This is a genomic window from Streptomyces sp. NPDC000345 (genome assembly GCF_042898825.1).
In the GTDB taxonomy this organism is placed as follows: domain Bacteria; phylum Actinomycetota; class Actinomycetes; order Streptomycetales; family Streptomycetaceae; genus Streptomyces.
Map to the genome: position 1 here is coordinate 171,548 of NZ_JBIAZE010000013.1, position 57,671 is coordinate 229,218.

Below are 57,671 nucleotides of genomic sequence, written 5' to 3' on the forward strand. Positions count from 1 at the left end.
CGACCCGCCGGGCCACGGCCTCCCCGGTGAGCGGGTGGTCGCCGGTGACCATGACGATCCGGATGCCGGCCCGGCGGCAGGCGGCGACCGCGTCGGTGACCTCCGGCCGCGGCGGGTCCAGCATGCCGACCAGTCCCAGGAGCGTGAGCGAGGACTCGGCCTCGTCCTGTGCGGGGCGGGGCCCGTCCAGTTCCCGGCGCGCGACGGCGAGCACCCGCAGCCCCTGCGACGCCAGCGCGTCACCCGCGGCCAGGACCGCCGCCCGGTCCGGCTCGGTCAGCGGCCCGTCCCGCCCCTCCCACTCCACCTCGGCGCAGCGCGCCAGCAGCTCGGCAGGCGCGCCCTTGACGCACGCCTGGTAGCCCGTGCCGCTCTTGTGCACCGTGGTCATCAGCTTGCGGTCCGAGTCGAACGGAAACTCGGTCACACGCGGAGCCGCCGCCTCCTCCGCGCCCGGGTCGAGACCGGCCTTGGCCGCCACCACGAGCAGCGCGCCCTCCGTGGTGTCGCCGAGCACCCGCCAGTGCCGGCCGCCCTCGGGCGGTACGAGACGGGCGTTGCAGCACAGGCCCGCCACCCGCAGCAGTTCGCGCACCGGCGCCGCGTCGGCGACCTCCCCTTCCGGGGCGTAGCCGACACCCGTCACCGTGTGCGCCGCGCCCCCCGCCCACACCCGGGTGACGGTCATCTCGGCCCGGGTGAGCGTCCCGGTCTTGTCGGTGCACACCACCGTGGTCGACCCGAGCGCCTCCACGGCCAGCAGCTGCTTGATCAGAGCGCGGCGGCGCGCCATCCGCCGGACACCGATCGCCAGGGACACCGAGAGGGTGGCGGGCAGCCCTTCCGGCACCATCGCCACCATGACCCCCAGCGCGAACACGAACAGGGGCACCACGGACTCGCCGGTGGGGAGCCGTACGGCGAACATCAGGGCGCCGATCGCCAGGGCCGCTCCCGCCACCCGCCGCGCCATCGACGCCACCTGGAGCTGCAGCGGGGTCTTCTGCCGCGGGGCCGCCGCGGCCAGCCGGTAGATCCGCCCGAACTCGGTCGCCGCACCCGTGGCACAGACCACCGCCCGGCCGGATCCGGCGACCACGTCGGTTCCCATGAACACGCAGTTGCGGGCCTCCAGCGGCGGCCCGGCCGCCACCGGATCGGCGGTACGGCCCACGGCGTTGCTCTCGCCGGTCAGCGGCGCGTTGTTCACCGCCAGCTCGTGCGCCTCCACCACCCGGCAGTCCGCCGACACGGCGTCCCCGGCCTCCAGCACCACCACGTCGCCCGGCACCAGCTCCCGGGCGGGCACCTCCCGCCGCTCACCGCCGCGCAGCACCCGGCACGCGTGCGGCACCATCGCCTCCAGCGCCTGGGCCGTCCGCTCGGCCGAGTACTCCTGCGCGAAGCCGATGACGGCGTTCAGCACCACGACGCCCAGGATCGCCATCGCGAGCTGCAGGGTGCCGACGTCACGCGGCTCCTGAAGCTCGTACGCCAGAAAGGTGATCCCGGACGCGACGATCAGCAGGACCGCGAACAGGTCCGTGAACTGCGCCCCCAGCTGCCGCCATACGGCGCGGCCCTTCGTACGGGGCAGTTCGTTGGGCCCGTACCGCTCCAGCTCCGCCCGCGCCCGTTCCGCCGACAGGCCGCGCCGCGAGGTGTCCAGCGCGGTGAAGACATCGGCCGCGGCGAGCTCCCGCACCGCGGGAGGCGGACCGGAGCCGGACGCGGCGCCGTCCGCCCCGTCCGCCTCTGCGCGCGTCACCGGCGGGTCCGTACGAGCGCGCATCACACGCACCCGTACGGTGCCCCGACGGCCGGCTCCCGCCGAAGCGGGCGAAGGGCGCGGAGGGCCTTGCGTGAGGTTTCCATCACGGACTCCAGTGCGTTCGGCGGCCGGCCCGCCGGTGCGCCGCCCTCGAACGGGGGCGTCCCCCCATAGTGCGACGGACCGGACGAGCCCACCAGGGCCGTCCGGGGCAGACCCCCGGCCGTCCGGCGCCTCCTCACACAGGCCCGCCCGAATACCGCCGGGGCCTGCTTCCCCCTCCAGCGGGCGGACCCCTCCGGGGCGGGGGCTCCCGTACCGCCCACCTCGGCCGGCCCCGCTCACGACGATTCCGGCCACTGCGCGGATACGGAATGCCTCCTGCCGCCGCGTGGAGCGCACGGCCGGAAGCCGGGGGAGGGGCCCCTGTCGCGCCGCCGATCCCGGCCCGCGTCCTGCCCGGGGGCGTCTCCCCGGGCTGGCGGTTCGACGGTGCCGAGCGAGGTCCCAGCCGCGCCCGCGGTGGTGGCACGGCCTGTGACCGGGGGACGGGAGGCCGGACCCGGGGTGTCTTCCCGGCCGGCGGGCCGGCGGGCCGAGTGAGGTCCGAGCCGCGCCCGTGGTGGTGGTACGGCCTGTGGCCGGGGGACGGGAGGCCGGACCCGGGGCGTCTTCCCGGCCGGCGGGCCGGTGGGCCGAGTGAGGTCCCAGCTGTGCCTGTGGTGGTGGCACGGCCTGTGACCGGGGGACGGGAGGCCGGACCCGGGGCCGTCACGCGGGGCCGGAGCTCGGGGTCCGCCGGGCCGTCACCCGGTGCCGGAACCCGGCAGGAGGCGTGACGGGGCCACGCTGAAGCCGATCGAGGTTCCGCCGCCGGGGCGGGCGCCCGCTCGCACGGTTCCGCCGTGGGCCTCGGCGACGTCGCGGACGATGGCCAGGCCGAGCCCCGATCCGGGCAGGCCACGGGCGGACTCGGCCCGGTAGAACCGGTCGAACACCCGGGGAAGGTCCTTGGCGCCGATGCCCGGACCCCGGTCGGACACGGTGACCGCTCCCCGGCGGACGCGGATCTCGAGGGGATCGCCGCCGGCGGGGTCGAACTTGGCGGCGTTCTCCAGCAGGTTGCCCACCGCCCGTTCGAGAGCCTGCGGGCGGCCCCGGACCACGGAGCCGTCGGCGTCGACATGGACCAGACGGCCGGTCCGCCGGTACACGCGTCGTCCGGCGCGGCGGGCCACCTCCGCCAGCTCGACCGGCTCCTCGGCTTCCTCGTGGATCCGGGCCAGGGCCAGTTCGACGAGCTGGTCCACCAGGTCACCGAGCTCGCGGGTCTCGCTCTCGACGTCGTCGATGAGCCGCTCGCGCGCGTCCGGGGTCAGCTCGCCGGCCCTGCGCAGCACGGTGGCGTTCGCACGCAGGCTGGTGAGGGGGGTCCGCAGCTCGTGCGCGGCGTCGTGCACCAGCCTCTCCTGAGCCTCGCGGGCGGCGGCGATCCGGCCGAGCATCCTGCCGAACGACGCGGACAGCCGCCCCACTTCGTCCCGCCCGCCCGCCAGCCGGGCACCGTCGAGGACCACCCGGCCGTCCGCGCTGACCTCCTCGGCGACCTCGGCCAGCCGCAGCAGACGCCGGGTGATGCGCCCGGCCACTACGGCTGGGAATGACGGTGCGGGCGACCCACGCCGCGGGCCGGCTGCTGTCCGTGCTCCTGCTCGCGGCAGTCGTGCTGGCCGCCGGCCCCGTGCCGTCGGCCGGCGCCCATCCCATGAGCACCTCCGCCGTGCTCCTCGACGTCCGGGACGACCGGATCGAGGGCGAGGTGCAACTGCCCCTCGACCGGCTGGCGATCGCCGTGCACCGCGAGCTCACCCCGGCGGGCGTGCTGGGCGCCCAGCGGACGTTCCTGCGGCGCTACACCGCCGCGCACATCGCCGCCGCGGGTGACGACGGCACGGCCTGGTCGGTGACGCTCGGCGCCCCGGCCGTCCGTACCGTCGACGCGACCCCGCACCTGGTGTACCCGCTGACGATCCGCCCGCCCGACGGCCGGGTCACCGGCTTCGACCTCGACCACGACGTCGTCGTCGAGGAACTCCTCACCCACCGTGTCATCGTCACCGTCCGGCACGATGCCGACGACGCCAGGACGCTCGGGGTCCTCGACCGGGACACCAGGAGCATCCACGTCCCCGCCGGCGAGGGCACCCGGCAGCGGGGCTTCGTCACCGCCGTGGGCCTGGGGATCGAGCACGTCGGGGAGGGCGCCGACCACCTGCTCTTCCTCCTCATGCTGCTCATCCCGGCCCCGCTGGCGGCGACGGGCGGGAGATGGCGCGCCGCGACGGCGCCGAAGCGGCGGAGCGTCGTCCGCGTCGTGCACGTCGTCTCGGCGTTCGCCGTCGGCCACTCGCTCACGCTGGCCCTGGCGGGCGCGGGGCTGGTCCACGTACCGTCCCGGCCGGTCGAGACGCTGATCGCCTTCTCGATCGCGGTGTCCGCGGTCCACACGGCACGCCCGCTCGTGGCCCGGGGCGAGGTGCTGATCGCCGGCTGCTTCGGGCTCGTCCACGGGCTGGCGTTCGCGGCGGTCATCGGCGACCTGGGGCTGGACCGGGGTTCCCTCGTGACCACGCTCCTGGGCTTCAACCTGGGCATCGAACTGAGCCAGTTGCTGGTGGTCGCGCTGATGATGCCGTCGCTGCTCGTCCTGGCCCGTACCGCCCTCTATCCGGCGTTCCGTGCCGGGACGGCCCTCGTCGGCCTGGTGTTCTCGGTGTCCTGGATGCTCGAACGCGCCGGGCTGACGCCCTCCGACCCGTTCGAAGGCCTCCAGACATGGCTCGTCGGACACCCCCTGCTCGTCGCCGCGTCGACAGCGGCACTCGCCGCCACCGCCCGGCGCCTGGCCCCCCGTCCCCTCGGCGGGGCGGCCCCGCCGCGGGCGACCGGGCACCGCGACCCGGGACCGGGCTGCCGTCGGGCGTGACCCGCAGGAGAACGTCGTCCGGCCCGCGGGTCCCGCGGTGGACCGGCGACGGCACCGCGGACCAGCTGTGGAGCCTCACCACGCGCCGGCCCACGGACTCCTGCGTCCCCGGCCGACGCCGGCGGCCGGGGACACCGGCACGCTCAGCCGGCGGGGGCGCCGAACCACCTGCCCAGACAGGCGAGCAGTTCCTGCTGATCCTCACCGGCCCACGCCACATGGCCGTCCGGTCGCAGCAGCACCGCGGGGACGTCCAGTTCCTCGCTGACGTCGACGACGTGGTCGACGCGGTCCGCCCAGCCCGCCCCCGACAGCCGGCCGGTCCGGTCGAGCAGCAGCCCGCGGCCGCCGTGCATCAGCTCGTAGAGCCGGCCCTGCTTCAGCTTCACGTCCCGCAGCCGCCGGCCGAGCAGCTCGTGGCCCTCGCCGAAGTCGTAGCGGACCCCGACGGCGGTGATCATCCCGGTGACGTACCGGTTCACCTCCTCGAAGTCCATCAGCTTCGAGAACAGCTCGCGCAGCGCGGTCGCACCCGGCTCGGTCCCCAGCAGCGTGATCTGCGCGCGGGTGTTGTCCAGCACGCGGGCACCCACCGGGTGCCGTTCGGCGTGGTAGCTGTCCAGCAGCCCCTCCGGCGCCCAGCCGTCCACCTCGGCGGCCAGCTTCCAGCCGAGGTTGAACGCGTCCTGGATGCCGAGGTTGAGGCCCTGCCCGCCGGTCGGCGGGTGGATGTGGGCCGCGTCTCCGGCCAGCAGCACCCGGCCGACCCGGTAGCGCTCGGCCTGCCGCGTGGCGTCACCGAACCGGGAGAGCCAGCGCGGCGAGTGCACGCCGAAGTCGGTGCCCGCGACGGCCCGCAACTGCCTTGTGAACTCCTCGAGGGTCGTCGGCGCCGTGCGGTCCTCGGCCACCCCTTCGGCGGGCACGACCAGGCGGTACCTCGCGCCCTCGAGGGGCATGGCGCCGAACCGCAGCTGAGTCCTGCGCACTTCCTGGACGACAGCCGCGATCGTCGCCGGGTCCTCGGTCACCTCCATCTCGCCCAGCAGGGTCTCGACCCGGGAGGGCTCACCGGGGAAGCCGACGCCGAGGCTCCTGCGCACCGTGCTGCGGGCCCCGTCGCAGCCGACGAGATAGCGCGAGCGCAGACGCGAGCCGTCCGCCAGTCCGACGGTCACCCCCTCCTCGTCCTGGCTCAGCGCGGTCACCTCGTCACCGCGCCGGATCTCGGCACCGAGTTCGAGGGCCCACTCCTCGAGCAGCCGCTCGGTGACCGGTTGCGGGGTGGCGAGTCCGTACGGGTGAGCCGTGTCCAGCCGCTCCGGCCACGGTTTGGCGATCCCGCCGAAGAGCCCGCCCACCTGGAACTTCTCACTGACCGCGAGGAACCGGTCCAACAGGCCGCGCATGTCCGTCATCTCGACGCTGCGCGCGTGCAGGCCCTGGCCCCGGGACTGCCCGGTCCGCTCGGTCAGCCGCTCCAGCACGACCACGTGCACGCCGTGCAGCCGCAACTCGGCGGCCAGCATCAGGCCGGTCGGCCCGCCGCCGACCACGATCACATCGATCATCAGCCCACCCGTTCCACGACACCGGACCCGGCCCGGGAGCCCCAGGCGTCCCATGAACCAACGCAATTACACATACTGGGCAAATCCGCCATTCCCCCTGTTTCCGTCCTGGGCCGATCATTCTGCGGCACACCCCGGGCCTTGCCGCAAGGCCCCCCGTGCGCTATACGTTGAGAGTGGCAAGGAGCGCTGAGCTCCTTGCCTTTGTCGTTTCGCCAGGAGCTGCTCGCGGCGACCCGTTCGTACGCGCGTCCGTGTCTCGTCGGCCCGACGGCCGCCCAGGCGGGCTCCGTGGGCGTCGATGTCCCCGAGGGCGCTGCATGTTCCAGCGGAAAATGCCGAAGCCGTGTCCCGGGGCCGGTACCTTCCGTAGTCTCGGGGTCACCCGCACGCTTCGGTGTGCGTGAACGACCATGCCCCGCCCCGTAGTTGAACCGCTTCCGCCGCCGGCGCGCCGAAAGGACACGGTCATGGCCGTCGAGGCCGAGGTTCTGAACGAACTGCACCGGCTGCGCGCGCGCATGCCGCAGCTGAGGGGAGCGCTGGCGGCCAGCGCCGACGGGCTCGTCCTGGCCCGGGACATGCCGGACGTCGAGGCGGAGTCGCTGGCGGCGCTCACCGCGGCCGCGCTCGGCGTGGGCCGTCGCATGGCCGACCTCGCGGCCCGCGGCGAGTTCCGCGAACTGCTCGTCCGCGGTGCCGGGGGATACGTGGCGACCTACGCGGCCGGCCCCTCGGCCGTCCTCACGCTGCTCGCCGACGACCGGGTCAACGTCGGCCGCCTCCACCTGGAAGGGCGGCGCAGCGGCACCCGTATCGCCCAACTGGTGGCGGAAGGCTCCCCGGCCGACCCGCCACGCCTCCCCGGGGACCCGCCCGCTCCCACGGTCCGCGGCCGGATCCTGGGCTCCCTGCCCGTGCGTATCCCCCCGCAGTCCCGGCACGAGCCCTGACCACGGGCACCGCCCGCCGGCCGGGTTCAGCCGCCGGTGCCCTCGGCCTCCGCGCGGCCGCGCCGCCTGCCGGCGCCCCGACGACGGGTGCCTGCTCGCTCCGGTCCGGGGCCGGGGGGCGAGGGGGCACTGAAGCCGCCGGGGACGAGACGGGGCGGGGCCACCGTCGGTGGTGTCGCGGGGCCGGGCGGTGACGGACGGCTGCCCTGCGGCTCCCGCTCCGCGTCCCGGGGCGGGGGCGGCGGCGGAACCGCGCGGCTCATCACGCGCGCGTGGGGCATCAACGGGGCGCAGGCGGAGCACACCTCGGTGAGCGTCCACACCTGGCCGACCGCCGGGTCGTGCCGCAGCACGAGCACGACCGAGCCCGCACAGTTGACCCGGGTGCCCTCGTGCAGCGCGCACCGCTGGCGCCGGCACCAGCAGGCGGCGTCGTGGTGCACCGCCGCCGCTCTGGCGTGCGCGGCCACATGGGCCTCGGCGAAGCGGCGCAGGGCCGCGATGTCCCGGGAGCGCGGCGGCATCGCGCACGCCGACGAGCAGGTGACCGAAGCGGTGCGGTCCCGGTGCCCGACCACACGGATCGTCCAGCAGCGGCCCGGGCGTCGGGCCGAGGGGGCGTCAGGGTACGTAAGAGCCAAAGCACATGTCCTTCGTGGGGGGAGGGCGACGAGTCCGGATGGCTCCGGCAACGGCCCGCCGGAAGTGACCTCGTTCACAGCATGCCCGTGCCCGCGCGGACCATTCGCGCTGTGCCCCCTCTGGCGGACACACCACTGTCCGCGTCTACCCCTAAGCTCCCTCCATGAACACCGGGGAACCTGACAGACGCGTCGTCGACGGCCGATTCGAACTGCTGCAACGGCTCGGCGGCGGAGGCATGGGATGGGTGTGGCGCGCCCGCGACCTGGCGCTGCACCGGGACGTCGCGGTCAAGGAGGTACGGCCGCCGGATCCCGCGCTGGCCGAATACGACCCCGAGGGCGCCCGCACCCTGCGCGAGCGCGTCCTGCGCGAGGCCCGCGCGCTGGCCCGCGTCCACCACCCCAACGTGGTCACCATCCACCACATCGTCGACGGCGGTGAGGGCACCTATCCGTGGATCGTGATGGAGCTGGTCACGGGGGGCTCGCTCCAGGACCGGCTGCAGCGCGGCGTGTTGACCCCCGTCGAGGCCGCGCGGGTGGGGCGCGAGGTGCTGTCCGCGCTGCGCGCCGCGCACGCCGTCGGCATCGAGCACCGCGACGTGAAACCGGCCAACGTCCTGCTGCGCCCCGACGGGCGGCCCGTGCTCACCGACTTCGGCATCGCCGCCGTCCGCGAGGCCACCAGCCTCACGGCGACCGGCTCCGTCATCGGCTCGCCCGACTTCATGGCGCCGGAACGCGTCAGCGGCAAGGACGGGGGCCCGGCCGCCGACCTCTGGTCGCTGGGGATGCTGCTGTACGTCTCCGTCGAGGGCCACCATCCGCTGCGCCGGGCCAGCACGCTCGCCACACTGGCCGCCGTGCTCGGCGAGGACGTACCGCCGCCCCGGCAGGCCGGCCCGCTGACCGGCCTGCTCACCGCGCTCCTCGTCCGCGATCCGCAGGCCCGCCCCGAGGCCGAGGAGGTCGACCGGCGGCTCGCGGCGGTGACGGGGGAGGCCCAGGACGCGTCGGCGGGGCCGGTGGGCGCCACCGGGGCTCCGGCCGCGGGCGCCGCCGTACCCGAGGACCGGCCGTTCCCCTCCATGGGCTCCGCCGTGTCCGGGGCCCGGCAGGCCCCGCCCGCGGGCCCGAAGGGCGCCTTCGGACCGTTCGCCGCCCCGACCACGCCCCCGGGTGTGCCCGCACCGGGCTTCTCCGGCGCGCACGCGGCGGATCGGCTCCTGGGATCCGCCGGCGCCCCGGGGTTCACCGGCGCGCCGACCTCCTATCCGCTCGCGCCGCCGCCGGCCGTTCCCTCCCCGGGAGCGGCGCCCGCCGCGGCCTTCGGTGCCGTGACGGCTGCCGCTTCCTCTACGCTGCCCCGGCCCCGCCGGACCCGGACCTCGGCCGTCGCCTCGGCCGTCGTCGGCACCGTCCTGACCGGCGTCCTGGTCTGGGCCGTTCCCCAGCTGAACGACGACGACAGTGGCGGCGGTGACGGCGGAGCGGCCGCGCCGACCTCCTCCACCACGCAGAGCAGCCGGTCGGGCTCCGCGTCGCCGAGCGGGTCGTCGTCCGGCGGTGACGCGGCGGGGGCGACCGACCTCCTCACCGAGGACGGTCTGCGTACGGCGGTGAAGAAGCTGAAGGCCGCGATGGGCGGCACGAAGGTCACCAGCCTCGTGGTGTACCCGGAGTACGCCATCGCGGAGGCGCCCGTCGACGGCAACCCGAAGCTCTACGACCGCTACGAGTACCGGGGCGGGGACGTGGCGGTGAAGGACGGGCCCGGCGGCACCGTGCGCACCGGCGACACCCCCGTGGACCTCGACACCTTCAACTGGGACGCCGTGCCCGGGCTGTTCACCGAAGCCGGGCGGACGCTCAACATCAGCGATCCGACCAGCCGTTACCTGGTCGTCGACCCGGCGTCCACCGTCTTCGACGACCCGCCGACGATGAGCGTCTACCTGGCCGACGACTACGGCGGCGCCTACCTGGAGGCCGATGTGAAGGGCAAGGTGATCGAGGCCCACCCCCGCGACAACGGCTGACAGGCCCGGTGCGGCGAGAGTGCGTGCCGAACGCCGCTCCTTCTCCCACGGAGATCCATCAGAAGGGCCCTAGTGCGGGAACGCCCGCGGCTGCCGCAGGACGGGGAGTTCGTCGCGGAACTCCTCGATGCGGGTGCTGATCTGCCGCATCAGGACGGTGTCGGTGAGGCGGTCCAGGTAGAGGTTGCGGCGGGCCAGGCCCACGGCGTCCACACAGAAGTACAGGGACATGAGGGGGTTGACGAACAACTCGCTGTCCCTGGTGCGCTCGGTGAAGCGCACGTCGCCGAAGTCGCCCCGTACGGCGGCGGCGACGGAGCCGTTCACGATGCTCGGGTGCCCGGGGGTGGACGCCTGGGCGTGAGCCACCGCGTCCAGGTACAGGGCCCCTTCACGGCTGTCGCGGGGCAGGGAGAAGGCACCCAGGTAGGCGCCCTCGCGGTCCAGCGCGGCCAGGTTCTCCAGGACCAGGGAGTGGTTGACGCCGTGATGGGCGTCCACGCCGAAGCCCAGGCAGGCCACCAGTCGGTGCTCGACCTCGTCGAGGGCGTGCACGGCCGCCAGACTCGCCATGTCCTCCTCGGGCGTGCCCAGTCCGTGCTCGTCGCCGCGCATCAGGATGTCCGTGCCGCCGTCCACCAGGACGAGGGCGTCGACGCCGCCGAGGTGGCTCAGCAGGGCCCGGTAGGCGTCCCGCAGCGGCGCCACACCGGTGCGGGGGAACGCGTACACCGTGGCGGGCAGCCCCTGCCGGTCCAGCCAGGTGGCCAGGGTGTGTTCGGGGAAGTAGTCGCCCCGCGCCGGGGTGTCGGGGCGCACCACCGCGACGTCCGGCTCCAGCCATACCTCGGAGGGCAGGCCGTACAACTCGGTGAAGGAGAGGTTGGCCAGATGGACGTCCTTGCCGGCCGACCGCAGCGCGAGCGCCAGCGGAAGGCCCGCGAACACGTCGAACCCGCCGCCCGCACCGGCGACGAGGACCCGCCGCGCGTCGCGCAACCGGGTGAACAGGGGAGGCTCGTGAAGGAAGAACACGCCGGGACGCTAGCAGCCGTCGATCATGCGCCCCACCATTTTCCGGCCCCCGGGCCGGGACCCGACGGGCCGAACCGGTCCGCATCCGGTCCACAGCCCCCGCCTGCGGGCGTGCCGGTGGCCGACGTATGGCTGGTGGGGTCGGCCGAGGGCCCCGGTGGCGTCGTGCCGCCGGGGCCGCGGGCAGGGTGCCCGGGGGTGCTTACGCGCCGCTCTCGCGGAGCATGTCCTCGCGTTCGACGATCTTGACGCGTTCGCGGCCCTGCGGCTCGCCCAGGGCCTTCTCGGCGGCGTCCAGCCTGTACCAGCCCTCCCAGGTGGTGTAGCGGACGTCGCGGTCGCCGAGGAACGCGTCCACGGCCTCCGGCTCGGGCGAGGACGGCGTCTGCAGCCGGCCGCCCGTGTAGTCGGCGAGGAGGTTCGACACCGTCTCGTTGGCGTCGCCCTTGGTGTGGCCGATCAGGCCGACCGGGCCGCGCCGGATCCAGCCGGTGACGTACACCGACTGCAGGTGGTTGCCGCTCTCCTCGACGACCCGGCCGCCCTCGTCCGGAACCGTGCCCGAGTCGATGTCCCAGGGCAGCTTGGGCAGCTTCTCCGAGAGGTAGCCGACCGCGCGGTAGACCGCGGTGACGTCCCAGTCCTTGAACTCCCCGGTGCCCTTGACGTTGCCCGTGCCGTCGAGGGCGGTGCGCTCGGTGCGCAGGCCGACGACCTTGCCGTCCTCGCCGAGGACCTCCGAGGGCGACTCGAAGAAGTGCAGGAACAGCTTGTGCGGACGGTCGCCGACGTCGCGGATCGCCCAGTTCTCCAGCGTCTTGGCGACCATGTCGGCCTGCTTGTTGCCACGCCGGGTCGCGATCGAGCCCTCGTCGTAGTCGATGTCCTCGGGATCGACGACGACCTCGATGGTGGGGGAGTGGTCCAGCTCCCGCAGCTCCATCGGCGAGAACTTGGCCTGCGCCGGGCCACGGCGGCCGAAGACGTGGATCTCCAGCGCCTTGTTGGCCTTCAGACCGTCGTAGACGTTCGGCGGGATCTCCGTCGGCAGCAGCTCGTCCGCCGTCTTCGCCAGGATGCGGGCCACGTCCAGCGCGACGTTGCCGACGCCGAGGACGGCGACCTTCTCGGCCTGAAGCGGCCACGTGCGCGGCACGTCCGGGTGACCGTCGTACCAGGAGACGAAGTCGGCGGCGCCGTAGGAGCCGTCGAGCTCGATACCGGGTATCGACAGCTCGCGGTCGGCCATCGCGCCGGTGGAGAAGATCACCGCGTCGTAGAAGGCGCGCAGGTCGTCCAGGTTGATGTCGGTCGGGTAGTCGACATTGCCGAAGAGACGTATCTGCGGCTTGTCGAGCACCTGGTGCAGGGCGGTGATGATGCCCTTGATCCGGGGGTGGTCGGGGGCCACGCCGTAACGGATCAGTCCGAACGGGGCCGGCATCCGCTCGAAGAGGTCGATGGAGACACCGGGGTCGGCGGCCACATCGGACTTGAGCAGCGCGTCGGCGGCGTAGATCCCGGCGGGGCCGGCTCCGACGATGGCTACCCGCAGGGGGCGGGGCATGATCAGGTTCCCTTCGAGCGGCGACAGATCAACTCGGGGGAAGCCTAAACTGAGGCATACCTAACCCGGTACGCGGGTCCGTTCTATGGACTCATAAACATCATTTATGAGTCAAAGATCGCATCGGCGCCGGATCCGCCCCGCCCTACGGCAGGGGCTGTTCCGCCCAGATGACCTTGCCGGTGGGCGTGTAGCGGGTCCCCCAGCGGTCGCTCAGCTGCGCGACCAGGAACAGCCCGCGCCCGCCCTCGTCCGTCATCGCCGCGTACCGCAGATGCGGCGAGGTGTTGCTGCTGTCGGAGACCTCGCAGATCAGGGTGCGGTCGCGCAGCAGCCGGACGCGGACCGGGGCACTGCCGTAGCGAAGGGCGTTGGTGACCAGCTCGCTCAGGATCAGCTCCGTGGTGAACGACAGGTCCTCCAGGTCCCACGCGGCCAGCCGCCGGGCGACCGCCGCCCGCACCTCGCCCACCGCCGCCGGATCCATCGGCACGTCCCACTCGGCGACCCGGTCCGCGCCGAGCGCCCGGGTGCCCGCCACGATCAGCGCGATGTCGTCGTTCGGCCGCGCCGGCAGCAGCTCGTCCAGGACACTCCGGCACGCCTGCTCCGGCGTACCGCCGGCGCTCCGCTCCAGGGCCGAGCGCAACAGCTCCAGCCCCGTGTCGATGTCCCGCTGCCGGTCCTCCACCAGCCCGTCCGTGTACAGCACCAGCCGGCTGCCCTCCGCCAGCTCCAGCTCCGCCGTCTCGAACGGCAGCCCGCCCAGGCCCAGCGGCAGCCCGGCCGGTACCTCGGGGTACTCCACCCGGCCGTCGGGGTGGACCAGCGCCGGCGGCGGATGCCCGGCCCGGGCGACGGTGCACCGCCGCGCCACCGGATCGTAGATGGCGTACAGACAGGTCGCCCCCGATACCGGCGCGCCGACGGCGTCGGCCGACTCGTCCTGGTCGATCCGGGTCACCAGCTCGTCCAGCAGCCCCAGCAGCTCCTCGGGCGGCAGGTCGAGGGCGGAGAAGTTGTGCACCGCGGTGCGCAGCCGGCCCATCGTGGCCGCCGCGTGCAGGCCGTGCCCGACCACGTCACCCACCACCAGCGCCACCCGCGCCCCGGACAGCGGCAGTACGTCGAACCAGTCGCCGCCGACCCCTGCCTGTGCGGGCAGATAGCGGTAGGCGATGTCCAGCGCGTTCTGCTCGGGCAGGGTGCGCGGCAGCAGACTGCGCTGCAGGGTGACGGCCATGCCGTGCTCGCGGGTGAAACGGCGCGCGTTGTCGATGGAGACCGCCGCCCGCGCCACCAGCTCCTCCGCCAGGGCCACCTCCTCCGGGTCGAACGGCTCGGGCCGCTCCGAGCGCAGGAAACTGACCACGCCCAGCAACAGGGCCCCCGCCCGCACCGGCACGGTGATCAGCGAGTGGATGCCGAACTCCACGACCTGCTCGGTCCGCTCCAGATCCTGGGCCCGCCAGCCCGGCGACTCCGCGAGCCGCGCCTCCAGGACGGCCCGCTCGCTCGCCAGGCTGCGGGCCTGCGGCGCCGAGTCCACGAACCGGATCCGCTCGCCCACCGCGTACAGCGGCGCGCCCTTGCGGACCCCGCTCATCGCCGTGCGCCGCAGCGTGGCCCGCGCCTCCGGCTCCTCACCGTCCAGGACGGCGTCGAACAGGTCGACGGTGACGAAGTCCGCGAACCGGGGCACCGCCAGCTCCGTCAGCTCCTGAGCCGTGCGGGTGACGTCCAGGCTCGTCCCGATCCCCACCCCGGCCGCGTACAGCAGGTCGAGACGCTCACGGGCCGCCTCCGCACGACCGGACAGGGCGCGCAGCTCCGTGGAGTCGCGCAGGGTGGCGACGCTGCCCGCCGGGCCGCCCGTCAGGTCCGTGGGCCGCTGGTTGATCGCCAGCAGCCGGTCCCCGACCAGATGCACCTCGTCCGTGACCATCCGCCCGGACGCCAGCAGTTCGGCGGTGCCGGGATCCAGGCCCAGGTCGAGTACCTGGCGGCGTTCGGCGTCCGGCGGCAGGTCCAGCAGACGGTGCGCCTCGTCGTTGGCGAGCAGCAGCTCGCCGTCCCCGCCGACGATGATCACGCCTTCGCGCACGGAGTGCAGCACCGCGTCGTGGTGCTCGTACATCCGCGTCATCTCGCGCGGTCCGAGACCGTGGGTCTGGCGCAGCAGCCGGCGGCTGACCAGCGCCGTGCTCGCGGTGGCCAGGGCGAGGGCCGCCGCGGCGCTGCCGAGGACGAGCGGCAGCTGACGGTCGGCGTTGCCGCCGACGTGCTTGGTGGTGATGCCGGACGACACCAGGCCGACCACCGTCCCGTCGGGCGCCTTGACGGGCACGACGGCCTGCACCAGCCGGCCGATGGTCCCGTCGACCTCCTCGACCTCGGTGCCGCCGTCCAGCGCCGGCTGGATGTCGCCGACGAACTTCTTGCCGATGCGGTCCGGTTTGGGATGCGTGTAGCGGATGCCGTCGGTGTTCATGACGACGATGAAGTCCATGTCGGCGGCCTTGCGGGCCGCCTCGGCCGACGGCTGGAGGACCGCCGTGGGGTCGGGGCTGCGCAGGGCCTCGACGATGCCCGGCGAGTTGGCGTACGTCTGCGCCACCGCGAGGGAGCGGTTGCGGGCCTCCTGCGTGCTGTCGTGGCGCACCTGCAGCAGCAGCGCCACGACGGCCGCCACCACCAGCAGCAGCACGATGGCCACTTGCAGGAAGAACACCTGCGCGGCGAGACTGCGCCCGCCCAGTGCCGACTCGGGCGCACGCCGCATTCCCGAGCCCCGGGGACGACGGGCCGGCCGGGCACCCGGGCGCCCCAGGACACGTGCCATGTGCCATTCCTACACTGCCAGGCCCCGTGAGGCGAGAGACGTCACACAGGGTCACGGGCCGGGCTGGTCATGATTCCCCTGTGTGATCTTCACGGTCGTCGGGAAGGGTGGCGAGCAGCAGGGCGATGTCGTCCGCCCGGTCGGCCGCCTGCCGGGCCGACGCGGTCAGCCGGTCCGCCACCTCCCCCAGGGAGCGCCCGCTCGCGTCGCCCGCGCCGGCCAGGACCGTGCGCAGCGCGGCGATGCCCTCGTCGATGTCGTGCCCGGGCCGTTCCACCAGCCCGTCCGTGTACAGCGCCAGGATCGCGCCGGGGTCGAGCCGCAGCTCCGCCACGGGGTACTGGGCGCGCGGGTCGACCCCCAGCACCACCCCGCCCGGCAGGTCCACTGTCGTCGTACGGCCGTCGGGCCGGCGCAGCAGCGGGGGCAGATGGCCGGCCCGGGCGGCCCTGGCCAGGCCGGTGGCCGGGTCCAGCCGGACGTAGCAGCAGCTGGCGAACTGGCCGGGGTCGAGATCGATGAGCAGGTGGTTCGTGCCCGACATGACCTCCTGCGGCGGATGGTCGCTGAGCGCGAACGCCCGGACCGCGCTGCGCAGCTGCCCCATGGTGGCCGCCGCCTGCACCCCGTGCCCCTGGACGTCCCCGATGACCAGCGCCAGCCCGTCACCGGCCTCCACGACGTCGTACCAGTCGCCGCCGACGTCCATGCCCTCGGTGCCCGGCAGATAGCGTCCCGCGGTCTCCACGCGCGCGTGCTGCGACAGCCGCCGCGGGAGCAGCGCCTGCTGCAGCCCGCGCGCGAGGGCCGCCTCGGTGTCGTAGCGCTTGGCCTTCTCCATGGCGTGGGCGATCAGCCCGGCCAGCGCGGTCAGCACCGTGCGCTCCTCCTGGCTGAAGCTGCGCGGGCCGTCGAAGCCGAGGATGCACGAGCCGACCGGCCGGCCCGACGCGATCAGCGGGAGGAAGGCGCGGGCGCCCTCCGTCGCGTCCAGCGCGATGCCCGGATAGGCGGCCGCCAGTTGCTGCATCGAGTCGAAGAAGAGCGGACGGCCGGTGGTGAGCGTCTCCACGCCGGGCAGCCGGGCGTCGAGGCCCACCCCCTCGAACGGCGCGAGGAAGCCCTCCGGGAAGCCGTTCTCCCACGCCAGGTACAGATGCCGCTCCTGCAGCAGGTAGATCGCCAGCCGGCGGCCCCCGAACGCGGGCAGCAGCTCCTGCATGACCACCGCCGACACCTGGCGCGCGGTCACCGCCTCGGTCAGCGCGATCGCCAGCACGATCGGCCGGTACAGCGGGGCGGTCGACGCGGCCGCCTCCGGCGCCGGGACCTCGGCGTCCACCGGCTCGGGGGCCGATGCGGAGGGGACGCGGTTCGCCGGGACCGCCTTGCACGTGAGCAGATCGGGGCCGGGATAGACGGACAGGCTCAGCCAGTCGCCCTCGAAGACCCGCGGGCGGTCGGGGGGCCGCCGTACGTGGAAGTGCACCGGCTCGGGCGACAGCAGGGCACCGCGCAGATGCTCCTCGCAGCTCGACTGGTTCAGCCACGGCACGGCGTCCCACAGCGGCCGGCCGACCAGTTCGGCCCGGTCGACGCCCAGGAAGTGCGCCGCCCGGGAGTTGGCGTAGACGACCAGCCCGAGCCGGTCGAGGCAGAAGACGCCCTCCGGGAGCAGGTCGGCCGCGCCGTCGGCGAGGGCCCCCGCGCCGGGGTCGAGGAGGACACCGGTGACGGCCCCGGACGGCCCCTCGGCCGCCGCCCACAGCTCCAGCAACCGCATGCCGCCCTCCGTCGTGCGCACCTCCAGGGGCAGCGGCGGGGGGCTGCCCCGCGCGGTCTCGCGCAGAAGGCCGGGCAGCCGGTGGGCGTCGGTCGGGTCGACGGCCCGGGCCAGCGCGTCCAGCGTGGCGGGAAGGTCCCCGGGCGGCAGCCCGAACAGGGCGCGCGCCCGCTCGTCGGCCACGACGGTGTCGGACACCGGGTCCCACGAGAACCGTCCGACCCGCCCCGGTGCCGGGCCCGCCACCGGCGGCCGTACGCACACCGGCTCCTCGTCCCACGTCACGGCCACACCGTCGGCCTCCAGCCGCAGCAGGTCCGCCGCCAGACGGTCCGCCACCGCCGCCAGCCGCTCGCGCTGCGCCAGCACCTCCGCCGCGTCGGCGACCGCCGCCCGCAGCACGAGCAGCACCCCGAAGGAGCGGCCCTCCACCGCGACCGGGACGTAGAGGGAACCGAACTGGAAGGGGAGCCCCGCCGCCAGTTGCGGATACCGGCGCATCGCCTCCGTCGCGTTCGCCAGCACCACCGGTACGCCCGTCCGCTGGACGTCCACCACGGGGAACGGCCGGTCCTCGTGCACCCGCCACCAGGGCCGGAACAGCGGTCCCGGGAGCCCCGCGAGCACGGCGAGCCGGAGCACCCCTTGCGTGCGCGAGCACAGGTAAGCGCCCCCGGCACGCCCGCCCGTCGCCCGCAGCGCGTCGACCGCGGCAGCGGTCAGCAGCGCGGGCAGCGACCCGGCCGGCTTCCGCTCGTCCTCGGCGCTCCCAGTCATGGCCCTACCTCGTCCGTGCGCCGCCGCGTGGGCGACACAGCAAGAATGCGCCACATCCGACCGGATGTGCATCCGCACCCGGCAGGCCGGGGTGCTGCCGCAAGGCCGGGCCGGGCGGAGGGGGAGAGAACCGGAGACGCCGGGACGCGGGAGCGCCGCTCCGCGCGGCGACGGCACACGGCGGGGCGCCCGGAGATCGGCGTCCGGCGGGGTGGCAGGCTCCGCGGCCGTGCCTCGATGGGTGTGGGTGCTGTGTCGTGTGGCCGGGTGGAGCGGAGCGGCGCCCCGCCGGGTGGCCGGTTCCGGGGCGGTGCCGCGGTGGGTGGGCGTGCCGGGCCGCACGGCCGGGGCGACCGTGCGGCGGCCGGGGTCAGGGCGTCGTGTGCAGGGTGGTCTTCGCGAGTTCGTAGGCCGGGAGCATCGCCTCGTGCTCCTCGTTGTCCAGGCCGCCGAGGTGGAGCACGACGGGCCCGCCGGGCGTGACGACGGCGAGGGCACGGGCCTTCTTCGCCTCCGTTCCGCCACCGGGTGTGACGTACTCGACCTCGGTGCCGGTGACGTCGCCCGCCCTGAAGCCGCGGTACTTCTCCCGGCCGGCCCCCGGCTCGTCGGCCACGAAGTCCTCGAGCACGGCGCGTGCGCCGGCGTCGCCGGGCTCACCGGTCCAGACCCGCAGGAACCCGATGTTGCCCGCCGGCTTGGCGTCGATCTCACAGGCCATGGTGACCGGCCCCTGGTGCAGAAACGCGTCGGCCAGGTCGGCCAGTTCCTCGCTCACGTCGTCCGCCGCTCCGGCGTCGACGGCCTTCGCCTTCCAGGACTCGGCGATGTCGAAGGTGACGGGCAGCTCGCAGGCCGAGCCCGCCGCACCGACGGTCCCTCCCCGGCGGGCGACCTCGGCCGCCGTCGAACCCCCGCCGCCGCTCCCGCCCCCGCTGCCGTCCCCCTCCCCGGCCGCACAGCCCGTCACCAGTCCCGTCACCAGTCCCGTCAGCAGGGCGGCCAGTGCCGGCCCCCGCCTCCCGTTTCCCACCCCGAAGCGCACCGCGCCGTCTCCTCTCGATCCAGGCGGTGCACTGTAACGCGAAGGGCAGGGCCTCCCGCCACGGAATACGCCCGGCGGGGTGCCGCCCCGCACCGGGCCGCGGACACGGCCCGGCGCCCGGATCCGCCGCCGGTTCAGGCCTTCGGGTGAGCGCACATGACGTGCTGTCACACCCGGGCCCTGGCTGGGAACCATGAGACCCATGGGCAAGACCGCGCTGATCGTCATCGACATGATCAACACCTACGACCACCAGGACGCCGACCTGCTGCTGCCGTCGGCGCGCAGAGTGGTCCCGGTCGCCGCCGGTCTCCTCGCCCGCGCCCGCCGCGACGGCACACCGGTCGTCTACGTCAACGACAACTTCGGCCAGTGGCGCTCCCACCACGGCGAACTCCTCGGCACGGCCCTCGCCGGCCCCCATGCCGACCTGGTCGAACCGCTGCAGCCCGACGAGGACTCCCTGTTCGTCGTCAAGGCCCGTCACTCGATCTTCTTCGAGACGCCCCTGTCGTATCTGCTCGACCAGGAGGGGGTGGACCACCTCGTGCTGTGCGGTCAGGTCACCGAGCAGTGCGTGCTGTACTCGGCGCTCGACGCCCACATCCGCCATCTGCGGACGACGGTGCCCCGGGACGCCGTCGCCCACATCCACGCCGATCTCGCCGACGCGGCCCTGCGGATGATGGAGCGGAACATGGAGGCGCGGGTCTGCGACAGCGCGGACGTCTGGTCGACCTGAACGGCCCCCACGACACGAACGGCGTGAACCGCGCGAACGTCACGCCCCCGAACGCCGCCTGACGACGGGCCGCCCCACGTCGGCCCCTCTCCGCGCGCGCCGCCCCACCGTTCTCTCCGCTCGACAAGGACACAACATGGCCGAGTTGACCCGCCGCAGACTGCTGGGCTCCGCGGGCGCGCTGGGCGCGGCCGCGGCCGTCACCCTCCTCCCGCCGAGCGTGCGCAGGGCCGTCGCCGCCGAGCCGCCGCGGCGCGGCTCGCTCGCCGACGTCGAGCACGTCGTCCTGCTGATGCAGGAGAACCGGTCGTTCGACCACTACTTCGGCACCCTGTCCGGGGTGCGCGGCTTCGCCGACCCGGACGCGCTGACCCTCGACACCGGACGCTCGGTCTTCCACCAGCCGGACGCCGAGCACCCGCAGGGCCACCTGCTGCCCTTCCACCTCGACACCCGCACCACCAGCGCCCAGGCCATCCCCTCCACCAGCCACTCCTGGTCGGTGCAGCACGAGGCGTGGAACGGCGGCAAGATGGACCGCTGGCTGCCGGCCCACCGCAAGGCCGACGGCCCGAACGCCCCGTACGTCATGGGCTACCACACCCGCGAGGACATCCCCTTCCAGTTCGCGCTCGCCGAGGCCTTCACCCTCTGCGACCACTACTTCTGCTCGGTCCTCGGCCCGACCTGGCCCAACCGCCTGCTGTGGATGACCGGCACCCTCGACCCCGGCGGCACCCTGGGCGGGCCGGTCATCAACAACACCGCGCCGACGCCGTACCGCTGGACGACGTACGCCGAACGGCTCCAGGCGGCCGGGATCAGCTGGAAGGTGTACCAGCAGGAGGACGACTACGCCTGCAACGTGCTGGAGCAGTTCGCCGTGTTCCGTGCCGCCCAGCCGGGCTCCGAGCTGTACGAACGGGGCGTCCGGCCGCAGCCCGAGGGGACGTTCGAGGACGACGCCCGGGCCGACCGGCTGCCGACCGTGTCCTGGATCATGCCGACCAGTCACCAGTCGGAGCACCCGCATCACCTGCCGGCGGCCGGCGCGGCCTTCGTGGCCTCGAAGATCGAGGCGATCGCCGCCAACCCGAAGGTGTGGCGCAAGACGGCGTTCATCCTCAACTACGACGAGAACGACGGCCTGTTCGACCACGTGCCCCCGCCGACGCCGCCCGCCGGCACACCCGACGAGTTCGTACGGGGGCTCCCGGTCGGCGGCGGCTTCCGCGTCCCCGCGCTCGTCGTCTCGCCCTGGACCGTGGGCGGCTGGGTGGCCACGGAGACCTTCGACCACACCTCCACACTGCGGTTCCTGGAACGGGTCACCGGAGTCGAGGAGCCCAACATCAGCGCCTGGCGGCGCGCCGCCTTCGGCGACCTCACCTCCGCCTTCCGTTTCTCCTCCACCCGGCCGGTGGCACCCCGCCTGCCGGGCGACACGGCGGAGCAACTGGTGCGGGCGCAGCAGGCGGTGGCCGCGCTGCCCAGGCCCACGCCGCCCGGCGCGGCCCAGACGCTCCCGCCCCAGGAGCCGGGGAGCCGGCCACAGGTGTGACCGGCACCGCCCGTCACCGAACCGGTGCCGACAGTCCCGGTCCGTGAGGGAATGATCCTCGCGGGCCGTCTTCGCGTCTTCACAGGGGCGACACCGGCTCTCCCGCCGGGGTGGCGTCTCCCGCCGGTGACGTGCGCCGATCCCGCCGCGCGGGGCGGCGCCGTACGGGTGGGGGAGTAGTTCCGACCCGCCCGGACCCGGACGTCCGGGCGACGAGTTCCCTGGGGGGACCCTTGGTGATCCTGCGTCCAGACGCGGAGCGGCGCCACGACGGCCGTGCCGGGGACGGCGAGGACGGGCGGCGCCGCGGCGCCCCGGCCCGCGCGGCCGCCTTCGTGGGCCGGACCCTGCGGAGCGAGTGGTACGGCATCGTCGTCGACCCGGTGCGAGAGCTGCGCCGGCGCGGCCCCGGCGCGCTGCTGCTGGCGTTCGTGGCCTGCGGCGGCGTGATCTTCTTCCACGCCGTCGCGCAACGCCCGGCCGGCGCGACCGCCGTGCGGATCCTCGGCGGCGTCCAGGGCGACCTCCCGTTGTGGCTGGCCCTGTTGCGCACCCCGGTCTCCCTGTACGTCCCCGCCCTCGACCTGCCGGTGTGGGCCGGCATCACCCAGCTCTTCCTCGCCTTCGCCCTGGCCGAACTCGCCCTCGGCCGCCTCAGGACCCTGGCCGTCGCCTACGCGGCCACCCTCGCCGGCACCCTCACCGTGCGGGTGATGATCGCGATCGGGCCCGGCTGGTGGGGCCTCGGACTGCCGCCCGAGGCGGGGCAGGTGCTCGACACCGGCCCCTCCGCGGCGGTCGTGGGACTCTTCACGTACCTCTCCGTCGTCCGCCGCGCGCCCGTCGTCTTCATCCTCACCGGCGGCTCCATGGTGGTCGAGTCGATCGCCAAGCCCAACCTGGCCGGCCTCGAGCACCTGATAGCCGTGGCCGCCGCCGTCGTTCTGGGCCTTCTGCACGAACGCGGTCATCTCCGGCGGCCCCTGCGGGTTCCGGCGGCCCTTTCCGCGGCGGTGACGAAGGACCGCCGGGGACGGTCCACCTGAGATGTTGCTATGAATGCGTGAGGCGGTTGAACGCTCCTGTGCCCCGCTGCGTATAGGGCCGGGGGATTTCCATGCCCCGACCGCCGACCACGACGCGTAGGAGCACTCCTTGGTACACAACAGGCGCAGACGCCCGACAGGCGGACGACGTGCGACCTTCGCGGCGGTCGCACTGATCCTCGGCGGCGGCGGGCTGATGGCGGTGAACGTCTATGCCTCCGCCACTTCCAACGGCGAGACCGTGCAGCTGACGGGAGGGGGCGCGGTCACGATCGACTGTCCCGACGTCGGCAACGGCCTCACCGCCGTCCCGGAGCCGGCCGCACCCGAGGTCGCTCGCGAACTCGCCCTCCTGGACGAGCAGATAGCCGACGCCTACCGCCAACTCCAGGAGCAGGCGGATGCGGTACGGCAGGACCCCGGATTCGCCGACAACGCGGTCATGAACCCGCTGAAGGAGAAGCGCGGCGCGACGCTCGGCCGTATCGCGGACGCCATCGACCGGGCCGGCGACCGCCCGGAGGGCCTGGATTCCCTCGCCGCCTGCACCCTGCGCGTCACCGAGGAACCGGTCCAGGGGCAGCAACAGCAGGAACAGGGCCAGGAAGAGGGCCAGGAGCAGGAGCAGGGGCAGAACCAGAACGAAGGCCAGGGACAGGGCCAGGCTCAGGGGTCCGGTCAGAACGGCCAGCAGGGCAACGGCGGGCAGGCCGGCAACGGCCCCGTCGCCGGCGACTACGTGGACATCACCACCGTCCAGCCCGCGCAGCAGGGCGCCGACCCCGCCTCCGGCCCCTCGCGCGGCACCTTCACCACCAGCTGCGGCGTGAACGAGAACGGCCTGTTCAACTCGGACAACGTCATCGTCGCCCCCGGCGTCAGCAACGGCGCCCACCACTTCCACGACTACATCGGCAACCAGTCCAACACCGCCTTCGCCTCCGACGAGGACCTCGCGAACGCCGAGACCAGCTGCGTGGACCAGGGCGACAAGTCCACCTACTACTGGCCCGTCCTGCGGCTGCAGAACGGCACCCAGGAGCAGGACGCGGGAAGCCCCGGCGGCGGGATCGAGGGCAACGCCGGTGAGATCGTCACCCCCAAGGACGTCACGCTGACCTTCGTCGGCAACGCGCGCTCCAAGGTCACCGCGATGCCCCGGCTGCTGCGGATCATCACCGGCGACGCCAAGGCCTTCGTCAACGGCAACGCGAACGCCAACGCCTCCTGGAGCTGCACCGGCTTCGAGGACCGGCAGCTGAAGGACAAGTACCCGCTCTGCCCGGACGGCAGCGACGTGGTGCGCACCTTCCGCTTCCAGAGCTGCTGGGACGGCAGCAACATCGACAGCGCCAACCACCGCACCCACGTGGCCTTCGCCGCCACCGACGGCACCTGCCCGGCCGGTTTCGAGGCCATCCCGCAGCTGGTGCAGCGCATCGTCTACGACGTCGACGCGCCGAGCCTCGCCGACGGGGGCCGTACCACGCCGCTGTTCGCGGTGGACTCCTTCCCCGAGCAGCTCCACAAGCCGGTGACGGACCACGGTGACTTCATCAACGTCTTCGACGAGGACCTGATGGGGCAGATGGTCGGCTGCATCAACGACGGCCGGACCTGCGGCGCCGGAACCGGCGACGACGGCTCCGACGACGGTGCCGGCAACGGCGCGGACGACGGGGCGGGCAACGGGGCCGACAACGGCGCGGGCAACGGCGCCGGCGAAGGCGGCGGAGGGGACAACGGCTCCGGCGGAGCCTCGGACGACAACCCGGGTGACGACGCCCAGGAGCCCCCGGCCCAGTCCCAGGCCCCCGATGCCCCCGCCACCGAACCCGCGGAGACGGACCCCGCGGCAGGCGGCGACGGCGCCGGTGGCGGCTCCGCCGGCACGGGCCCCGACACCTACGCCAAGCCCACCGCCGACGCGCCCAAGGCGGCCACCCCGGCCCCCGGCACCGAGGCGGAGGGCGAGGTCGGCAAGGCCGCGACCGCCCCGGAGAAGACGCCGTCGCCGGCGGACACGGCCGCCGACACCCCGGCCGACACCGACACCCCGGCCGGCACCGGCGCACAGCCCCCGGCCGACACCGGGACCGGGACCCAGCCGCAGGCCGTCGAGGGCAGCCTGGCCGAGACCGGCGCCACCCTGTGGCCCGCGGCCGCCGGCGGCCTGCTGGTGATCGCCGGCTTCGTCGTCCTCTACCGCAACGTCCGCCGCACCGGCTGAGGCAGCGGATCACCACAGGAACACCACGAGGGGCCCGTCGCACCGGCGACGGGCCCCTCGCCCCGTACGGGTGCTCCCGCGCCGAGCCGCCGCTCCGGCACCGGCCCGCACGGTATACGTCGCCAGAACCGCGCGCGACGATGGGAGCACCATGGAATCCGTGGACCACGTGGACTACTACGACCTCGGCGGCCACCGCCGGCCCGTGACGACCTCGTCCCCCGAGGCCCAGCTGTGGTGCGACCGCGGACTGGTGTGGTCGTACGCCTTCCACCACGAGGAGGCCGTCGCCTGCTTCGAGGAGGCGGCCCGCGCCGACCCCGACTGCGCGATGGCGTACTGGGGCATCGCCTATGCCCTCGGCCCCAACTACAACAAGCCCTGGGAGTTCTTCGACGACCAGGACCTCGCCCGGACCGTCGCCCGCACCCACGCCGCGGTGGAGCTGGCCCACGAGAAGGCCGCCGGCGCCACCCCCGTGGAAAGGGCGCTGATCGGCGCGTTGCGGGCACGCTATCCGCAGAACCGGCCCGCGAAGGACTGCTCGGTGTGGAACGCGCCCTACGCCGACGCCATGCGCGCCGTCCACGCACTCGCCCCCGACGACCTCGACGTCGCCGCCCTGTACGCCGACGCGCTGATGAACCTCACGCCCTGGCAGCTGTGGGACCTGCGCACCGGCCGGCCCGCCGAGGGCGCCCGCACCGGCGAGGCCAAGGAGGTGCTCGACCGGGCGCTCACCGACCCGGCCTCGGCCGGGCACCCGGGCATCCTGCACTTCTACATCCACCTCATGGAGATGTCGCCCACCCCCGAGGCCGCCCTCCGGGTCGCCGACCGGCTGCGCGGACTGGTGCCCGACGCCGGCCACCTCCAGCACATGCCCTCGCACCTGGACGTGCTCTGCGGCGACTACCGGCGGGTGGTCACCGACAACACCGCGGCGATCGCCGCCGACGAGAAGATCCTGGCCCGTTCCGGCCCGATGAACTTCTACACGCTGTACCGGTGCCACAACCTCCACTTCAAGATCTACGGCGCGATGTTCCTCGGCCAGTGCGGGACCGCGCTGGAGACCGCGGGACGCCTGGAGGCCGCCGTTCCCGAGGAGCTGCTGCGGGTGGAGAGCCCGCCCATGGCCGACTGGCTGGAGGCCTTCCTCGGCATGCGGTTCCACGTCCTGATCCGCTTCGGCCGCTGGGACGACATCCTCGCCCTGCCGCTCCCCGCCGACCGGGAGCTCCACAGCGTCACGACGGCGCTGCTCCACTACGCCCGCGGGGTCGCCCTCTCCGCCACCGGCCGGGTGACGGACGCCGAGACCGAACGCGGGCTCTTCCGGGCGGCGGCCGAGCGGGTCCAGGAGACCCGCATGCTGTTCAACAACACCTGCCGGGACATCCTCGCGATCGCCTCCGCGATGCTGGACGGCGAGCTGGAGTACCGCAAGGGCCGGTACGACCTCGCCTTCGCCGCCCTAGAACGCTCGATCGAACTGGACGACAGCCTGCCCTACGACGAGCCGTGGGGCTGGATGCAGCCCACCCGGCACGCCTACGGCGCCCTGCTCCTCGAACAGGGCCGGGTCGCGGAGGCGGAGGCGGTGTACCGCGCCGACCTGGGACTCGACGACACGCTGCCGCGGCCGTCCCAGCACCCGGGCAACGTCTGGTCGCTGCACGGCTTCCACGAGTGCCTGGTCCGCCAGGGCAAGAACGCGGAGGCCAGGATCGTCGCCCAGCAGCTGAGGTTCGCGGCCGCGCTGGCGGACGTACCCGTCCGGGCGTCCTGCTTCTGCCGTCTGGACCCCTCCCACGTTCCGGGCGTCACCCCGGATTGCTGCGCCGTGGACAATTGACCGAATGCTGTCCACCTACCATGACCCGTACCACACGACACGCACCTCGAGGGGACCTGGGAGCATGGCGGGCGCACGGTGAACAAGACGCTTTCGAAGTGGACCGCGGGCGTGACGGGCCAGGACGCCGTCGCCCGGGCGCGCAGATGGGCCCGGCTCGCCCTGGTCCTGGTCCTCGGCTGCGCCGCGGTCGTGGCCGGCGGCGCCGGGTCCGGCGGCTGGCTGGTCCTGCTCGCCGGCCTCGCCGGTCTCGCGCTCGCCGGGGCCGGCGTCTGGTGGATGCTGGCCCACCGGGGCGGCGCCCGGTTCCTCGGCGGCGTGCTCGCCCTCACCTCGCCCGTGGGCGTGCTCGTGCTGTACGCCACCTCGGGGCTGTGGGTGGTGGCGGTCGGCGCCCTCGCGCTGTGGGCCGCGGCCCTGGCCTCGGCCCGCCAGTCGATGCGCTCCCTGCGCCGTCCCAAGGGCACCCACGGCCGCCGCACACCGCCGCCCCGCCGCCCCGTTCTGATCATGAACGTGCGGTCGGGCGGCGGAAAGGTCGAGAAGCACGGCCTCGTCGAGCGCGCCGAGTCGCTCGGTGCCCGGGTGGTGCTGCTGGGCACCGGCGAGGGCTGGACCGACCCGGTCGCCGAGGCCCGCAGGGCCGTCGCCGAGGGCGCGGACCTGCTCGGCGTCGCGGGCGGCGACGGCACCCAGGCGCTCGTCGCGGCCGTCGCCGCCGAACACGATCTGCCCTTCCTGGTCGTCGCCGCGGGCACCCGCAACCACTTCGCCATGGACCTCGGTCTGGACCGCACCGATCCCGTCCGCAGCCTCGACGCCCTCACCAGCGGCATCGAACTGCGCGTCGACCTCGGCGACGTCGACGGGCGGCCGTTCGTCAACACCGTCTCCTTCGGGGCGTACGCGGAGATAGTGCAGAACCCCGAGTACCGGGACGCGAAGGCGGCCACCGCCCTGGAGCACCTGCCCGACCTGCTGCAGGGCGGTGCGGGGCCGGCTCTCGACGTGCGCGCGGACGACACCCGTATCCAGGCCCCGCAGGCCGTGCTGGTCAGCAACAACGCCTACGCGCGCGCCGACCCCCTCGGCGGCGGCCGTCGGCCCCGCCTCGACGCCGGTCTGCTCGGCGTGATCGGCGTCCGCGTGGAGGGCGCCGCCCAGGCCGCCGAACTGGCCCTGCTCGGCGAACGGGCCAGCGGCATCACCACGCTCACCGCGCACCGCGTGGTCGTCGAGGCCGACCGGGACCGCATCCCGGTGGCCATCGACGGCGAGGCGCTCGAACTGCCCACCCCGGTGGTGTGCACCGTACGGCCCAGCGTGCTCCGGGTCCGGGTGCCCCGCCATCGCCCCGGCGCGGCCTACGCGCCACCGACGGTCGACTGGCGGCGCATCGCGCGCCTGGCCCTCGGCCATCCCGACCCCCGTACGATCAAGGATGCCTACGATGTCTGACCGCCTGCCGAAGCTCACCACCCCGCCACTGGTACGCGACCTCGCCACCCTGGACCAGGCGCTGTACGAGACGGTCACCATCACCCGCACCCCCACCCTGGACACCGCGCTGCGCCGGCTGTCCGCGGCCTCCGACCACTCCAAGCTGTCCTTCGCGGTCGCCGCGGGCCTCGCTCTGCGCGGCGGCCGCCCGCGCCGCGCCGCCGTCCTGGGCGTCGCCGCCATCGGTGTGGCCTCGGCGACCGCGAACCTGGTCGGCAAACGGCTCGTACGGCGTCGGCGGCCGCACCGCTCCGCGGACTCGCCGTTCCCCGGACGCCATGTGCCGATGCCGGACTCCGCGTCCTTCCCGTCCGGGCACACCGCCTCGGCCGTCGCCTTCGCGGCCGCCGTCGGCCAGGCACTCCCGGCCGCCGCCGTCCCGCTGGGCCTGCTCGCCTGTGCGGTCGGCTACTCCCGGGTCCACACCGGCGTGCACTACCCGGGCGATGTCGTCGCCGGCGCGCTCCTGGGCACGGGATCGGCGGCCCTGGTGCTGTCCCTCGCGGCCCGCGCGGACGTCTAGGGGAGTGGTCCCGCACGGATCGGTTCACGCCAGGTGAGCGAAAACGGTTTCAGGAACGGCCGGAATCCCATTTTCCACTACCGTAAGTAACATGGTCCACTTTCCTTCGACGCGGACCTACTGGCAAGTAGGCAAGCCCGCGGAAACCGTTGTTTCGTTCGGAGGACCCCCATGCCCTCGCCCGAGGACGCCCTGCACCAGGCCCGCACCGCCTACGAGGAGCACGTGCGCACGTGCCGTCAGTGCCACGTCGACATGTCGCCGTGCGCCGTCTCCAAGCTCCTCCTGCGCGCCTACAACAACGTCCGCAGAACCCAGGGACGCGCCGGCTCCGTCATGCGCTGAGGAAGCCGCTGCCCGTCCGTGACGGACGGGTGAGGCGGTGGGGGTCGCCTGGGGCGGTGGTCGGCCAGGGCGAGGCGGCGCCCGCCGGCTTCGCGCCGGACGGGACCAGTTCGCCCGGGTGCGCCTGGGCGACCCCGACACGGACCCCTGGCCCGGCTCGCCGGGCGGCTCGGCCCGCAGCCCCCGGCCGAGCATCACCGACGCACCGGACGTACGGCGTCCCGGTCGCCCTCGCCGTCATGGCGCTGACCGGGACGCTCACCTCACGCGGGCCGTACCGCGCCGCGTACCGTGCCCTCGCCGACGGCGAGGATCGGCTCCTCGCGGATGTGCGCGCCGGGGCCCGGGGCGTGGATCATCGTGCCGCCGTCGGTGCACAGACCGACGTGGCTGAGGTCGTCGTGGAAGAACACGAGGTCACCGGGGCGGAGTTCGTCCAGGCCGACCCGGGTGAAGGCCTTCGCCTGGTCGATCGCGGACCGCGGCAGGGTCACCCCGGCGGCCCGCCAGGCGGCCTGGGTGAGGCTGGAGCAGTCGTACGACTCCGGCCCGGTCGCACCCCATACGCAGGGCCGCCCGACCTGCGCACGCGCGAAGGCGAGCGCCTTGTCCGCCTTGCCCAGATAGGCCGCGCCGGTCGCGCTGAAGGTGGCGCCGACGGGGGCCGCGGCCGAGGCGGGGGCGGGCACCGGAGCCGGGGCGGGGGCCGGTGCGGCGACGGGCGCGGGAGCCGTGAGGACCGGCTCGGCGTAACCCATCGGCGCTCCCACGAGTCCCGCGGCGGGGTAGGTCATCATGCCCGGCATCGGCGCCGCGACGCCGACTCCGGAAGCCGGGAAGCCGGACTGGGGAGCGGCGCCGACGAGTTCGGGGGCGGGGAAGCCGGACTGGGGAGCGGCGCCCACGAGTTCGGGGGCCGGGAAGCCCGCCGCGGACGCGGTGAGGGCGGCGTCGGGCACGGGCAGACCGGCCGGGGACATGGCGAGGCCGGTCTGGGCCATCGGGGTGCCGGCCGGGGGCGTGGTCAGGGAGGCGTCCGGCATGGGGAAGCCGAACGACCCGCTCGCCGGGCCGGTCTGGGGCATCGGCGTGCCGGCGGCAGGCGTGCCGGGGCCGGCTTCGGGGTACGGGAAGCTGAACGGAGGCGCTCCACCGAATTCAGCGGACGGGAAGCCCGCCCCGCCGTTCGCGGCCACCGCGCCGGGGGCCGGGGCGCCGGCCTGGGGCACGGCACCGGCGTCGGGCATGGGGAAGGTGAACGAGCCGGTTCCGGGGCCGGGTTGGGCCGGGGGCGTTGCGGTGGCGGGGGTGGTGGGTCCGGCGTCGGGCATCGGGAAGGTGAACGAGCCGGTGGACGGGCCGGGTTGGGCCGCAGGGGTGCCGGACGCCGGGGTGGTGGTCACGGCATCGAAGTCGGGGAGGATGAACGAGCCCGTGGCGGGGTCGATCTCGGGCATCGGGAAGCTGAACGCGGGCTTCGCCACGCCGAACTCGGACGTCGGGAAGACGGGCGTCGACTCGGCGCCCCCGGCGGACCTGGCACGCCGGGAGGCGGATCTGCCGCCCCCGGACGGGGAGCCGGTCCCCGCCCCCGGCGTCATGATCTTGGCTTCGGGCAACTGGTCGTCGCCGCTTCCGCCGCCGACGCCGCTGGCGCCGCGCTGAGCCGCTCCGTCGGAGCCGGCGGCCGGCGCCTGGCCCGCCCACGCCGCCGCTGCCTCCGCCCGGTACACCTGCTGCTCCGCGGTGTCCCCGGGCTGCGACATGGGGGCGGCCGGAGGTCTCATCGGCTGTGCCGCCAAGGGCTGTGACGCCGTGCCCGGCTGCGGTCCCGTCGGCGGCACCGTCGGCTGCGACGGTATCGCCGGCGCGAGCTCCTCCCGGCGCGGCTCGAGGGCCGCGGGCGCCCGCTCGGGTGCCGCGGGCAGGGCGGGGACGGCCCGCGCGGTCAGCTCCGGGGTCCGCCGCTCGGGCGCCTCCAGTTCGAGTCTTCGGCCCGGCTCCGACGTACGCCCCGCACCGTTCTCGAAGGCCCTTTCCAACTCCATGGGCACCCGGGGGCCGGCCGGAGCGATGGGGCGGGCCGGCATCCGGTCGGCCGGCAGGACCGCCTCGACGGTGGGGCCGATGCTGTTGCGTGCCACGTCGAACCACTTGCGCGCCATGGCCTCGGTCGACGGGTCGGCCGACCCTCGCCCGCCCCGTGCGAGGGAGACACCGGACCGGCGGTTCGCGCCCGACATGGCGGCGCGCGTCGCGTTGAAGTTCCCGGTGTCGCTCTCGGCCCGGTCGTACAGCGCGTGGACCGCCTGCTGGACCTCCGCCCGGCTCGGCTCGCCGACCTCCATCGCCATGGAAGACGTACTCCTTCCGTGCACCGCCGGGCGCCCCGGCCCGCGGATCCGGGCGACCCCCGATTCGGGGATGCCCCAAGCTCTGTGCCCTGCCGGGCTGTTGGGCCGCGTGACCCGGCGGGGTGTGCCGGAGTCGTTCATGCGGTCTGGGCGTCAACCTAGCCAACATGTGTGACTGGTGTGAAGATTGAAGCGTTAAATGTCCGATACGTATTCGTGACCTTCGTCTCTCGCCCCGCCGGACCGGCCCGCAATGACCGGTTCACCACCGTTCATGATCGCCCACCGGGTCGCGAACGCGCCTCGTAGGTTCAGGAGTCGGGCCGGCGGGCACGGGTGGCCTCGTCCTGGGCGAGCAGCGAGAGCAGGGCGGCCACCTGCAGCCCGGCCTCCGCGGGATGGCGCAGCACCTTGTCCGGCTCGATCCGGTAGACGTTGCCCCGCCCCTCCCGGACGTGGGACAGATAGCCGTCCCGTTCCAGGTCGGCGATGATCTTCTGGACGGCGCGTTCCGTCAGTCGGCAGTGTGCGGCGATGTCACGGATCCGGGCGCTGCGGTCGTCCGCGATGGCCGCCAGCACGCGGGCGTGGTTGGTCAGAAACGTCCATCCGTTGTGCGGCTCGGGCACTCCCTCCATGCGGCAATCCTAGGGCCGGGCATTCATGTAAACAAATGCCGGAACTTCATTTCAGGTATCTGTTGACGTGTGACGGGTGGGCGAGTGAATCTGTTGTCGCAAGGAAATTGACCGGGGGAGGCGGTCATGTCGGATCCCGCGTACGACGCGAACCCTGGAACGGGTGACGCCCGGGGTGGTCTGGAGCCGACCGGTGCGCAGCCCGCCCGCCCGGTGGCCGCCCTGCGGATCACGGTCCGTCCGGACGGCGACCGCATCGTCGTGGCCGTCCACGGTGAACTCGACCTCGACTCCGTCGAACGCCTGGAGCGGGCTCTTCGTGCCGCCCTGCACGCGGCGGTCGGCGGTGTCGACCTGGAACTCGGCGATGTCGCCTTCTGCGACTGCTCCGCCCTCAACGTGCTGCTCGGCGCGCGTGAGCAGGGCCTGCGACAGGGCAAGACGGTCGCCCTGCGAAGCCTCGCCCCCGCCGTCGCACGCCTCCTCGAACTGACCGGCACCCGCCCGCTGTTCGCCGAGGCGGGGCCGGCCGGTCCCGCGGAGGGCGCCGACGGCGACGGCACGGCCCACGGCCCGGACCGGATCCCGGACGAAGCCGTCCTGCGCGACCTGCGCGTCGAGGTCGTCCAGCTGCGGCGCGCCATGCAGACCCGTCCGGTGATCGACCTGGCCCGCGGCGTTCTCATGGCGTCCTTCGCCCTGAGCGCCGAGGACGCCTGGCGGGTCCTCGTGGAGGCGTCGCAGCACACCAACACCAAGCTGCACCACCTCGCCCGGGACGTGGTGTCCGCCGTTCGGGGCGCACCGCCGGCCGACGCCGTGCAGGAACAGGTGGGCGCGGCGGTGGCCAGGATCCGGGCGGAGACGCTCGCGGGCGCCCCGGTCGGGGCGGCGGCGGAGACGGCGCCGGGGACGGCTGCCCGCCATTCGGCGGACGACTGAATCGATCGCCGTGACGATCGATTCCATCGTCAGACCTTGAGATTGTCGCGGAAACAGTCGTAGATTCGTCGTATTCACTCGTCCCTCAAATCCGGGGTGTGCCATGGACCGTGCCCGACTGCGTCATCTCCTGGCCCGCGAGAGCGCGGACGCCGAGCGGCGCAACCCCCGCTCCCGCGACGCCTACGCCCGCGCCGGACATCTCTTCGGCCGGGTGCCGATGACATGGATGAACAAGACGGCCGGTGCCTTCCCCCGGTACCTGGAGTCCGCGCGCGGAGCCCGCGTGCGGGACATCGACGGGCACGAGTACATCGACTTCTGCCTCGGCGACACCGGCGCCATGGCGGGTCACTCCCCGGCCGCCGTCGCCGACGCCGTACAGCACCGCTTCACCACCCTCGGCGGCGCGACCGCGATGCTGCCCACCGAGGACGCCGAATGGGTCGGCGCCGATCTGACCCGCCGCTTCGGCCTGACCCGCTGGAGCTTCTCCCTCACCGCGACCGACGCCAACCGGTGGGCGATCCGCCTCGCCCGGGCCGTCACCGCCCGTCCCAGGATCCTGGTCAACAGCTACTGCTACCACGGCAGCGTCGACGAGTCCCTGATCGTGACCGGCCCCGACGGGACCGGCACCGCCCGCCCGGGGAACGTCGGTGCTCCCTGCGACGTCACCCTCACCAGCAGGGTCGCCGAGTTCAACGACCTGGAGCAGCTGGAGCGCGAACTCGCCCACGGCGACGTGGCCGCCGTACTGATGGAGCCCGCGCTCACCAACATCGGCATCGTCCTGCCCGAGCCCGGCTACCTGGCCGGGGTGCGCGAGCTGACCCGCCGGCACGGCACCCTGCTGATCAACGACGAGACCCACACCTTCTCCGCCGGCCCCGGCGGCTGCACCGCCGCCTGGGACCTGGAACCGGACGTGCTCACCATCGGCAAGGCCATCGGCGGCGGTATCCCGGCCGGCGCCTACGGGCTCTCCGCCGAGCTCGCCGACCGGCTCCTGGGCCGAGCCGATCTGGACCTCGTCGACATGGGCGGCGTCGGCGGCACCCTCGCGGGCAACGCGCTCTCCGTCGCCGCGACCCGCGCCACTCTCGAACACGTCCTCACCGACGAGGCGTTCGCCCGGATGCACAAGCTGTCCGAGCGCTTCGAGGCGGGTGTCCGCGCCGGCATCGACGCCCATGCCCTGCCCTGGTCCGTCAGCCGCCTGGGCGCCCGTACCGAGTACCGCTTCGCCGCCCCCGCTCCCCGCACCGGCACCGAGGCCGCGGCCGCGGGCGACACCGAGCTCGAGGACTTCCTCCACCTCTACCTCGCCAACCGGGGCATCCTGCTCACCCCGTTCCACAACATGGCCCTGATGTGCCCCGACACCACCGAGCAGGACGTCGACACCCACACCGGGCTGTTCGGCGCCGCGCTGGCCGAACTGGCCGGCTGACCACCGGGAAAGGACCCACGCGTGGACGAGATCGACCGGGCCATCCTGCGCGAACTGCAGACCGACGGACGGATCGCGTACGCCGACCTGGGCCCCCGGGTCGGGCTGTCCGCCTCCGCCGCCCGCCAGCGCCTGCAACGGCTGCTGGACTCCCGCGCCGTCCAGGTCGTCGGCGTCACCGACCCGATGGCCATGGGCGGCCAGGCCATGGCGCTCCTCGGCATCACCGCGGACGCGGATCCGCGCCCCGTCGCCGACGCCCTGGCCGCCCACCCCGAGGTGGTGTACTCCGTGCTCACCTCCGGCGGCTTCGACCTGTTCGCCGAAGTGGTGAGCCCCACCGCGAAGGACCTGCTCGACTTCGTCAACGACACCGTGCGCCAGATCGAGGGCGTCAGCGGTGTCCAGTCCTTCCCCTACTTCGCCATCCACACCCACCGGTTCCTGTGGGAGGTGGGCTGACCGGCCGGCCCGAGGGTGGGCCCGGTTCCGGCCCGGTCGCCCCCGTCGGGTAGAACTGGTGTTCATGCGCGTCGACCATGACCCCGAGTCCCTGGGTGCGGGGGCCTTCTACCGGCTGCTCACCGCCGTCGTCGTACCCCGGCCGATCGCCTGGGTGTCGACCCTCGCGGCCGACGGCACGACCGCCAATCTCGCACCGCACTCGTTCTTCACCGTCGCCTGCACCGACCCGCCGGTCGTCCAGTTCACCTCCGTCGGACGCAAGGACACCCTGCGCAACGTCGAGGCCACCGGCGAGTTCGTCGTCAACTTCGCCCCCGAACCGCTCTTCGGGCAGATCAACGCCAGCGGCACCGACTTCCCCGCCGACGAGGGCGAGTTCGACGCCGTGGGCATCGAGCGGGAACCCTCGCTGCGGGTGAAGCCGCCCCGCGTGGCCGCGTCCCCCGTGGCACTGGAGTGCCGGCTGCACTCCACCCTCGGCATCGGCAACTCCACACTGGTCCTCGGCCGGGTCGTGCACGCCGCCGTCGACGAGGACGTCCTCGTCGACGGCCACCCCGACATCCGGCGGCTGCGGCCCCTGGCCCGGCTGGGCCGCGACGAGTGGGGCACCGTCGGCGAGGTCCACGAACGGGCCCGGATCGCCTACCGCGACTGGCCGCCGTCCTGACCGGTCCGGTCCTATGATCGGATCATGATGAGGTCTGGGGTCAGATCCATGGCCAGGCGCGCGGGTGCCGACGGCTCCTGGCGTTCGCTGTGGTCGAAGAACTCGGCGCTGTCGATCGGCTCGGTCGACTCGTTCCTCTCCATCGGCTCCGTCGGCAGTTCCCTGTCCGTCGGATCGGTCGGCAGCTTCCTGTCCGTGGGCTCCGTCGGCTCCGCCGCGTCCTTCGCCTCCGTGGGTTCCTGGCTCAGCGCCGGCTCCGTGCTGTCCGCCGCATCAACCGGCTCGGTGCTGGCCTGGCGGACCCGCTCCCGCGGCGGCGCCCGCGCCATCGGTACGGCGGCGGCCGCGCTCGCCGGCGTGGCACTGCTCCACGCGTGGACGGCGAACCGGGACCGTTCCCCCGGATGACCCGCCGCCGGCGGCCCGCGGTCACACAACCCCGCGCCACGCACACCCCGCCCAGGACCCCGCCCGGGTCGGCGGGACTCGACGACCCCGGAGCGCTCGCTCAGACGAACGAGCCGGAACGCACCCACTCGCGCGGGGAGCGCCCGTAGGCCGCGCGGAAGACCCGGCTGAAGTGGCGGGATCGGCGAAACCCCAGCGCTGGGCCACCGCCGACACCGTGGCGGCCGCCGTGTCACGCCGGGTCAGCTCCCGGGCGCACTCCTCCAGCCGCCGCCGCTGGATCAGCCGGGCCACCGTGACCCCCTCGTCCTCGAACAGCCGGTGCAGATAGCGCACGGAGATGTGGTGCGCCTCGGCGAGACCCTCGATGGTCTGCGACGCGGCCGGCCGCAACTCCCGCAGCAGCGCACCGAACGCCGCCCGCTCCCCGCTCGACCCCGCCCTTTCCGCCCGCCGTGCCCTGCCCCCGACTCCCGGGCATGGTCGTCCGAGTTCTGGGAGAGCGGCGCTCCCGCACCGGCGGTGACCGCGGTCGCCGCAGGTCAGAGGCATTGTCAGTGGCCGCCTGTACGTTTTTCGATGTCGCGCCGATCCGGTGCGACAACCCCCCTTCGTGCTGCGCCGGTTCGGCGTGTGCAGCCGTGTGCCGCAAAGGAGATGGTGCGTTGTCGGACCGGGAGAACTGGGAGAGGGCGAGCACGGCCCGGGTCGTGCCGCCCGCCCGTCCGCGCAAGCTCGCCAAGGTGCCCTTCGTCGAACTGGCCGACGGACGCCTGCAAGGGGTCGTCTCCAGCGGCTCGGACATCGAGCGGGTGTACGTGTCGTCGATCGCGTCCGGCACCCACGCCTTCGCGTGCAGCACCAACAACAACCGGCCCTGCGGAGGCGCGCGCGGCTCGTTCTGCAACCACATCCGCGCCCTGGTCACCGAGGCGGTCCTGCAGTACGGCGCCGGGCGCGTCGCCCGCTACCTGCGCGTCGAACCGGCGGACGGCGCCCTGGACGCCGCCGCCCTCACCACCGCGATGACCGCCGCCCGCCCGCCCCAGGCGGACGGCAAGGCGGCCGCCGCCCCCGTCTTCAGCCGTTTCCTGCGGCACCTCGCCTATCTCGAACAGGCCCCGGTCACCGCCCCGTTGCCGGAGATGCAGTGGTTCCCGCCGACCCGCGCCGAGACGGCCGGGGCGCTCGCCGCCGGCGCGGGGGAGCACACCGGCGCGCTCACCGCACCCGTGGCAGGACTGGACGAGGCCCTGGCCGCGGCCGACGCCCTCGACCGGTGTCTCGCCGCGGGCCTGCTGCGCCCCCGGGCCGACCAGGCCACAGACCTCGCCGACCTCGCCCGCGCCGTCGCCGGCAGCCCGCCGGCCGCCCGGGTCGCCGAGGCCGCCGAGAAGGCCGCGGCGGGAACCGCGGGAGAGGACCACTTCCTCGCCCTGGCCGCCGCCCGCACGGCCCTCCTCGGCGCCGTCCACGACGCGCTCGCGGCCCGCGCCGACGAGGCCACCGGCCGCACCCGCACCGACGACCCGCCCCCGGGAACCGGCGACCCACAGCAGGTCAACCTGCTCGCCGCCGCCCGGACCTGGCTCGCGGACCTCGCCCGCGCCGGCTGGCGGGGCATCGACCACGACCTCGTCGGCGGCGCCGCCCGGATCGTCTCCGCGATGCTGCCGCAGCCCGAACTGCGCCGCCTGGCCACCCTGCTCGACGGATTCGCCGCCGAACTGGCCGCGTCCTGCCCGGGATCCGCCCTGGAACGGATCCCGGCCCGCCGCTGGGGCGACCTGTGGGCGCGCGCCCTGCTGCTCACCCGGCCCGGCGCCACCGGCCGGCCCGCCGCCGGAACCGCCACCGGCCGGCTGCTGCCGCTCGGCGTCGACCTGCACGAACACGCGACCGCCGCCCAGGCTCAGGTCCACGCCGTGTTCGAACCCGACGACGGCACCGCGCCCCTGCTGGTCCGCGCGAGCGTCTCCGTCCCCAAGCCGGACACCGTCGTCGCGGCGGGCGTGTGGCAGTTGCTGCGACCGCATCTGTCGCTGCTCGCCGCCCTCGGCGAAGGCCGGTCCATGCACCTGGACGCCATGCCGCTCACCGCCGGGGGCGACCTCGTCTGGGACGACGACCGCGCCCGCCCGGGCGAACCGGCGGATCCCTTCGCCACCGCCCGCGTCGCCCTGCCCACCGCGACCGCCGCCCCCACCGCGCCCCTGGACCGCCACCCCGCGCGCCTCGCCGAGCCGGTGTTCCTGGAGGGCTACACCACCCGGCGGGACGGCGACACCCTCGTCCTCACCACCGCCGGGGACGACCTCGCCGTCGACACCGACCGCATCCCCGTCGCGGGCCCGCTCACCCCCGAGGCCGTCGAGGCCTCCGGCGCCTGCATCGGCCTGCTCCGCTGGGACGCCGGAGCGTTCCGGCTGCACCCCCTGGCCGTCGAGACCACCGTGCGAAGGAAGACCGTCGCCCTCCACGCGGGCGCCTGGGCGGGCGGCACCACCGACAAGGCGGGCGTCAAGGCCGAGAAGGCCGCCACCGACGCCGTCACCGTCCTGCGGGAACGAGCGGGAAGGCTGCTGCGCACATGAACGACGCGACGCCCCGGGCGACCCCGGACGACAACCGCCGGCAGGTCCTGTACTGGCGGCTCCTCGCCCGCCTCTTCGACCCCGAGGAGCAGGCGGCCCTGGAATCGGCGAGCCTCGCCGTCGTCGAGGACATCGGTCTGCCGCCCGCCCTGCTGGACCCGCAGGCCTCCGTCGACTCGATCGTGCAGCGCCATCCGGAGCTGGCGGGGGAGTTCGACGGGCTGATGGTGCCCGACGCCGCGGCGGACGAGGACGGCGACGCCGTCGCACGCGACCGGGCCGCCGAGGTGCGCCGCGCGGCCCTGGTCTCCAAGGTGCTGCTCAACGTCTTCGCCACCGGCACCGGAGCCGTCAGCGCCGGACAGCTGTCCCGCTGGCAGTCCGACGCCGGCTGGCTGGAGCGCGCCCTGGGCTGCTCACCCGGCGACCTGCGCGGAGGGCGCGGCGCGGGCGGTCACGGCGCGGGCGGCCCCGGCGTCAGCCCGGCCGGCACCGGCGGCCACGGCGCCGGCCCCGACCTCAGCCGGCTGATCCCCGCGATCGGGCCCGAACTCGGCTCCCTGGAGGCCGACCTCGTCCAGCGGATGCATCTGCGCGAGGTGCTCGCCGACCCCCGGCTCGCCGCGCGGCTCACGCCGAGCATGTCGCTCATCGAGCAGCTGCTGCGCGACAAGAACAACCTCTCGGGCGTGGCCCTGGCCAACGCGAAGTCCCTGATCCGCCGCTTCGTCGACGAGGTCGCCGAGGTCCTGCGCACCCAGGTCGAGAAGACCACGGTCGGGGCGATCGACCGCTCCGTCCCGCCCAAGCGCGTCTTCCGCAACCTCGACCTCGACCGCACCATCTGGAAGAACCTCACCAACTACAGCCCCGAAGAGGAACGCCTCTACGTCGACCGTCTCTACTACCGGCACACCGCCCGCAAGACGACGCCGCAGCGGCTGATCGTGGTCGTCGACCAGTCGGGCTCGATGGTCGACTCCATGGTCAACTGCACCATCCTCGCGTCGATCTTCGCCGGACTGCCGAAGGTGGACGTCCACCTCGTCGCGTACGACACCCGGGCGGTCGACCTCACCCCCTGGGTGCACGACCCCTTCGAGACCCTGCTGCGCACCCAGCTGGGCGGCGGCACCGACGGCACGGTCGCCATGGCCCTGGCCCAGCCGAAGATCACCGAGCCGCGCAACACCGTCGTGGTGTGGATCTCCGACTTCTACGAGTGGAACCACCAGCCGCTGTTCGACAGCATGGCCGCCCTCCACCGCTCCGGCGTCAAGTTCATCCCCGTCGGCTCGGTGACCAGCTCCGGGCGCGGCAGCGTCAACCCCTGGTTCCGGGAGCGCTTCAAGGACCAGGGCACACCGGTGATCTCCGGCCACATCCGCAAGCTCGTCCGGGAACTCAAGACGTTCCTCGCCTGATACCCACGCTTTGAGAAAGGCACTGTGATGACCGACCTGTTGCGCGCCCCCGCCGAGATCAAGTACGCCGAGGAACTGGACTGGCTGGAGTCGGTCGACGACGGCCCCAAGCCGTTCTCCTGGCGCCTCTCCCCGAAGATGGTCCGCCTGTTCGTCCTCGGCTCCGAGCGCGCCGACGGCCTGGACCGCCAGATCGACCAGAAGTGGTTCGGCGACCGCAGCTTCGTCGAGCGCTCCATCGTCACCCTCGCCTCCGACCGCGGGCTGCTGCTCATCGGCGACCCCGGCACCGGCAAGAGCTGGCTCGCCGAGCTGCTGGCCGCGGCGATCTGCCGCAACTCCACCCAGGTGGTGCAGGGCACCGCGGGCACCACCGAGGACCACATCAAGTACTCGTGGAACGTCTCCATGGTGATCGCCAAGGGCCAGTCACGGGAGTCGATGATCCCCTCGCCGATCATGACCGCGATGGAGACCGGCACCATCGGCCGCTTCGAGGAACTCACCCGGTCCACCAGCGACGTGCAGGACGCGCTGATCTCGATCCTGTCGGAGAAGTACATCTCGGTCCCCGAACTGGACGGCGCCGGCGGCGACAACATCGTCTTCGCCAAGCCCGGCTTCTCCGTCATCGCCACCGCCAACAGCCGCGACCGGGGCGTCAACGACCTCTCCTCCGCCCTCAAGCGCCGCTTCAACTTCGTCCGCATCCCCGTGGTGACGAACAAGAAGAGCGAGGCGGAGATCGTCCGCTTCCGCACCGAGGAACTCCTGCGCCGCCACCAGATCGAACTCGACGTCCCGCCCACGTTGCTGGACGTGCTGCTGCAGAGCTTCGCCGACCTGCGCGCCTCCGCGGCCGCCGCCGGCAGCGACGACGAGAAACTGGAGTCCGCCCTGTCCACCGCCGAGCAGATCGGCGTCCTCGAGGACGCCATCCTGCACAGCAACTTCTTCGGCGAGCGCGCCCTGACCGCCCACACCCTCGCCTCCTCCCTCGTCGGCTCCCTGGCCCGGCGCGAGCCCGAGGACCTCGCCATCCTCAACAAGTACCTGCACGGCGTCGTCGAACCCCGCAGCAAGGAAGAGGGCGGCTCCTGGCCGGAGTTCCTCGCAGGCGGCCGCGACGCGATCGCGACCCTGTCATGAGCGGCGTCACGAGCGGGGGCACGTTCGAGGCGCTGCGCGGCCAACTCCACGAGGCGGCCACGGCGTTCGCCGACGGACCGGGTGCCCTCGAAGGCATCCTCCGGGGCATCGTCGACGACGTCGAGCGCGCGGTGCGCGAGCCCCTGGAGATCTTCCCGGTGTGCCATCACTCACCGGCCTCGGCGATCGCCATGGCCCGCCGGCTGCGCGAGAAGCAGCCGAAGGTGGTGTACCTGGAGCTGTGCGAGGACATGGCGCCGCTCCTCACCGAACTGCGCAACTGCCGCCTCCCGGTGGCCGTCCAGGCGTTCGCGACGGAGGTCGAGGGCTTCCCCGCCGACTGGTCGCCGCTGTCGGTCGTCGCCCCGGTCACGGAGGCGTCCGCCGAGTACCAGGCCATCGCCTACGCCCTGGACACCCCCGGCGTCGAACTGGTCCTCGTCGACCGCTCCTCGGACCACGTCTTCCAGTGGGAGAACCAGGAGGAGCCACCGGGGGAGACGCCGGGACCGGCCGCCGGGGCGGACCCCGACGCGCCGGCGGCCGGCGAGGAGAGCGCACTGCACGGAGACGCCGTCGGAGTGGAGATCGGCGACCTGCGGCCCCGCTTCGCCGAACTGGAGGAACACCTCCTGCGGCACGGCCGGGTCCGCCACTGGTCCGAGTGGTGGCACCAGTACGTGGAACTGCCCCTCGGCGACAGCGACCACGACACCTACCGTCAGGTGATGCTGCTCATCGGCAGCCTCTTCCGGCGCCTTGCCCCCGGCGAACCGCACAAGGTCCGGGTCGACGAGGACCGCGAGCGGTACATGTGGACCCGGATGCGCGAGCACCTCGCCGCCACCGGCACCGACCCCGCCGACTGCCTCTACGTCTGCGGCGCGTTCCACGCCGCGAGCCGTGTGGCCGAGTTCGGCGTGCACGGCAGCGACACCTTCACCATCAGCCCGCCCAGCGGCACCCGGTGGCGGCACGGCCTGATCCCGTCCAGCCACGCCGCGATCGAGGCGCAGTTCGGCCTGGCCGCCGGCTCGGTGTCCATCGCCGCGACGGAATGGGCCAAGAACCTCAAGCGCACCCGCGTGCGGCCCTACCGGCTGGCGGGCCAGGCGGGCACGAAACCGAGGAAGGGCCTGCCCGCGGCGTCACCCGCCGCCGCGGCACCGCCCGCCGACCGGCTCACCGGCTTCCTCCAGCGGCCGCCCGCCCTCGACCCCCTCGACGAGGCCGAACTGCTCGGCTGGTCGGTGGACATCGTGCGCGCCGCCCGGCGCAACGGTTACCTCGCCTCCACCGCCGACGCCATCGCCGTCTTCGAGACGTCGATCCTGCTGGCCGGCATGCGCGACCGTGCCAAGCCGACCCCGTACGACTTCCAGGACGCGGCCGTCACCTGCATCGAGAAGGACGCCGTACCGGGCCGGCGCGACGTGCGCAGGCTGGTGGAGATCATGATGGGTGGCGACCGCGTCGGCCAGGTCGGCTACGACGCGCTGCCGCCCCTGGCCCGCGACGTCCACGACCGGCTCGCCCCGCTGAACCTGAGACTCCAGCAGCGCGGGGTGCAGCGGGCCCTGCTCGACATCGCCTCCCGGCCCGAACTGGCGCACTGCTCCGACGTGCTGTGGATGCTGCGCCGGCTGCTGCCCCAGGGAGCCGCCCGGCCCATCATGGGCGACCGCAGCCTGGGCGAACGCCCCATCCAGGAGTCCTGGGACCTCGCCCTGGGCACCCACCAGCGCGCGCTCATCGAACTGGGCTACGAGGGCGTCAGCATCGAGCAGGTCCTCGAGCAGCGGCTGCGCCGCACCGCGTACGCGCCTGAGGCCACCGCCGCGACCGTCCTGGAGACGGTCGAGGACGCGATCCTCCACCTGCGCAGCCGCCGTCTCGCCGACGAACTGGGCACCCGCGCCCTGGAGGTCCTGGCGGGTGAGCGCAGCGTCGACGGCGCACCCGAGGTGCTGCGCCGCGTCCGCCGTCTGCTGGCCTACTACCGCACCAGCGAACCGGTCCTGCCGCCGTGGATCGAGTCCTTCGTCAAGACCGGGTACGCGCACTACTGCACCCGGCTGCCGACCGCCTTCACGGACGAGGAGGCGACCGTCCGCCAGGTCGCGGCGATGCTGGGCTTCCTGTTCAGCATGGAGAGCCTGGCCCTGTCGCTCGGCTGCGACCGCACCCAGCTGGAGCTGGCCCTCGCCCAGTCCCACCCGGCCGAGCCCGCACGGACCGCCCTGCTGTGGGCGGCCCGGACCCACCTGGGCACCTTGTCCCGGGCCGCTCTGCGGGAGCGCTGCGACGGCCTGCTCGCCAACCCCCTGGTGGTGCCGGCGTACCCCCGCTACCTGAGCGGGTTCGTACACGCCCTGGAGCCGGTGCCGGGCCTGGCGGACTTCGTCGTCGAGGCGGTCTCGAACGCCTTCGCCCGGCTGCCCGACCGGGTCCTGCTGCCCTGGCTGCCGACCCTCATCACCACCCTGCGTGCCGGCGGCGGCGAACTGGCCCCGCTGATCGTCCGCGAGGCCGGCCGGATCTTCCCGGCCCGGCTCGCGGAGCTGGACACCTGGGTTCCGCCGTGGCGGCTCCCGGAGGCACCTCCGCGTGCCGTCCTCCCGCCGGCGGGCGGCGGCGCCTCCGGCGCGGCGCTCCTGGCCGCCCACCCGGCGACCTGCGACGCGCTGACGGACCTGCTGGGCTACGAGGGAACCTGGGACACCACCGCTCCCGCCGCCCCGGGCGCCGCACTCCTCGCCCGCCACCCGCAGACCGCGACCGCACTGGAGGCGCTGCTGGCCGCCGGATGACGAAAGGGTCCCCCGCGACAGCGGGGGACCCCTGACCTCACCCCGCTCCTAGCGGCGGTGGGTGCCGATCGTCACGGAGCCGGGCTTCACCCCTGCCCCGGTGTCGAGGACGACGGTCCCGTCGGACTTCTTCCAGATCCTGATCGCGAAGGTGTCGGGGTGGTCGGTGGCCGTGACCCGGAAGCCGTAGCCCTTCTTGCCGCCCACCGTGCCGGAGCCCTCGACGACGGCCTTGGAGCCGGTGACGACGAGCCAGTCCAGACCGGTGGAGCGGAACTTCACCCGGGCCGGGCCGGAGACGTAGGTGACCTGGCCGAGCGGGGTGGCGGCCTGCGGGAGGTAGCGGGCGGCGACGGTGAAGAAGCCCCGGGGGCCGACGGCGCCCGCCCCCACCACCGGACCGGCCGAGCGGTCGTACACGACGACCTCCGGGAGCGTACGGCCGGCCGACGCGCCGTCGTCGTCGGTGACCGTGACCACCGGCCTGCGGATGCCCGCCGAGGCGTAGGTGTGCTCGGCGCGGCAGCCGGTCGCGGTGACCGTGCCGGCGGACGGCCTGGTGCCGTCCTTCCAGTCGACGGAGCAGGTGTGGGTGTCGGCGGTGCCCGGGTCGGTGAAGGACACCGTGACGACCGTACGGCGGCCGGCCGGGACCGGGCCCGTCGGGCCGGTGACGGACGTGACGGCCGGGGCCGCGTTCCTCACCGTGACGACGGCCGTGTCGGTGCTGCGTCCACCGGTCAGGGTGAGGGTGAACGTGCCGTTGTCGGCGCAGGTCACCGTGGTCCGGGCCATCCCCGCGTCCGCGATCGTGCAGGGCGCGCCCTGCACGGCCGTCCACTTCGGGCTTCCCGCGCCGGAGTGCGTGCCGTTCAGGGCGATCGCGTCGCCCTCCGTGCCCGTGACGTCCGGGCCGGCGTGCACGACGGCGACGGGGTCGACGCCGGTCAGCGTGGGCACGACCTTCTCGATCAGGCCGTCCGCGTCGAACTCCATCTTGTCGACGGTGGTCTCACGGTGGGTGCCGTCACCGCCGGGGATCGCGAACCGGTGGTAGGCGATGTACCAGTCGTCCGTGCCCGGGACCCGGACGACCGAGTGGTGGCCGGTGCCCAGGATGCCCAGCGAGGCGTCCTTCTCCAGGATCACGCCCCGCTTGGTCCAGGGGCCGGTGGGGGAGGGACCGGTGGCGTAGGCGACGCGGTAGTTCTCGTCCCGGGTGTCGTTCTCCGACCACATGAAGTAGTAGGTGCCCTCGCGCTTCACCACGAACGAGCCCTCGTTGTAGCCGCTCGGCGTGATGTCCTTCACCTGCGCGGTGTCGATCGAGGTCATGTCGGCGTTCAGCGGCGCCACGTACGCGTGGCCGTTGCCCCAGTAGAGGTACGACTGGCCGTCGTCGTCGGTGAACACGGCCGGGTCGATCATCTGGCCGCTCAGCCGGCCCGCCTTCAGCAGCGGCGCGCCGAGCGCGTCCTTGAAGGGACCCGTGGGCGAGTCGGAGACGGCCACGCCGATGTTCGCGTCGGCGCAGAAGTAGAAGTAGTACTTCCCGTCCTTCTCGGCGATCGTCGGCGCCCAGGCCCTGCTGTCCGCCCAGCTCACGTCGGGACCCAGGTCGAGGATGACGCCGTGGTCCGTCCAGTGCACCAGGTCGGTCGAGGAGTACGCCTTGAACTGCGTACCGCTCCAGCCCTCGAAGCCGTCGGTCGTCGGGTACATGTAGAAGGTGTCGCCGAAGCGGACGATGTTCGGGTCGGCGTTGAGCCCCGGCAGCACCGGGCTCTTCATGATCAGCGCCGAGACCGTCCAGGTGCGCTTCTCGCCGTCGGAGCCGGTGACCTCGTACCGCACGGGCTCGGTGAAGTCCTGCACGCTGCCGGAGGCGGGGCTGATCGCCGCGCCGTGGGCCAGGGTGAACTCCGGTGCCAGCGCGGTGAGGTCGGTGCCCTCCTTGAAGGGGAGCGTGATGCGGCTGTCCGCGTTGTCGATGAGCGCGTCGACCTTCAGCGAGGAGGCGGTCGCCCGCGCGATGCCCGTCGTGTTGCCGCTCAGCTCCATCACCTCGGCCGCCGACAGCGCCCGGTCGTAGATACGGAAGTCGTCGACCTCACCGCCGAAGTACGGGTCGGCCGAGTAGAGGGAGCGGCCGATGTACCCGCTGTAGTCCTTGTCGGCGTCGTACAGCTCGGACGGTTTGATGGTGACGCCGGCCGCCCGGGCCGCCTCGATGCCGTCCACGTAGAGGATCATCGTGCCGGTCGAGCCGTCCAGGGTGACGGTCACGTGGCGCCACTGGCCCGCGGTGAGCTGCGAGCCCGCCGTCAGCTTCGACTCCGCCGACCAACTCGCCTTGGTGATGGCCGAGTACAGCTTCGAGGAGCCGTTGGAGGGGCTCGCGAAGAGGTACTTGTCGCTGTCCGGACCGAGCCCGAACAGCCACTGCCAGCTGCTGCCGCCCTTCCACTTCGCGTACGTCGAGACGGTCACGCTGTCGGCGTTCTTCAACACGCCGTTCGGGATCTTCACATACGGCGAGTCGCTCGCGCCGGACATGCTGAACGAGCCGCCGTCCACGCCGGTGCCGAAGGCGGGCGTACGGGCGTAGGTGCCGTGGTGGCCGTGGCCGCTGGAGTCGACGGCGATGTTGCCGGACGTCTCGTCGAAGCCGTAGTGCAGGAGCAGGTCGGCGGGCACGTCGGCGCCCTCCTCGGAGACCGTCACCTCGGCCTGCACGGGGATCGCGGCGCCGTCGGGCAGGCTTCCGCTCACCGTGAACGTGCCGGCCTGCGCGTACGCCGACTCCGGGACGTCGTCCCAGCTCACGGCCACCGGCCTGTCGACCCCGTCGGAGTAGGTGGCGATCACCGTCGCGGGCAGCACCGGCGCCTCGCCGGTCCGCGTCTTCACCGAGATGTCCTCGACGCCGGTGACGAGCTGGTCCGGCTGGTAGGCGCGCAGCAGCCGGTCGTACTCGGCCTGGGTGACCGGCAGGACCGTGCCGTGGCGGGGCCGGGACGGCAGGTCGTAGTCGGCGACCGGGGTCCAGTCGCCCGCGGCCAGGTCGGTGGTCTCGAACGGGATGTAACCGCGGCCGCCGAACTCGTCGAGGAACGCGTACCACTTCTCCTCGGTGTTCGACTTGAACACCAGCGGACCCTCGGCCGCGCTCATCGCGCCCTTGCCGATGCCCTCGGCGACCGCGTCCCAGGAGAGGTTCAGCAGCGAGTCGCTCTTCTCCTCGAAGATGAACTTGCTGTTGGGCGTGGAGGAGGTGTTGTTCCGCTCGTCCTTCGACAGCCGGAAGTAGGTGCCGTCGTGCTGGATGACCGTGGAGTCGATGACGGAGTAGCCGCGGTCGATCCAGACCTTGGGCTCGCTGAAGGTGTAGAAGTCGCGGGTGGTGGCGTACATCATCCGGTTGTAGGTGTCGCCGGAGTGCGCCTCGTTGTCGTACAGCTTCGACGCCCAGAACACCACGTACTCGCCGAGGTCGCTGTCGTAGTACGCCTCGGGCGCCCAGGTGTTTCCGGCGCTGTCGGGGGAGACCCGCACCAGGCGCTGGTCCGTCCAGTGCACCAGGTCGGTGGACTCCCAGACCATGATGGACTTGCTGCCGGTGCGCTGGGCGGCGTCCCAGTCGCCGTTGCCGTAGATCCTGAGGTCGGTGGCGATCTGGTAGAACTTGTCGCCCTCGGGGGAGCGGATGATGAACGGGTCGCGCAGGCCCTGCTCGCCGAGGGTCGAGGTCAGCACGGGTTCGCCGTCGTTGAGCTCACGCCAGTGCAGCGGGTCGTCGCCCTTGCTGAGCGCGGCGTAGAGCTGCTCGCCGTTCGCCGTGCCCTCGCCGGTGAAGTAGCTGAACATGTAGCCCTTGAGGGCTTCCTTCGCGGGGAGTTCGGGGACCTTCGCGGTGAACACCCGGGTCGACTTCGCGTCGCCCTTGGTGACCGTCGCGGTCAGGTCGGCCGTGGTGGTGCCCGCGCCGTGCGCGGGACGGTGGACCACGCCGTCGGCCGAGACGACGTCCGGGTCGGCGGAGGACCAGGTGACGTCCGTGCCGTAGGTGCCGGAGGCCGGCAGGGTGAGGTTGCCGCGTGCGTCGTCGAGGTTGTGGACGGTCAGGGCCTCGGCGGCCCGCTCGGTCGCGGTCTGGTCGTCGAAGGCCGCGAGGACCGTGACGTCGAAGGACCTGGTGGCGGTCACGGTGCCCTTCTTCAGGGTCGCGGTGAGGGTGGCGTGCCCGTCGGGCTGACCCGCGGTGGGGCGGGTCACCTTGCCCGCGTCCGTGACGAGGCCGGGGTTGTCACTGGCCCAAGTGATGGTGGAGCCGCCTGCCGTACCGGTCTTCGGCAGCGTGAGGTCGGCGGTCACCGCGCCGGTGTCGCCCAGGTCGAGGGCCGCCTTGTCGTCCTCGAGGCCCTGGGTGGCGACGGGGAGCGCGAGCTGCTCGACCTCGGACGCGGCCAGGGCGCGGTCGTACACCCGGAAGTCGCGCATGCCGCCCTTGAACAGCTTGTCCCCCGAGTAGACCGACTTCCCCAGGTAGTTGGCGGTGGTCGTGCCGGAGCCGATCGCGCCGGGGGTGATGGTCACCGAGGTGTTGCGGGCGACCTCGACGCCGTCCTCGTACAGGACGCCGGTGGTGCCGGTCTGGGTGTAGGTGACGTGCTTCCACACCGCGCGGGTCAGATTGCGGGAGTCGGAGGGCTTGGTGGTCTGTTCCGTCGACCAGTTGCCGCCGGCGATCGAGGTGCGGAACGAGTTGCCGGTGGTGAACAGGTAGCCGTTGCCGCTGCTGCCGCTGGAGTTGCCGAAGCCGTAGAGGAAGTACGGCGTGGACTGGGCCGCGTCGATCTTGACGTCCATCGCGACGCTGATCGACGTCAGGCCCTTCATCACGTCGTTCGGCACCTTGACGTAGGTGTCCGAGCCGTTGAAGGCGAGTCCCTGACCGGACGACGACCAGTCCGCGGTGCCGTTGACCGTGCCGTCGAGGCCGTGGCCGGAGGCGTCGGTCACCGTCGTACCGGAGGCGCCGTCCAGCTTGTACCAGAGGGCCAGTCCGTCCGTGACGTCCGCGGTGCCGGCGGCCTGCGCGGGAGCGGCCGAGACGAGCCCGGCGAGCAGGGACACGGCGGTCAGGGCGGCCAGTCGTCCCGCCCCGCGTCTCGCATGGTCGCGGAAGCGTTTTCTATGCGTCATGGGAGACCGCCGTTTCAGCCGTGTGACGTGATGTTGCGAGAGTGTCAAACGGTGTACACGGCCGCGTCAAGAGTTCTCGAACAATGTCCGACCAGTCGAACGGTGAGCCGGCGCCCGTCAAGCCCCGCCTCTCGGCGCGGTGTTGTGGATTCCAGCCATGCCATGAGGGCCCACCACCGGTGCGGGGCGGCCGGTGCCGCCGTCGCCGTCCGTGAGGGACACGGAGGTGATCGCCGGCGCGCCCGCGCACGTCGACGGCCGGATGCTCGCCGTCGCCGAGCAGGCGGGCATCGCAACGCCCTCGCCCACCCCGGCGACACGCTCGGCCGTACGGCCTCCCCGCACCAGATCCTCGCCCCGCGCGCCGGGCCGCTGATCGCCGTACGGCTCAACGCCCTCACCCGCGACGGCGACATGATCGACCGTCGAAGGTAGCGGGCACGGTCCGATCGAGCGAGACATGCGGTGAGTGGCCCGACTCACATGGCCAACCCGGTCACTCACCGCCACGATGGGTCCCGTCACCGGCAGGCTGAAGGGGTCCAGAATGTTCCGCAAGGTGCTGGTCGCCAACCGTGGCGAGATCGCGATCCGTGCGTTTCGCGCCGGCTATGAGCTGGGCGCGCGTACGGTCGCCGTCTTCCCGCACGAGGACCGCAACTCGCTGCACCGGCTGAAAGCAGACGAGGCGTACGAGATCGGCGAACCGGGACATCCGGTGCGCGCCTACCTCTCCGTGGAGGAGATCGTCGGCGCGGCGCGCAGGGCGGGCGCGGACGCCGTCTACCCCGGGTACGGGTTCCTCTCCGAGAACCCCGAACTCGCGCGGGCCTGCGAGGAGGCGGGCATCACCTTCGTCGGACCCGACGCCCGCACCCTCGAACTGACGGGCAACAAGGCGAGCGCGGTCGCGGCGGCCCGCGCGGCCGGCGTCCCCGTCCTCGGCTCCTCCGCGCCTTCCAACGACGTCGACGAACTGGTGCGGGCCGCCGAGGAGATCGGCTTCCCCGTCTTCGTCAAGGCCGTCGCCGGCGGCGGCGGACGCGGCATGCGCCGCGTGGCGGACCCGGCCGCACTGCGCGAGTCCATCGAGGCGGCGTCCCGCGAGGCCGCCTCGGCCTTCGGCGACCCCACCGTCTTCCTGGAGAAGGCCGTCGTCGACCCCCGCCACATCGAGGTGCAGATCCTCGCCGACGGGCAGGGCGAGGTCATCCACCTGTTCGAGCGCGACTGCTCGCTCCAGCGCCGCCACCAGAAGGTCATCGAGCTGGCCCCCGCGCCCAACCTCGACCCCGGGCTGCGCGAGCGGATCTGCGCCGACGCCGTGCGCTTCGCCCGCCAGATCGGCTACCGCAACGCGGGCACGGTCGAGTTCCTCCTCGACCCCGACGGCAACCACGTCTTCATCGAGATGAACCCCCGCATCCAGGTCGAGCACACGGTCACCGAGGAGGTCACCGACGTCGACCTGGTCCAGGCACAGCTGCGCATCGCCGCCGGCGAGACCCTCGCCGACCTCGGCCTCTCCCAGGACACGGTCACCCTGCGCGGCGCGGCCCTGCAGTGCCGTATCACCACCGAGGACCCCGCCAACGGCTTCCGTCCCGACACCGGCCGCATCAGCGCCTACCGCTCCCCGGGCGGCTCCGGCATCCGTCTCGACGGCGGAACCACCCACGCCGGTACGGAGATCAGCGCCCACTTCGACTCGATGCTGGTCAAACTCACCTGCCGGGGCCGGGACCTGGAGGCCGCCGTCCGGCGCGCCCGGCGCGCCGTCGCCGAGTTCCGCATCCGCGGCGTGGCCACCAACATCCCGTTCCTGCAGGCCGTCCTCGACGACCCCGACTTCCAGGCCGGGCGGGTCACCACCTCGTTCATCGAGCAGCGCCCCCACCTGCTGACCGCCCGCTCCTCCGCCGACCGCGGCACCAAGCTGCTCACCTACCTCGCCGACATCACCGTCAACAAGCCGCACGGAGAACGGCCCGAGCTGATCGAGCCGACCACCAAGCTGCCGCCCCTGCCGTCCGGCGAGCCGCCCGCGGGCTCCCGGCAGCGGCTGATCGACCTCGGCCCCGAGGGCTTCGCCCGCTGGCTGCGCGAGTCACCGACCATCGGCGTCACCGACACCACCTTCCGCGACGCCCACCAGTCCCTGCTCGCCACCCGCGTGCGCACCAAGGACCTCCTCGCCTCCGCCCCGCTGGTCGCCCGGACCCTGCCCGGTCTGCTCTCCCTGGAGTGCTGGGGCGGCGCCACCTACGACGTCGCCCTGCGGTTCCTCGCCGAGGACCCCTGGGAGCGGCTGGCCGCCCTGCGCGAGGCCGTCCCCAACATCTGCCTCCAGATGCTGCTGCGCGGCCGCAACACCGTCGGCTACACCCCGTACCCCACCGAGGTGACGGACGCCTTCGTCCAGGAGGCCGCCGCCACCGGCATCGACATCTTCCGCATCTTCGACGCGCTCAACGACGTAGGCCAGATGCGCCCGGCCATCGACGCCGTACGCGAGACGGGCACCGCGATCGCCGAGGTCGCCCTCTGCTACACCTCCGACCTGTCCGACCCGAACGAGCGCCTCTACACCCTCGACTACTACCTGCGCCTGGCCGAGCAGATCGTCGAGGCCGGCGCCCACGTGCTGGCCGTCAAGGACATGGCGGGCCTGCTGCGCGCCCCGGCCGCCGCCAAGCTCGTCTCCGCCCTGCGCCGTGAGTTCGACCTGCCGGTCCACCTGCACACCCACGACACCGCCGGCGGCCAGCTCGCCACCTACCTCGCCGCGATCCAGGCGGGCGCGGACGCGGTCGACGGCGCGGTGGCCTCCATGGCCGGTACGACCTCGCAGCCCTCGCTCTCCGCGATCGTTGCCGCCACCGACCACTCCGAGCGGCCCACCGGCCTCGACCTCCAGGCCGTCGGCGACCTCGAGCCGTACTGGGAGAGCGTCCGCCGGATCTACGCCCCGTTCGAGGCGGGCCTCGCCTCCCCGACCGGACGCGTCTACCACCACGAGATCCCGGGCGGCCAGCTGTCCAACCTGCGCACCCAGGCCGTCGCGCTCGGCCTCGGCGACCGCTTCGAGGACATCGAGGCGATGTACGCCGCCGCCGACCGCATCCTCGGCCACCTGGTCAAGGTCACCCCCTCCTCCAAGGTGGTCGGCGACCTCGCCCTGCACCTGGTCGGCGCCGGCGTGTCGCCCGAGGACTTCGAGGCGGCCCCCAACCGCTACGACATCCCCGACTCCGTCATCGGCTTCCTCCGCGGCGAACTGGGCACCCCGCCCGGCGGCTGGCCGGAGCCCTTCCGCAGCAAGGCCCTCGAGGGCCGCACCGAGGCCAAGCCGGTCAAGGACCTCAGCGCCGAGGACCGCGAGGGCCTGGAGAAGTCCCGGCGCGCCACCCTGAACCGGCTGCTCTTCCCCGGCCCGACCCGCGACTTCGAGACCCACCGTCAGACCTACGGCGACACCAGCGTCCTGGACAGCAAGGACTTCTTCTACGGTCTGCGCCCGGGCAAGGAGTACTCCGTCGACCTCGAACCGGGCGTCCGCCTGCTGATCGAGCTGCAGGCCGTCGGCGAGGCCGACGAACGCGGACTGCGCACCGTGATGTCCAGCCTCAACGGCCAGCTGCGGCCCATCCAGGTCCGCGACCGGGCGGCGGCCTCCGACATCCCGGTGACCGAGAAGGCCGACCGTGCCAACCTCGGCCATGTCGCGGCCCCCTTCGCGGGCGTGGTGACCCTGGCCGTCTCCGAGGGCGACGAGGTGGAGGCCGGCGCCACGGTGGCCACCATCGAGGCGATGAAGATGGAGGCCACCATCACCGCCCCGAAGGGCGGCCGGGTGAGCCGGCTCGCCATCAACCGCATCCAGCAGGTGGAGGGCGGTGACCTGCTCGTCGAGGTGGGCTGACCGGGTGGTCGCCGGCGGTCGTCCGCCGGCGACCACGCACCGTCACCCGTCCCCGCGGGCGCAGACCCGCGCCGAGCGGCCCCCGTCCGGGGGTTCCCGCTCCCACCCACGCCGAGACCCTCACCGCCCAGCGCGCCGCTTGCCCGTGCACCGGTCCTTCTGGCGGCACCCCCGTCCACCCGGTCCCCCCGTCCCCCGCCGGGGGACGGTTCTGCCCTTGCGGGCAGCACCTCTGCCCTCGCGTCCGGTGACGCGCGCCGGGCCACGGGCTACCGTCCGCCCGTGAACACCTGCACTTTTGCGGAACGGCCCGTGACGGATGCCCCGGCCTCTTCGGAGCTCGCCGCGTGAGCGACCAGCACGCCGTGGACATCCCCCAGACCGAGCACCCGGCCCCCGGGCACGACACCGACCGACCCGGTGCCTCCGCGCAGGAGACCTGCCCGCACCGGCCCGCCGCCGCACCGCAGTCCTCCGCCGCGCGCCCCCGCCGCCGGGGCCCGGGCACCTTCACCCTCCTGGTCCTGCCCGGCCTGCTCACCCTGTCCGCCGTGGCCGGAGTCCTCGCCCTGACCGGCGGACTCCCCGACGACCGGACGCCGGGCGACAGCCCCCGACAGGACGCCGTCTCCGGCGTCAACGCGACCTACGGCCCCTGGCTGCGCAAGGCCGCCGACGCGTGCACGGTCGTCACCCCCTCCGTCCTGGCCGCCCAGATCGACCAGCTCACCGGCTGGAACAACGACACGGCCGGACTCTCCGGCGGACAGGGCGTCGCCGCCTTCACCGACGAGGAGTGGCGCACCTGGGGCAAGGACGACGACGGCAACGGCGCGTCCTCGCCGACCGATCCCGCGGACGCCATCATGGCGCTCGGCCGCCGGGACTGCTCCCTCGCCCGAAAGGTCACCGACCTCAGGACCGACGGAACCATCAACGGGGACCTGGTCGACCTCACCCTCGCCGCCTACGCGGTCGGCACGGACGCCGTGACGAAGGCGGGACGCGTTCCCGCCGCCGCGAAGACCTACCTCACCGAGGTCAAGGCCCTGTTCGCGAAGTACGCGGAGTTCGACCGGGAGGACCCGAGCGGCGGCGCGGGCGCCCAGGCGGACGCCATCCTGGCCCCGCCCGTCACCACCCTCACCATCACCTCCCCCTACGGCTCCCGCAAGCACCCCCTCACCGGCGTCACCAAGCTCCACACCGGCGTGGACTTCGGCGCGCCCCAGGGAGCCCAGGTCTCCGCGGCCCGCGCGGGCACCGTCGTCTTCGCGGCCCTGACGAAGGCCTACGGCAACCGGGTCGTCGTCGACCACGGCACCATCGAGGGCAAGCGGCTGGAGACGACGTACAGTCACCTCTCCCGCATCGACGTCACCGCGGGACAGACCGTGCAGAGCGGGACCCCGGTCGGCCGGGTCGGCTCCACCGGCCTGTCCACCGGCCCCCACCTGCACTTCGAGGTGATCTACGACGGCTACTACACCGATCCGCGGCCCTGGCTGTCGTCGGGCGGCTGACGGGCCGGCCCCGGCGGGCTCAGCTCAGCACGGTCTCCCAGGTGTCCACGGCGTAGTGGAGGCTCATCCCGTGGCGCGCGTACAGCGCCGGCGCGCCGGTCGCGTTGGCGGTGTCCACGCCGAGCCCGACGGTGTCCCGTCCCCGGGCGGCGAAGGCCGCGAAGGCGTGCCGCAGCAGCAGCCCCGCCAGACCGCGCCCCCGGGCCTCCCGCAGCACACCGATGCTGCGGATCCAGCCCATCGCCTCCCGGTCGTCACGGGCCAGCAGGAACCCCGCGTCCCCCTGCTCGTCCGTGCCGGCGATCCACACCAGCGACCAGTCGAGCCCGCCGGCGTCCACATCGTGCAGCCACTGCTCGTAGCCGCGCGGCTGGAAGTCGAAGTGCCCGGCGAACGAGGCCTGGTACAGCTCGTGGACACGCCTGCGGTCCGCCTCGGTGGCACAGGACCGCAGCCGCACCCCGGAGGGCAGCGACGGCGCCCGGTCCTCGACGGGGTCCACGGCCCGCCGCAGCACGTGATAGCGCCGTACGACGGACCACCCGCGCGCCCGGATCAGCGAAGTGTCCAGCGTGGGCTCGATGTTGAGATGCAGATGCACCATGGCGCGCCCGGCGCCGTTCTCCCGCGCCTTCCCGAGCGCCCTGGCCTCCATCGCCTCCAGGACGAGCCGCCCCGCCTCCTGCCGGTCGGGCAGCACGTAGTGGTCGATGTCGATGCGCTCGCCGCCCGACTCGTCCCACAGCAGCCCGTAGGCCACCAGCCGCTCTCCGTCGAACGCGAGCCAGGAGTCCCGCTCCAGGTCGGTCTCGGGGTGCTTCAGATCGGCCTCGACGGTGTGCAGATCCGTCTCGGGCCGGCCGATCTCGATCACGTCGACGGCGTTGAGCAGGTCGGTCACGGCGGGCGCGTCGGCGAGGGTGGCGGGACGCAGGACGAGGGGCATGGGCCAAGGGTCGGCGGCGGCGGGACCGGCCGCAACGCATTTTCACCTCGCGCGCGGTGCAGCGATGAGCCCTGTATGCGCCCCCACGCGCCTGGGCAGAATCCGTTCGGCCATTGATCATGCGGGTGAGCGACGAGGTCCTCCCCCCGAACTACCCGGGAAGGCAGGTCGGTTGTCGTGCAGTTGCGTCTCCCCGCCTCCATAGCGGAAGCACAGCGGTGTCTGGCCGAGGGCGCGGTCCCGATCGGCGGCGCCACGCTGGTGTGGGCCGCCTGGCAGCGGGACGGCTTCCCCGAACAGGCGCTGTCCCTGCGCAACCTGCCGGAGGCGAACGTGGTCGGCTCCGAGGAACTCGGCGGGGCCGTGCTGCTGCACCGCGTCGACGCCACCGTGCCCGAGGTGCTGCACCGCGCGGCCGCCGGCGTGGGCACGGGAGCGGTGCGCCGTACCGCCACGGTCGGCGGCAACATCGTCGGCAGCACGCTGCGCTGTCTGCTCCCCGCGGCCCTCGTCCTCGACGCCCGCGCCACGGTCCTGGAACCCGACGGCGTGTCCGAGACGGACCTCACCGAGCTGCTGGCGAAGCGTCACCTCCTGCTCGCCCTGCGCTGGCGCACCCCGCTGGTGAGCGGCCACCGCAAGGTGGAGGGCGAGGCGGGCGGCCCGCCGCCCCTCGTCGTCGCCGCCGCGGCGCACGCCGACGGCGACGGCCCCGGAGAGCTGCGTGTCGCGGTGCGCGACGGTTACGAGGTGCTCAGCGAGACCACACCGCTCGCCCCGGACGCCGACCACGCCCTGCACGCCCTGGAGCGCACGGACCTCGGCGCCCTGCCCGCCCCGGCCAGGGAACACGTCCGCGAGGTGGTCACGGACGTCCTGGCCCGCGCCGGCGCCCGGCCCTGAGGCCCGGCGGCCGCGCGCCGCCCGCACCCGGCGACGGCCCGGAGGACCGTCCGGACCCCCGTCTCCCGCACCACGAGGCGCTCCGCCTCACGTCTCCCGCACCGGCGCGTACACGTCCGCCTCCAGCCCGAACGTCCACGCGACGCCCGCGCGCGCCGTCCGGGTCGACGGCGGCACCCGCAGCCAGTAGGTGCGCCGCGTCCCGTCCGGCTCCGGGGTGGAGTTGAGGACCTCCACCATCACCACCGGCTCGTCGTCCGGGAGGTCGATCCGCCACAGGACGCCCGTCTCGTCCCGGTGGACGGGACGCGCCCCGGAGTCCGCCAGATAGCGGTCGTAGCCGTAGTACTCCAGCATCACCCGGCGCAGTTCGGCGTTCTCCTCGGAGCGGATGCGCTCCGGGGTCAGCGCCGGCAGTTCCGCCAGGAAACCGGCCGGCACCGGCATACCGCGCCAGGCGTACAGGGCGAAGCCGTCGGGGTAGGCGAGCGCCGGGCCGTCCCCGCGGTCGAGCCGGCCCGCCTCGTCGCGGTACAGCGCCACGGGCCGCTCGCACACCACCGCCACCCGCTCGAACGGCCACCACCAGCCGGCGCTGCGGCACACCGCGGCCAGCCCGTCGAGCGGACCGTCGTCCGTGAGGAACGCGGCGAGCCACGGCGCGTCGTGCTGTCCCAGCACCGCGTCCAGCAGGATCAGCCGGATCTCCGCGGCCTCCCTGCCGGTGTCCCCGCCGGCCAGTTCCTCCAGGACGCCGGCCCGGATCCGGTCCACCAGCGTCTGGGTGGAGTCCCACAGCCTGCCACCGGTCGCCGCCCAGTGGGCCGGCCAGCCCGCCGGGCCCAACTCCTGATGCAGCCGCTGCCGCTGGCCCGCCCAGGGGGCGCTGCGCACGGTCTCGCGCACGCTCGCACCGGTGCCGGTCATCGCCCGGATCAGGGTCACCGCCTCGCGCGGCGAGCCCGCCCACACGACCTGTACCGGCTCGGCCAGCCCGGCCTGCCGGTAGGCACGGCGCACACCGGCCTCGGCGGCCGCCCGGTCGGCGGGACCGGTCGCCGCGGCACACGCCCGCCAGACGCGGGCACTCTCGTCGGAGGCCACTGCCGTCACCCGCATCGCCGTCGTCGTCATCTGCGCTTCCCCCACTTCCCGTTCAGCCCGCTTCCCGTTCAGTCCGCCACGATCCGCACGGACCCCGGCACGTACTCCCGCTGCCGGATCACCCGGTACCAGCCCTTCGGCAGGGCGATCACCGCGTGCTCCTCGTGCACGACCCGGCCGCCCTGCGGCAGATGCAGCAGCAGCGGACCGAACGGCCCCGGCTCGCGCACCAGATCACCCGGCCCCACCACGGCATGGGCGTGCCCGGTGACCTCGCCCAGCGCCAGCACCAGCCGCCCCCGCCCGTCCCGGGCCTCCCGCGGCGCCCGCGCCACATGCGGCG

At 73.6% G+C, this 57,671-nt stretch carries 39 protein-coding genes and 2 pseudogenes (2 of these 41 running past the window's edge); 25 read left to right on the plus strand and 16 right to left on the minus strand.

Translation table 11 applies throughout. From position 1 onward, the window contains the following. Together ACFY30_RS28705 and ACFY30_RS28710 are read right to left on the minus strand one after the other, a co-directional pair. Window positions 1-1,768: the 5' portion of a cation-translocating P-type ATPase gene (locus ACFY30_RS28705; RefSeq protein WP_390848050.1), read on the minus strand. It extends 1,028 nt beyond the left edge of the window; 1,768 of the gene's 2,796 nt are visible here — the first part of the coding sequence; its start codon is at window positions 1,766-1,768; its stop codon lies off the left edge, out of view. 809 nt (window positions 1,769-2,577) lie between these two features. Further along, the gene (locus tag ACFY30_RS28710; protein ID WP_390848051.1) at window positions 2,578-3,420 is read right to left on the minus strand and encodes an ATP-binding protein; all 843 of its coding nucleotides are present in this window, start codon (window positions 3,418-3,420) and stop codon (window positions 2,578-2,580) included. An 11-nt stretch (window positions 3,421-3,431) separates the two neighbouring features. Here ACFY30_RS28710 and ACFY30_RS28715 point away from each other — a divergent pair, with 11 nt between their 5' ends. Beyond that, window positions 3,432-4,757, plus strand: coding sequence for a HupE/UreJ family protein (locus tag ACFY30_RS28715; protein WP_390848052.1), 1,326 nt, complete (start codon window positions 3,432-3,434; stop codon window positions 4,755-4,757). A gap of 143 nt (window positions 4,758-4,900) precedes the next feature. Here the strand turns inward: ACFY30_RS28715 and rox are convergent, their stop codons facing one another. Beyond that, window positions 4,901-6,328 carry a rifampin monooxygenase gene (gene rox, locus ACFY30_RS28720; RefSeq protein ID WP_390848053.1) on the minus strand — a complete coding sequence of 476 codons (1,428 nt, stop codon included), beginning with the start codon at window positions 6,326-6,328 and terminating at the stop codon, window positions 4,901-4,903. A gap of 470 nt (window positions 6,329-6,798) precedes the next feature. Between rox and ACFY30_RS28725 the strand changes: the two genes are divergently transcribed. Further along, on the plus strand, window positions 6,799-7,281 hold the full coding sequence (locus tag ACFY30_RS28725; RefSeq protein ID WP_390848054.1) for a roadblock/LC7 domain-containing protein: 483 nt from the start codon (window positions 6,799-6,801) through the stop codon (window positions 7,279-7,281). A 26-nt stretch (window positions 7,282-7,307) separates the two neighbouring features. On the opposite strand, the gene ACFY30_RS28730 is transcribed toward ACFY30_RS28725, so the two are convergent. Then, window positions 7,308-7,859 carry a hypothetical protein gene (locus ACFY30_RS28730; RefSeq protein ID WP_390848055.1) on the minus strand — a complete coding sequence of 184 codons (552 nt, stop codon included), beginning with the start codon at window positions 7,857-7,859 and terminating at the stop codon, window positions 7,308-7,310. Between the two features lie 227 nt (window positions 7,860-8,086). Between ACFY30_RS28730 and ACFY30_RS28735 the strand changes: the two genes are divergently transcribed. Continuing rightward, window positions 8,087-9,964: a serine/threonine-protein kinase gene (locus ACFY30_RS28735; RefSeq protein ID WP_390848057.1), complete on the plus strand. Its 1,878-nt coding sequence runs from the start codon at window positions 8,087-8,089 to the stop codon at window positions 9,962-9,964. 69 nt (window positions 9,965-10,033) lie between these two features. On the opposite strand, the gene ACFY30_RS28740 is transcribed toward ACFY30_RS28735, so the two are convergent. From ACFY30_RS28740 to ACFY30_RS28760, 5 genes are all read right to left on the minus strand, one after another. Continuing rightward, a complete protein-coding gene (locus ACFY30_RS28740) occupies window positions 10,034-10,999 on the minus strand; it encodes a DUF1152 domain-containing protein (RefSeq protein WP_390848059.1) in 966 nt (321 codons plus the stop codon). 202 nt (window positions 11,000-11,201) lie between these two features. Then, complete coding sequence (locus tag ACFY30_RS28745) at window positions 11,202-12,566, minus strand: FAD-dependent oxidoreductase (RefSeq protein WP_390848060.1); 1,365 nt, start codon at window positions 12,564-12,566, stop codon at window positions 11,202-11,204. Window positions 12,567-12,711: 145 nt separating this feature from the next. Continuing rightward, on the minus strand, window positions 12,712-15,348 hold the full coding sequence (locus tag ACFY30_RS28750; RefSeq protein ID WP_390848061.1) for a SpoIIE family protein phosphatase: 2,637 nt from the start codon (window positions 15,346-15,348) through the stop codon (window positions 12,712-12,714). A 127-nt stretch (window positions 15,349-15,475) separates the two neighbouring features. After that, window positions 15,476-17,968, minus strand: a complete 2,493-nt coding sequence (locus ACFY30_RS28755; protein ID WP_390848062.1) for a SpoIIE family protein phosphatase — start codon at window positions 17,966-17,968, stop codon at window positions 15,476-15,478. A gap of 370 nt (window positions 17,969-18,338) precedes the next feature. Then, on the minus strand, window positions 18,339-19,013 hold the full coding sequence (locus ACFY30_RS28760; RefSeq protein ID WP_390848063.1) for a lipoprotein: 675 nt from the start codon (window positions 19,011-19,013) through the stop codon (window positions 18,339-18,341). Window positions 19,014-19,215: 202 nt separating this feature from the next. On the opposite strand from ACFY30_RS28760, the gene ACFY30_RS28765 reads away from it, so the two are divergent. From ACFY30_RS28765 to ACFY30_RS28800, 8 genes are all read left to right on the plus strand, one after another. Continuing rightward, the gene (locus ACFY30_RS28765; protein ID WP_390848064.1) at window positions 19,216-19,755 is read left to right on the plus strand and encodes an isochorismatase family cysteine hydrolase; all 540 of its coding nucleotides are present in this window, start codon (window positions 19,216-19,218) and stop codon (window positions 19,753-19,755) included. Between the two features lie 136 nt (window positions 19,756-19,891). After that, window positions 19,892-21,316 (plus strand): alkaline phosphatase family protein, encoded by a 1,425-nt coding sequence (locus ACFY30_RS28770; RefSeq protein WP_390848065.1) that lies wholly within the window; start codon window positions 19,892-19,894, stop codon window positions 21,314-21,316. A gap of 233 nt (window positions 21,317-21,549) precedes the next feature. Next, the gene (locus ACFY30_RS28775) at window positions 21,550-22,362 is read left to right on the plus strand and encodes a hypothetical protein (RefSeq protein ID WP_390848066.1); all 813 of its coding nucleotides are present in this window, start codon (window positions 21,550-21,552) and stop codon (window positions 22,360-22,362) included. 196 nt (window positions 22,363-22,558) lie between these two features. Beyond that, a complete protein-coding gene (locus ACFY30_RS28780; protein WP_390848112.1) occupies window positions 22,559-24,592 on the plus strand; it encodes a DUF1996 domain-containing protein in 2,034 nt (677 codons plus the stop codon). 151 nt (window positions 24,593-24,743) lie between these two features. Further along, entirely contained in the window at window positions 24,744-26,450 is a 1,707-nt protein-coding gene (locus ACFY30_RS28785) for a tetratricopeptide repeat protein (RefSeq protein WP_390848067.1), read from the plus strand. 78 nt (window positions 26,451-26,528) lie between these two features. Continuing rightward, a complete protein-coding gene (locus ACFY30_RS28790) occupies window positions 26,529-27,908 on the plus strand; it encodes a diacylglycerol/lipid kinase family protein (RefSeq protein ID WP_390848068.1) in 1,380 nt (459 codons plus the stop codon). After that, on the plus strand, window positions 27,901-28,473 hold the full coding sequence (locus tag ACFY30_RS28795; protein ID WP_390848069.1) for a phosphatase PAP2 family protein: 573 nt from the start codon (window positions 27,901-27,903) through the stop codon (window positions 28,471-28,473). The genes ACFY30_RS28790 and ACFY30_RS28795 overlap by 8 nt, the downstream gene beginning before the upstream one ends. A gap of 171 nt (window positions 28,474-28,644) precedes the next feature. Then, window positions 28,645-28,818 (plus strand): hypothetical protein, encoded by a 174-nt coding sequence (locus ACFY30_RS28800; RefSeq protein ID WP_390848070.1) that lies wholly within the window; start codon window positions 28,645-28,647, stop codon window positions 28,816-28,818. A 263-nt stretch (window positions 28,819-29,081) separates the two neighbouring features. Here ACFY30_RS28800 and ACFY30_RS28805 read toward each other — a convergent pair whose 3' ends face one another. Both ACFY30_RS28805 and ACFY30_RS28810 read right to left on the minus strand, forming a co-directional pair. Then, complete coding sequence (locus ACFY30_RS28805) at window positions 29,082-31,172, minus strand: NlpC/P60 family protein (RefSeq protein ID WP_390848071.1); 2,091 nt, start codon at window positions 31,170-31,172, stop codon at window positions 29,082-29,084. A 311-nt stretch (window positions 31,173-31,483) separates the two neighbouring features. Then, window positions 31,484-31,810, minus strand: a complete 327-nt coding sequence (locus ACFY30_RS28810) for a helix-turn-helix transcriptional regulator (protein ID WP_390848073.1) — start codon at window positions 31,808-31,810, stop codon at window positions 31,484-31,486. Between the two features lie 126 nt (window positions 31,811-31,936). On the opposite strand from ACFY30_RS28810, the gene ACFY30_RS28815 reads away from it, so the two are divergent. The 5 genes from ACFY30_RS28815 to ACFY30_RS28835 all read left to right on the plus strand — a co-directional run bounded on the left by ACFY30_RS28815 (window position 31,937) and on the right by ACFY30_RS28835 (window position 35,748). After that, the gene (locus ACFY30_RS28815; RefSeq protein ID WP_390848074.1) at window positions 31,937-32,752 is read left to right on the plus strand and encodes an anti-sigma factor antagonist; all 816 of its coding nucleotides are present in this window, start codon (window positions 31,937-31,939) and stop codon (window positions 32,750-32,752) included. 103 nt (window positions 32,753-32,855) lie between these two features. Beyond that, window positions 32,856-34,205 carry a transaminase gene (locus tag ACFY30_RS28820; protein ID WP_390848075.1) on the plus strand — a complete coding sequence of 450 codons (1,350 nt, stop codon included), beginning with the start codon at window positions 32,856-32,858 and terminating at the stop codon, window positions 34,203-34,205. A gap of 21 nt (window positions 34,206-34,226) precedes the next feature. Further along, entirely contained in the window at window positions 34,227-34,667 is a 441-nt protein-coding gene (locus ACFY30_RS28825; RefSeq protein WP_390656764.1) for an Lrp/AsnC family transcriptional regulator, read from the plus strand. Window positions 34,668-34,731: 64 nt separating this feature from the next. After that, window positions 34,732-35,340: a flavin reductase family protein gene (locus ACFY30_RS28830; RefSeq protein ID WP_390848076.1), complete on the plus strand. Its 609-nt coding sequence runs from the start codon at window positions 34,732-34,734 to the stop codon at window positions 35,338-35,340. Window positions 35,341-35,388: 48 nt separating this feature from the next. After that, window positions 35,389-35,748, plus strand: coding sequence for a hypothetical protein (locus tag ACFY30_RS28835; protein ID WP_390848077.1), 360 nt, complete (start codon window positions 35,389-35,391; stop codon window positions 35,746-35,748). A gap of 100 nt (window positions 35,749-35,848) precedes the next feature. Here the strand turns inward: ACFY30_RS28835 and ACFY30_RS28840 are convergent. Continuing rightward, window positions 35,849-36,114 (minus strand): annotated as a pseudogene (locus tag ACFY30_RS28840) (helix-turn-helix domain-containing protein); the annotation flags it as partial. 299 nt (window positions 36,115-36,413) lie between these two features. Here ACFY30_RS28840 and ACFY30_RS28845 point away from each other — a divergent pair. From ACFY30_RS28845 to ACFY30_RS28865, 5 genes and pseudogenes are all read left to right on the plus strand, one after another. Next, window positions 36,414-36,926: pseudogene (locus ACFY30_RS28845) on the plus strand (hypothetical protein); the annotation flags it as partial. 54 nt (window positions 36,927-36,980) lie between these two features. Next, complete coding sequence (locus ACFY30_RS28850; protein WP_390848113.1) at window positions 36,981-38,342, plus strand: hypothetical protein; 1,362 nt, start codon at window positions 36,981-36,983, stop codon at window positions 38,340-38,342. Next, window positions 38,339-39,766, plus strand: a complete 1,428-nt coding sequence (locus ACFY30_RS28855; RefSeq protein WP_390848078.1) for a VWA domain-containing protein — start codon at window positions 38,339-38,341, stop codon at window positions 39,764-39,766. The genes ACFY30_RS28850 and ACFY30_RS28855 overlap by 4 nt, the downstream gene beginning before the upstream one ends. A gap of 27 nt (window positions 39,767-39,793) precedes the next feature. Continuing rightward, window positions 39,794-40,915, plus strand: coding sequence for an AAA family ATPase (locus ACFY30_RS28860; protein WP_390848079.1), 1,122 nt, complete (start codon window positions 39,794-39,796; stop codon window positions 40,913-40,915). Further along, window positions 40,912-43,725, plus strand: a complete 2,814-nt coding sequence (locus ACFY30_RS28865; RefSeq protein WP_390848080.1) for a hypothetical protein — start codon at window positions 40,912-40,914, stop codon at window positions 43,723-43,725. The genes ACFY30_RS28860 and ACFY30_RS28865 overlap by 4 nt, the downstream gene beginning before the upstream one ends. Window positions 43,726-43,773: 48 nt before the next feature. Here ACFY30_RS28865 and ACFY30_RS28870 read toward each other — a convergent pair whose 3' ends face one another. Next, on the minus strand, window positions 43,774-48,930 hold the full coding sequence (locus tag ACFY30_RS28870) for a family 43 glycosylhydrolase (RefSeq protein WP_390848081.1): 5,157 nt from the start codon (window positions 48,928-48,930) through the stop codon (window positions 43,774-43,776). Between the two features lie 162 nt (window positions 48,931-49,092). On the opposite strand from ACFY30_RS28870, the gene ACFY30_RS28875 reads away from it, so the two are divergent. From ACFY30_RS28875 to ACFY30_RS28885, 3 genes are all read left to right on the plus strand, one after another. Beyond that, window positions 49,093-49,365, plus strand: coding sequence for a hypothetical protein (locus tag ACFY30_RS28875; RefSeq protein WP_390848082.1), 273 nt, complete (start codon window positions 49,093-49,095; stop codon window positions 49,363-49,365). A gap of 112 nt (window positions 49,366-49,477) precedes the next feature. Further along, a complete protein-coding gene (locus ACFY30_RS28880) occupies window positions 49,478-52,852 on the plus strand; it encodes a pyruvate carboxylase (RefSeq protein WP_390848083.1) in 3,375 nt (1,124 codons plus the stop codon). Window positions 52,853-53,199: 347 nt separating this feature from the next. After that, a complete protein-coding gene (locus tag ACFY30_RS28885) occupies window positions 53,200-54,375 on the plus strand; it encodes a M23 family metallopeptidase (RefSeq protein ID WP_390848084.1) in 1,176 nt (391 codons plus the stop codon). A gap of 19 nt (window positions 54,376-54,394) precedes the next feature. Here ACFY30_RS28885 and ACFY30_RS28890 read toward each other — a convergent pair whose 3' ends face one another. Further along, on the minus strand, window positions 54,395-55,321 hold the full coding sequence (locus tag ACFY30_RS28890) for a GNAT family N-acetyltransferase (RefSeq protein WP_390848085.1): 927 nt from the start codon (window positions 55,319-55,321) through the stop codon (window positions 54,395-54,397). A gap of 177 nt (window positions 55,322-55,498) precedes the next feature. Between ACFY30_RS28890 and ACFY30_RS28895 the strand changes: the two genes are divergently transcribed. Continuing rightward, entirely contained in the window at window positions 55,499-56,224 is a 726-nt protein-coding gene (locus tag ACFY30_RS28895; RefSeq protein ID WP_390848086.1) for an FAD binding domain-containing protein, read from the plus strand. Between the two features lie 87 nt (window positions 56,225-56,311). Here ACFY30_RS28895 and ACFY30_RS28900 read toward each other — a convergent pair whose 3' ends face one another. Then, window positions 56,312-57,358, minus strand: coding sequence for a DUF6745 domain-containing protein (locus ACFY30_RS28900; RefSeq protein ID WP_390848087.1), 1,047 nt, complete (start codon window positions 57,356-57,358; stop codon window positions 56,312-56,314). Between the two features lie 38 nt (window positions 57,359-57,396). Continuing rightward, window positions 57,397-57,671, minus strand: the 3' portion of a protein-coding gene (locus ACFY30_RS28905) for a hypothetical protein (RefSeq protein ID WP_390656778.1). It continues 52 nt past the right edge of the window; the window shows 275 of its 327 coding nt (coding positions 53-327); its start codon lies beyond the right edge, outside the window — the gene reads right to left on this strand; it ends in the stop codon at window positions 57,397-57,399.

What these genes read in the sequence shown, in the direction of transcription:
- ACFY30_RS28715 (WP_390848052.1), top strand. Translation starts at nt 3,432, where the DNA reads ATGACGGTGCGGGCGACCCACGCCGCGGGCCGGCTGCTGTCCGTGCTC.
- rox (WP_390848053.1), bottom strand. Translation starts at nt 6,328, where the DNA reads ATGATCGATGTGATCGTGGTCGGCGGCGGGCCGACCGGCCTGATGCTG.
- ACFY30_RS28725 (WP_390848054.1), top strand. Translation starts at nt 6,799, where the DNA reads ATGGCCGTCGAGGCCGAGGTTCTGAACGAACTGCACCGGCTGCGCGCG.
- ACFY30_RS28735 (WP_390848057.1), top strand. Translation starts at nt 8,087, where the DNA reads ATGAACACCGGGGAACCTGACAGACGCGTCGTCGACGGCCGATTCGAA.
- ACFY30_RS28745 (WP_390848060.1), bottom strand. Translation starts at nt 12,566, where the DNA reads ATGCCCCGCCCCCTGCGGGTAGCCATCGTCGGAGCCGGCCCCGCCGGG.
- ACFY30_RS28750 (WP_390848061.1), bottom strand. Translation starts at nt 15,348, where the DNA reads ATGCGGCGTGCGCCCGAGTCGGCACTGGGCGGGCGCAGTCTCGCCGCG.
- ACFY30_RS28755 (WP_390848062.1), bottom strand. Translation starts at nt 17,968, where the DNA reads ATGACTGGGAGCGCCGAGGACGAGCGGAAGCCGGCCGGGTCGCTGCCC.
- ACFY30_RS28765 (WP_390848064.1), top strand. Translation starts at nt 19,216, where the DNA reads ATGGGCAAGACCGCGCTGATCGTCATCGACATGATCAACACCTACGAC.
- ACFY30_RS28770 (WP_390848065.1), top strand. Translation starts at nt 19,892, where the DNA reads ATGGCCGAGTTGACCCGCCGCAGACTGCTGGGCTCCGCGGGCGCGCTG.
- ACFY30_RS28780 (WP_390848112.1), top strand. Translation starts at nt 22,559, where the DNA reads ATGGCGGTGAACGTCTATGCCTCCGCCACTTCCAACGGCGAGACCGTG.
- ACFY30_RS28785 (WP_390848067.1), top strand. Translation starts at nt 24,744, where the DNA reads ATGGAATCCGTGGACCACGTGGACTACTACGACCTCGGCGGCCACCGC.
- ACFY30_RS28795 (WP_390848069.1), top strand. Translation starts at nt 27,901, where the DNA reads ATGTCTGACCGCCTGCCGAAGCTCACCACCCCGCCACTGGTACGCGAC.
- ACFY30_RS28800 (WP_390848070.1), top strand. Translation starts at nt 28,645, where the DNA reads ATGCCCTCGCCCGAGGACGCCCTGCACCAGGCCCGCACCGCCTACGAG.
- ACFY30_RS28805 (WP_390848071.1), bottom strand. Translation starts at nt 31,172, where the DNA reads ATGGCGATGGAGGTCGGCGAGCCGAGCCGGGCGGAGGTCCAGCAGGCG.
- ACFY30_RS28810 (WP_390848073.1), bottom strand. Translation starts at nt 31,810, where the DNA reads ATGGAGGGAGTGCCCGAGCCGCACAACGGATGGACGTTTCTGACCAAC.
- ACFY30_RS28815 (WP_390848074.1), top strand. Translation starts at nt 31,937, where the DNA reads ATGTCGGATCCCGCGTACGACGCGAACCCTGGAACGGGTGACGCCCGG.
- ACFY30_RS28820 (WP_390848075.1), top strand. Translation starts at nt 32,856, where the DNA reads ATGGACCGTGCCCGACTGCGTCATCTCCTGGCCCGCGAGAGCGCGGAC.
- ACFY30_RS28830 (WP_390848076.1), top strand. Translation starts at nt 34,732, where the DNA reads ATGCGCGTCGACCATGACCCCGAGTCCCTGGGTGCGGGGGCCTTCTAC.
- ACFY30_RS28835 (WP_390848077.1), top strand. Translation starts at nt 35,389, where the DNA reads ATGGCCAGGCGCGCGGGTGCCGACGGCTCCTGGCGTTCGCTGTGGTCG.
- ACFY30_RS28855 (WP_390848078.1), top strand. Translation starts at nt 38,339, where the DNA reads ATGAACGACGCGACGCCCCGGGCGACCCCGGACGACAACCGCCGGCAG.
- ACFY30_RS28860 (WP_390848079.1), top strand. Translation starts at nt 39,794, where the DNA reads ATGACCGACCTGTTGCGCGCCCCCGCCGAGATCAAGTACGCCGAGGAA.
- ACFY30_RS28865 (WP_390848080.1), top strand. Translation starts at nt 40,912, where the DNA reads ATGAGCGGCGTCACGAGCGGGGGCACGTTCGAGGCGCTGCGCGGCCAA.
- ACFY30_RS28870 (WP_390848081.1), bottom strand. Translation starts at nt 48,930, where the DNA reads ATGACGCATAGAAAACGCTTCCGCGACCATGCGAGACGCGGGGCGGGA.
- ACFY30_RS28875 (WP_390848082.1), top strand. Translation starts at nt 49,093, where the DNA reads ATGAGGGCCCACCACCGGTGCGGGGCGGCCGGTGCCGCCGTCGCCGTC.
- ACFY30_RS28880 (WP_390848083.1), top strand. Translation starts at nt 49,478, where the DNA reads ATGTTCCGCAAGGTGCTGGTCGCCAACCGTGGCGAGATCGCGATCCGT.
- ACFY30_RS28890 (WP_390848085.1), bottom strand. Translation starts at nt 55,321, where the DNA reads ATGCCCCTCGTCCTGCGTCCCGCCACCCTCGCCGACGCGCCCGCCGTG.
- ACFY30_RS28900 (WP_390848087.1), bottom strand. Translation starts at nt 57,358, where the DNA reads ATGACGACGACGGCGATGCGGGTGACGGCAGTGGCCTCCGACGAGAGT.